Annotated in this window: 41 protein-coding genes and 7 pseudogenes (1 of these 48 running past the window's edge); 22 read left to right on the top strand and 26 right to left on the bottom strand. The window is 67.7% G+C overall.

The window, feature by feature from the left end; all coding sequences use genetic code 11:
• Together ABT114_RS45245 and ABT114_RS45240 are read left to right on the top strand one after the other, a co-directional pair.
• Nucleotides 1-958, top strand: the 3' portion of a protein-coding gene (locus ABT114_RS45245) for an ABC transporter ATP-binding protein (RefSeq protein ID WP_351151695.1). The gene continues 50 nt to the left of window position 1, outside the view; only the last 958 of its 1,008 coding nucleotides appear in the window; its start codon lies beyond the left edge, outside the window; it ends in the stop codon at nt 956-958.
• Nucleotides 951-1,748 (top strand): ABC transporter ATP-binding protein, encoded by a 798-nt coding sequence (locus tag ABT114_RS45240; RefSeq protein WP_351151692.1) that lies wholly within the window; start codon nt 951-953, stop codon nt 1,746-1,748. The genes ABT114_RS45245 and ABT114_RS45240 overlap by 8 nt, the downstream gene beginning before the upstream one ends.
• 339 nt (nt 1,749-2,087) lie before the next feature.
• On the opposite strand, the gene ABT114_RS45235 is transcribed toward ABT114_RS45240, so the two are convergent.
• Nucleotides 2,088-3,323, bottom strand: a complete 1,236-nt coding sequence (locus ABT114_RS45235; protein WP_351151689.1) for an FAD-dependent oxidoreductase — start codon at nt 3,321-3,323, stop codon at nt 2,088-2,090.
• Nucleotides 3,324-3,353: 30 nt separating this feature from the next.
• Nucleotides 3,354-5,186 carry a DHA2 family efflux MFS transporter permease subunit gene (locus ABT114_RS45230; protein ID WP_351151687.1) on the bottom strand — a complete coding sequence of 611 codons (1,833 nt, stop codon included), beginning with the start codon at nt 5,184-5,186 and terminating at the stop codon, nt 3,354-3,356.
• 350 nt (nt 5,187-5,536) lie between these two features.
• On the opposite strand from ABT114_RS45230, the gene ABT114_RS45225 reads away from it, so the two are divergent.
• Nucleotides 5,537-5,761: a hypothetical protein gene (locus ABT114_RS45225; protein WP_351151684.1), complete on the top strand. Its 225-nt coding sequence runs from the start codon at nt 5,537-5,539 to the stop codon at nt 5,759-5,761.
• A 140-nt stretch (nt 5,762-5,901) separates the two neighbouring features.
• On the opposite strand, the gene ABT114_RS45220 is transcribed toward ABT114_RS45225, so the two are convergent.
• Nucleotides 5,902-6,687 (bottom strand): AraC family transcriptional regulator, encoded by a 786-nt coding sequence (locus tag ABT114_RS45220; RefSeq protein ID WP_351151681.1) that lies wholly within the window; start codon nt 6,685-6,687, stop codon nt 5,902-5,904.
• A 70-nt stretch (nt 6,688-6,757) separates the two neighbouring features.
• Between ABT114_RS45220 and ABT114_RS45215 the strand changes: the two genes are divergently transcribed.
• Together ABT114_RS45215 and ABT114_RS45210 are read left to right on the top strand one after the other, a co-directional pair.
• The gene (locus ABT114_RS45215; protein ID WP_351151679.1) at nt 6,758-7,576 is read left to right on the top strand and encodes a phytanoyl-CoA dioxygenase family protein; all 819 of its coding nucleotides are present in this window, start codon (nt 6,758-6,760) and stop codon (nt 7,574-7,576) included.
• The gene (locus tag ABT114_RS45210; RefSeq protein ID WP_351151676.1) at nt 7,573-7,857 is read left to right on the top strand and encodes a hypothetical protein; all 285 of its coding nucleotides are present in this window, start codon (nt 7,573-7,575) and stop codon (nt 7,855-7,857) included. The genes ABT114_RS45215 and ABT114_RS45210 overlap by 4 nt, the downstream gene beginning before the upstream one ends.
• Before the next feature lie 279 nt (nt 7,858-8,136).
• Here ABT114_RS45210 and ABT114_RS45205 read toward each other — a convergent pair.
• Nucleotides 8,137-8,272, bottom strand: a pseudogene (locus ABT114_RS45205) (GntR family transcriptional regulator); the annotation flags it as partial.
• Between the two features lie 180 nt (nt 8,273-8,452).
• On the opposite strand from ABT114_RS45205, the pseudogene ABT114_RS45200 reads away from it, so the two are divergent.
• Nucleotides 8,453-8,855 (top strand): annotated as a pseudogene (locus ABT114_RS45200) (transposase); the annotation flags it as partial.
• A 71-nt stretch (nt 8,856-8,926) separates the two neighbouring features.
• Here ABT114_RS45200 and ABT114_RS45195 read toward each other — a convergent pair.
• From ABT114_RS45195 to ABT114_RS45185, 3 genes are all read right to left on the bottom strand, one after another.
• Nucleotides 8,927-13,171, bottom strand: a complete 4,245-nt coding sequence (locus ABT114_RS45195; RefSeq protein ID WP_351151673.1) for an nSTAND1 domain-containing NTPase — start codon at nt 13,169-13,171, stop codon at nt 8,927-8,929.
• Nucleotides 13,168-13,515, bottom strand: coding sequence for a CU044_2847 family protein (locus ABT114_RS45190; protein ID WP_351151670.1), 348 nt, complete (start codon nt 13,513-13,515; stop codon nt 13,168-13,170). The genes ABT114_RS45195 and ABT114_RS45190 overlap by 4 nt, the downstream gene beginning before the upstream one ends.
• 404 nt (nt 13,516-13,919) lie before the next feature.
• Complete coding sequence (locus ABT114_RS45185; RefSeq protein ID WP_351151667.1) at nt 13,920-15,032, bottom strand: iron-containing redox enzyme family protein; 1,113 nt, start codon at nt 15,030-15,032, stop codon at nt 13,920-13,922.
• A gap of 422 nt (nt 15,033-15,454) precedes the next feature.
• Here ABT114_RS45185 and ABT114_RS45180 point away from each other — a divergent pair, with 422 nt between their 5' ends.
• The gene (locus ABT114_RS45180) at nt 15,455-16,303 is read left to right on the top strand and encodes a nucleotidyltransferase domain-containing protein (protein WP_351151664.1); all 849 of its coding nucleotides are present in this window, start codon (nt 15,455-15,457) and stop codon (nt 16,301-16,303) included.
• On the opposite strand, the gene ABT114_RS45175 is transcribed toward ABT114_RS45180, so the two are convergent.
• From ABT114_RS45175 to ABT114_RS45130, 10 genes and pseudogenes are all read right to left on the bottom strand, one after another.
• A complete protein-coding gene (locus ABT114_RS45175) occupies nt 16,300-16,734 on the bottom strand; it encodes a cupin domain-containing protein (protein WP_351151661.1) in 435 nt (144 codons plus the stop codon). The two genes, ABT114_RS45180 and ABT114_RS45175, sit on opposite strands and share 4 nt — an antisense overlap.
• 376 nt (nt 16,735-17,110) lie before the next feature.
• The gene (locus ABT114_RS45170; RefSeq protein ID WP_351151658.1) at nt 17,111-17,701 is read right to left on the bottom strand and encodes an isochorismatase family protein; all 591 of its coding nucleotides are present in this window, start codon (nt 17,699-17,701) and stop codon (nt 17,111-17,113) included.
• 256 nt (nt 17,702-17,957) lie between these two features.
• Nucleotides 17,958-18,381 (bottom strand): annotated as a pseudogene (locus ABT114_RS45165) (indole-3-glycerol phosphate synthase).
• Nucleotides 18,382-18,446: 65 nt separating this feature from the next.
• Nucleotides 18,447-19,265: an urease accessory protein UreD gene (locus ABT114_RS45160; RefSeq protein ID WP_351151655.1), complete on the bottom strand. Its 819-nt coding sequence runs from the start codon at nt 19,263-19,265 to the stop codon at nt 18,447-18,449.
• A 24-nt stretch (nt 19,266-19,289) separates the two neighbouring features.
• On the bottom strand, nt 19,290-20,003 hold the full coding sequence (gene ureG, locus ABT114_RS45155) for an urease accessory protein UreG (RefSeq protein WP_351151652.1): 714 nt from the start codon (nt 20,001-20,003) through the stop codon (nt 19,290-19,292).
• Between the two features lie 43 nt (nt 20,004-20,046).
• Nucleotides 20,047-20,721, bottom strand: a complete 675-nt coding sequence (locus ABT114_RS45150; RefSeq protein WP_351151649.1) for an urease accessory protein UreF — start codon at nt 20,719-20,721, stop codon at nt 20,047-20,049.
• Nucleotides 20,722-20,817: 96 nt separating this feature from the next.
• The gene (gene ureC, locus ABT114_RS45145) at nt 20,818-22,809 is read right to left on the bottom strand and encodes an urease subunit alpha (RefSeq protein WP_351151647.1); all 1,992 of its coding nucleotides are present in this window, start codon (nt 22,807-22,809) and stop codon (nt 20,818-20,820) included.
• The gene (locus ABT114_RS45140; protein WP_351151644.1) at nt 22,802-23,476 is read right to left on the bottom strand and encodes an urease subunit gamma; all 675 of its coding nucleotides are present in this window, start codon (nt 23,474-23,476) and stop codon (nt 22,802-22,804) included. The genes ureC and ABT114_RS45140 overlap by 8 nt, the downstream gene beginning before the upstream one ends.
• Before the next feature lie 466 nt (nt 23,477-23,942).
• Nucleotides 23,943-24,362, bottom strand: a complete 420-nt coding sequence (locus ABT114_RS45135; protein WP_351151641.1) for a hypothetical protein — start codon at nt 24,360-24,362, stop codon at nt 23,943-23,945.
• A 147-nt stretch (nt 24,363-24,509) separates the two neighbouring features.
• A pseudogene (locus tag ABT114_RS45130) lies at nt 24,510-25,018 on the bottom strand (transposase); the annotation flags it as partial.
• Nucleotides 25,019-25,229: 211 nt separating this feature from the next.
• Between ABT114_RS45130 and ABT114_RS45125 the strand changes: the two are divergent.
• From ABT114_RS45125 to ABT114_RS45110, 3 genes are all read left to right on the top strand, one after another.
• Nucleotides 25,230-25,814, top strand: a complete 585-nt coding sequence (locus ABT114_RS45125) for a GNAT family N-acetyltransferase (RefSeq protein ID WP_351151639.1) — start codon at nt 25,230-25,232, stop codon at nt 25,812-25,814.
• Between the two features lie 2,054 nt (nt 25,815-27,868).
• Complete coding sequence (locus tag ABT114_RS45115) at nt 27,869-28,258, top strand: effector-associated constant component EACC1 (RefSeq protein WP_351151636.1); 390 nt, start codon at nt 27,869-27,871, stop codon at nt 28,256-28,258.
• A complete protein-coding gene (locus ABT114_RS45110) occupies nt 28,255-29,214 on the top strand; it encodes a caspase, EACC1-associated type (protein ID WP_351151634.1) in 960 nt (319 codons plus the stop codon). Before ABT114_RS45115 ends, ABT114_RS45110 begins: the two co-directional genes overlap by 4 nt.
• A 137-nt stretch (nt 29,215-29,351) precedes the next feature.
• Here ABT114_RS45110 and ABT114_RS45105 read toward each other — a convergent pair whose 3' ends face one another.
• Together ABT114_RS45105 and ABT114_RS45100 are read right to left on the bottom strand one after the other, a co-directional pair.
• Entirely contained in the window at nt 29,352-33,848 is a 4,497-nt protein-coding gene (locus tag ABT114_RS45105) for a caspase, EACC1-associated type (protein WP_351151631.1), read from the bottom strand.
• A gap of 3 nt (nt 33,849-33,851) precedes the next feature.
• The gene (locus tag ABT114_RS45100) at nt 33,852-34,250 is read right to left on the bottom strand and encodes an effector-associated constant component EACC1 (RefSeq protein WP_351151629.1); all 399 of its coding nucleotides are present in this window, start codon (nt 34,248-34,250) and stop codon (nt 33,852-33,854) included.
• Nucleotides 34,251-35,119: 869 nt separating this feature from the next.
• On the opposite strand from ABT114_RS45100, the gene ABT114_RS45095 reads away from it, so the two are divergent.
• Nucleotides 35,120-35,668: a transposase gene (locus ABT114_RS45095; RefSeq protein WP_351151626.1), complete on the top strand. Its 549-nt coding sequence runs from the start codon at nt 35,120-35,122 to the stop codon at nt 35,666-35,668.
• Nucleotides 35,658-36,137: pseudogene (locus ABT114_RS45090) on the top strand (DDE-type integrase/transposase/recombinase); the annotation flags it as partial. The gene ABT114_RS45095 and the pseudogene ABT114_RS45090, both read left to right, overlap by 11 nt.
• A gap of 52 nt (nt 36,138-36,189) precedes the next feature.
• Here ABT114_RS45090 and ABT114_RS45085 read toward each other — a convergent pair.
• Genes ABT114_RS45085 through ABT114_RS45075 form a run of 3 tightly spaced genes read right to left on the bottom strand, consistent with a single transcriptional unit; the run spans nt 36,190 to nt 39,022 of the window.
• Entirely contained in the window at nt 36,190-38,250 is a 2,061-nt protein-coding gene (locus ABT114_RS45085) for a recombinase family protein (protein WP_351151623.1), read from the bottom strand.
• Nucleotides 38,251-38,277: 27 nt separating this feature from the next.
• A complete protein-coding gene (locus ABT114_RS45080) occupies nt 38,278-38,514 on the bottom strand; it encodes a hypothetical protein (protein WP_351151620.1) in 237 nt (78 codons plus the stop codon).
• 31 nt (nt 38,515-38,545) lie between these two features.
• Nucleotides 38,546-39,022, bottom strand: coding sequence for a helix-turn-helix domain-containing protein (locus tag ABT114_RS45075; RefSeq protein ID WP_351151618.1), 477 nt, complete (start codon nt 39,020-39,022; stop codon nt 38,546-38,548).
• 280 nt (nt 39,023-39,302) lie between these two features.
• Here ABT114_RS45075 and ABT114_RS45070 point away from each other — a divergent pair.
• Nucleotides 39,303-40,594: pseudogene (locus tag ABT114_RS45070) on the top strand (molybdopterin-dependent oxidoreductase).
• A 322-nt stretch (nt 40,595-40,916) separates the two neighbouring features.
• Here ABT114_RS45070 and ABT114_RS45060 read toward each other — a convergent pair.
• A complete protein-coding gene (locus tag ABT114_RS45060; protein ID WP_351151615.1) occupies nt 40,917-41,708 on the bottom strand; it encodes a class I SAM-dependent methyltransferase in 792 nt (263 codons plus the stop codon).
• Between the two features lie 754 nt (nt 41,709-42,462).
• A complete protein-coding gene (locus ABT114_RS45050) occupies nt 42,463-43,521 on the bottom strand; it encodes a PucR family transcriptional regulator (RefSeq protein WP_351151612.1) in 1,059 nt (352 codons plus the stop codon).
• Between the two features lie 249 nt (nt 43,522-43,770).
• Between ABT114_RS45050 and ABT114_RS45045 the strand changes: the two genes are divergently transcribed.
• Together ABT114_RS45045 and ABT114_RS45040 are read left to right on the top strand one after the other, a co-directional pair.
• Complete coding sequence (locus tag ABT114_RS45045; protein ID WP_351151609.1) at nt 43,771-44,385, top strand: hypothetical protein; 615 nt, start codon at nt 43,771-43,773, stop codon at nt 44,383-44,385.
• A 71-nt stretch (nt 44,386-44,456) separates the two neighbouring features.
• Nucleotides 44,457-46,082 (top strand): annotated as a pseudogene (locus ABT114_RS45040) (flotillin family protein); the annotation flags it as partial.
• 583 nt (nt 46,083-46,665) lie between these two features.
• Here the strand turns inward: ABT114_RS45040 and ABT114_RS45035 are convergent.
• Both ABT114_RS45035 and ABT114_RS45030 read right to left on the bottom strand, forming a co-directional pair.
• A complete protein-coding gene (locus tag ABT114_RS45035) occupies nt 46,666-47,178 on the bottom strand; it encodes a hypothetical protein (RefSeq protein ID WP_351151606.1) in 513 nt (170 codons plus the stop codon).
• 218 nt (nt 47,179-47,396) lie between these two features.
• Entirely contained in the window at nt 47,397-47,825 is a 429-nt protein-coding gene (locus tag ABT114_RS45030) for a TetR-type transcription factor C-terminal domain-containing protein (protein ID WP_351151603.1), read from the bottom strand.
• Nucleotides 47,826-48,012: 187 nt separating this feature from the next.
• Here ABT114_RS45030 and ABT114_RS45025 point away from each other — a divergent pair, with 187 nt between their 5' ends.
• The 7 genes from ABT114_RS45025 (at nt 48,013) to ABT114_RS44995 (ending at nt 56,968) form a co-directional block, all read left to right on the top strand.
• Entirely contained in the window at nt 48,013-49,224 is a 1,212-nt protein-coding gene (locus ABT114_RS45025; RefSeq protein ID WP_351151740.1) for an acetyl-CoA C-acetyltransferase, read from the top strand.
• Between the two features lie 465 nt (nt 49,225-49,689).
• Nucleotides 49,690-50,448 (top strand): SDR family NAD(P)-dependent oxidoreductase, encoded by a 759-nt coding sequence (locus ABT114_RS45020; RefSeq protein WP_351151601.1) that lies wholly within the window; start codon nt 49,690-49,692, stop codon nt 50,446-50,448.
• 119 nt (nt 50,449-50,567) lie between these two features.
• The gene (locus ABT114_RS45015) at nt 50,568-50,705 is read left to right on the top strand and encodes a hypothetical protein (protein WP_351151598.1); all 138 of its coding nucleotides are present in this window, start codon (nt 50,568-50,570) and stop codon (nt 50,703-50,705) included.
• Nucleotides 50,706-50,858: 153 nt separating this feature from the next.
• Complete coding sequence (locus ABT114_RS45010; RefSeq protein WP_351151595.1) at nt 50,859-52,322, top strand: class I adenylate-forming enzyme family protein; 1,464 nt, start codon at nt 50,859-50,861, stop codon at nt 52,320-52,322.
• A gap of 114 nt (nt 52,323-52,436) precedes the next feature.
• Nucleotides 52,437-54,242, top strand: a complete 1,806-nt coding sequence (locus ABT114_RS45005) for a DUF3556 domain-containing protein (RefSeq protein ID WP_351151592.1) — start codon at nt 52,437-52,439, stop codon at nt 54,240-54,242.
• Nucleotides 54,239-55,657, top strand: a complete 1,419-nt coding sequence (locus ABT114_RS45000) for a phytoene desaturase family protein (RefSeq protein WP_351151589.1) — start codon at nt 54,239-54,241, stop codon at nt 55,655-55,657. The genes ABT114_RS45005 and ABT114_RS45000 overlap by 4 nt, the downstream gene beginning before the upstream one ends.
• 12 nt (nt 55,658-55,669) lie before the next feature.
• Nucleotides 55,670-56,968 carry a PucR family transcriptional regulator gene (locus tag ABT114_RS44995; RefSeq protein WP_351151587.1) on the top strand — a complete coding sequence of 433 codons (1,299 nt, stop codon included), beginning with the start codon at nt 55,670-55,672 and terminating at the stop codon, nt 56,966-56,968.
• The last annotated feature ends 703 nt before the right edge of the window (nt 56,969-57,671 follow it).

The raw sequence follows: 57,671 nt of genomic DNA, 5'->3' as shown, positions 1-57,671 counted from the left end.
GACGGTGGACCATGAAATCCGGCCAATCGTCAGCGACGTCCACTTCCAAGTCCGCGCCGGCGAAGCCCTCGGCATCGTGGGCGAATCCGGCTCCGGCAAGTCCATGACCGTACGCGCCGTACAACGGCTCCTGGCACCCGGCGTCCGGGTACGCGGCACGGTCACCTTCGACGGCCGCGACGTCTACGGCTTCGGCCCCCGTGAGCTGCGCGCCTGGCGGGCGTCCGAGATCGCGATGATCCACCAGGACCCCCGCGCCCACATCAACCCCGTCCGGACCGTCGGGGACTTCCTCACCGAGGGCCTGCGCCTACGCGAGGACGTCACCCGGCGCGAGGCGGCGACCAAAGCCGTCGCCCAACTCGCCGAGGTGGGCATCCCCGACGGCGAACGCCGTATGACCCAGTACCCGCACCAGCTGTCCGGCGGCCTCCTCCAACGCGTCATGATCGCCGCCGCGCTGCTCGCCGAGCCCCGCCTGATCGTCGCGGACGAACCCACCACCGCACTCGACGTCACCACCCAGGAAGAGGTCCTGGCCATCCTCGACGAGCAGCGCCGCGAGCGCGGCCTGGCCATGATCCTGATCACCCACGACCTGGACCTCGCCACTGCTGTCACGGACAACCTGGCTGTGCTGTACGCCGGTTCGCTCGCGGAGACCGGTCCGGCGGGCACGCTCTACGGCCATCCACTGCACCCCTACACAGCGGCCCTGTTGGCCGCCCGGCCGAGCGCGACGCAGCGGGGCCGGCTCGCGGCGATCCCCGGCCGGCCCAGTGCCGCGTACGAGATCGAGCAGGGGTGTGTGTTCGCCCCGCGCTGTCCGCACGCACTTGATCCGTGCCGCGAACAGGCCCCGCCAGCCCAGCAGTTGGGCGGCCACGACGTGGCCTGCCACCGGGCACGGGAGCTACGCGGAACCCTGACACGCGAGGAGATGGCCACCCATGACTGACCTGCTCACCGTGACCGGCCTGCGCAAGACCTTCGCCGCGCGGGGCGAGGAATTCACCGCTGTCGACGACGTGTCCTTCCGCATTCCCACAGCGGGATCTCTCGCGGTCGTCGGCCAGTCCGGCTCGGGAAAGACCACCTGCGCCCGGATCATCGCCGGCCTGGAGTCGGCGACCGAGGGCACGGTCGAGTTCGCCGGGGAACACCGCTCCACGGGACGGATCGACCGGGCCGAGCGCAAGCGGCGTGCCCGGCAGATCCAGATGGTCTTCCAGGACCCCAACTCCTCCCTCGACCCCCGCCAGACGGCCGCCTCGGCGATCGCCGAGATCCTCGACGAGCACCGAGAAGGCGCCCCGCGCGCCACCGAGGCACAGGTCGTCGAACTCCTGGAACAAGTAGGACTCGACGAGCGCACGGGCCGCTGCCACCCCCGCGCGCTCTCCGGAGGACAGCGCCAACGCGTCGCCACCGCCCGCGCGTTGGCGGCCCGTCCCCAACTCCTCATCCTCGACGAGGCGGTGGCCGCACTCGACGTCAGCGTCCAGGCCCAGGTCCTCAACCTCCTGGACGGCCTGCGGCGCGACACGGGCGTTGCGTACCTCTTCGTCTCCCACGACCTGGGTGTCGTACGACAGATCAGCGACGACTGCGTGGTCATGCACCGGGGACGGATCGTCGAGGCGGGACCCACCGCACAGGTCCTCGACCATCCCCAGCACGACTACACCCGCCGCCTGCTCGACGCTGTGCCACGGGCCGGCTGGAAGCCCAGACGACAGCAGGCCTGAGTACGACGCCGCTTCTTGCGCCGCCGCCATAGACCTCGTGTGCAAGCCACGCCGCGGCTGGCGGAAGGTGAGCAGGTCGGCGGGCACCGGCGACGAACGTCGGATGCCGCGAGAAAGGGGCGGATCAGGCGGGTCGGAAGGCGACGTCCGGGAGCCGAATCAGGATCTTGCCGAAGAGCTGATGAGTTGCCTCGTGCCTGTGGGACACGCTGGTCAGGTCCACGTGACTGCCGCAGTGTGCGGCGTCCGTGGTTCTGCGGCGGTACAGCCAGCGGAGTTGCCGCGGCGCAAGAGACAACCTCACGACACTGCTGAGCCACAGGACTGCCATGCTTGCCGTCAGCGCCGCACGGACGCGTCCGGTGGACGCTCCCGTAGCGCGCCATAGGCGATGAAGTACGCGGGGAGACGGCGTATCAGGCGTGACCCGGTGAGCAGCGCAGTGATGCGCCGGGCCCGGTCCGCGCTGCCGAAAGGTGGCTGTCCCTGGAGGACGGGCGCGATGAAGCGGGCGTGGGCCGTCCGCTGGAGCGCCTGTGTCGCGACGGTGGTGGGACGTCGACGGCGCTGCACCGCGCGCACGTCGCGCAGGCCCACCACCCCGCGGCGCAGCGGCTCGACCAGGTGTCGGGCGGCGGCCACGGCGTCCTCCACGGCGAGATTGATACCGATGCCGAAGACCGGTGACATCGCGTGCGCCGCGTCGCCGATGCACAGCAGCCCGGGGCGATGCCAGCGGCGCAGACGGTCCAGGTGCACGTCGAGCAGCTTGACGTCGTCCCAGGAGTGCAGTGCGTGCGTGCGGTCCGCGAGCCAGGGAACGGCGGCGGCATAGTCCGCCAGGAAGCGGTCGAGGCCGGCGGCGCGGCGCTCGGGGTCGGTGCCCTTGGGGATGAGTGCGGCGCACTGCCAGTAGTCCCCGCGGTCGATCATCGCGGTGAGGAAGCGGTCGCCGGTGCCGCCGACGAGTCCGCGTGGATCGCCCTCGTGCCGCGGCAGCCGGAACCACCAGGCGTCCATGGGGCAGTCGAAGCGGTGCAGTCCCAGTTCGGGCCGGGCGCGGGCCAGTGATCCGCGCCCGTCACAGGCGACCGTGAGGACGGCACGCAGTTCGCCGGTGCGGCCGTCGTGGGTGCGGTAGCGCACTCCGGTCACCCGCCCGCCTTCGATCAGGAGAGAGGTCGCCTCGGTGTTCATCCGCAGCTGGAAGGACGGTTCGCGGCGGGCCTCGTCGGCGAGAAGGTCGAGCAGGTCCCACTGGGGCACCATCGCCACGTAGTTGTACGGGCCGGGCAGCACCGCGAGGTCCGCGATCGTGATCATCGAACGGCCGGCCCCGACGGGCAACTGGACGGTGCGGACCCGGCGCTGCGGCAGCCGGGCGAAGCGCTCGGCCAAACCCAAATCGTCCAGCAGCGCCAGCGTTGACGGGTGCACGGTGTCGCCGCGAAAGTCGCGCAGGAAGTCGCCGTGCTTCTCCAGCACGGTCACAGCGATGCCGGCCCGGGCCATCAGCAGGGCGAGGACCATGCCCGCGGGGCCGCCTCCCACCACACAACACGTGGTCCGCTCCATCACGGCCCCATCTTCCGGGTGAGCAGTAATTCATTGCCTGATGAAAATTGTACTCCCGTCCGGACATGACCCAGCCACAGGCGGCCCTCCACTCCGGCCCGGGCAGCAGCGACGCCGCCCCCGAATACCCGGGGCGACGGCCGGCGGGGCAGGCAGCGACCGAGCGCCGTCATGGGGACCGGCCGGCACATCCGGGAGCGGTATCGGCGCAGCACGCGACGTCGAGCGACGTCGTTGCATGCCGGCACGCTGCCGGGTGTGCGCCGAGCGCCGGATCGAGTCCGCAGGCCATCCGGCCCATCGGGTGCCGGACCTGCGCCATGCCGGCGGCGGAGGGGAGTGTCTTGTCCGACCAGGCCAAGGCCTCCGTAGGCCGGCCGCCTGCGCTCCCGCGCCGCCGCTCGGGCCGACTGGAACATCTGGCCTGAGGTGATCGTCCGTCTGGAGGAGGATCAGGACGATGGTATCGACCTGTACGACGTGGGCGGAGAAGACCGCCACCAGCGACGCGACGCCTATGGCGCCGCCGACCTCGCGGATCGCGTTGTTGGCGCCGGAGGCCATGCCCTGCTCCTCCGGACGGACCGTGCTCATGACGAGGTTCGCGCTGGGGGCGAAGAACATACCCATGCCGATTCCGCAGACGATCAGCGCCGGCAGCAGAGCGGTGTACGACACCTGCGGCTCGACGGCCAGCGCCCAGAGCCCGAGGCCCACCGCGTTCAGGGCCATGCCCACCGTGACGACAGGAGCGCCGCCGATGCGGTCGGACAGTGCCCCCGCCAGCGGCCCGGCGATCACGGGCGTGGCGGTCCAGGGCAGCATCCGCACGCCGGCCTCCATCGGCGAGTAGCCGCCGACGGTCTGCAGGTACTGGCTGAGCAGGAAGATCGCCCCGAACATCCCCAGGAACATCAGCAGGCTGGCGGCGTTGATGGCGCTGAAGGAGCGGTGGCGGAACAGGCGCATCGGCAGCATCGGGTGCGTGGCGCGCAGTTCGTAGAGGACGAAGCCGACGAGCAGGGCCGTACCCGCGAAGAAGCCGCCCAGCACCGGCGTGCTGGTCCAGCCGTCGGCGTTGCCGCGTACCAGGGCGCAGACGACGCCGAACAGACCACCGCTGACCAGGGCCGTGCCAGCGAGGTCGAGGCTCGAGTTCGGTCCGTGGCTCTCGCCCAGCCGCAGCAGGGCCAGCGGAATCAGCGCCAGGCCGAGCGGGACGTTCACCCAGAAGATCCACTGCCAGGAGAGATGTTCGGTGAGCGTGCCACCGATGAGCGGTCCGGTGACGACGGCGATACCGCTGGCCGCGCCCCAGATGCTGAAGGCAACGCCGCGCCGTTCGGCGGGGACGGCCGCTGCCAGCAGGGTGAGCGTCAGCGGCGTCGCTATCGCGGCCCCGACGCCCTGCGCGGCACGGGCGGCGATGAGTTCACCCATCCCGGGGGCGAGCGCGGCCGCGACCGAGGCCGCGGTGAAGATCGTGAGTCCGATGGCGAACAGTCTTCGGCGGCCGACGCGGTCGCCGAAGGAGGCACCGAACATGAGCAGGACTTCGCGGCCGTAGCCCGTACCGCGGGAGTGTCGAACTGCTTGGTCTACGCCGACGGAGTCCGCGAACACATCGAGAAGGCCCGGACTCAGCATGCAAGCTGCCCTACACACGATCGCCTGACCGGAGGCACGACGAGCACCGCGAGCATTCGCACCGATCTGGAGCTCGCGCGCGCCGAGATCAGAGCACTCCGCGAAGAGCGCGATCACTTGAAAGGAGTCCTCCAACGCAACGTCGGTCAGCAGCTCGACCAGGTCGCCTCGAAGGATCTCGTTGCGCGGATGGACGAGTTGACCACCCACAACCACGAACTGGCCTCACGCTTCAACCAGGCCCAAACAGAGAACGGCGAACTACAGCGCCGCCTCCGAGAGGCTGAGGACGACGTGGCAGCAGCCCGAAGCAGTTTGCGTCGGATGATTCGGACCGGAGGTCACAGAAGTAGTTCCTGATCAGGCTGCGACTGCCGCGGTGCCCGTCGCTCCATCACAGAGATCCTGTTGGCGAATTCACAGTCGTAGGTGGCCAATTGGCCTTACTCTGCGGGACTTGCCAACAGAATCCGATCACCGACCGGGGCTCTGACGTGTCCCCACTACTTCTCGCGTCGGCTGCCGTTATGGGAGCGTGGGACCCGGCTCGACACGGAGGAGGGAGCGTGGCTTCGCAGCAGGCTCGGCAGTTTCTGTCCCGTATGCACGAGAACGTCTGGCAGGGCATGGGTCTGACGCCGAGGCCGCGCTCGGCCGAAGACGGTGCCGAGGCCGTGACGCTCATCAGCGACCTGATGGACGCGCGGACCGGGCTGATCGGCCCCGAGCAGCTGGAGAAACTGCGGGCCGGGCTCTTCCGGACGAAGAGTTACTGCTCGACATGCCCATGAGCAAGTACGAGGACGCGCGCACGATGCAGTCCCTGCACAAGCGACGCCGCAGCGCTCCCGCTCCGAGCGTCAGGTTCATACCCGCGTCCTCACCCGCGACGTCGGCGGTACCGCCTCCGCCGAGGATGTCATCAAGGCCCTCATCGACGCCCTGAGTGCCTGACGGCTCGCGGTGAGGCGCCCAGTTCCCTGCGGCAGGTCTTGTTGAATGCCTGGAGGTCGGGGATGCCGACGGTCGCAGCGATCGCCGGGATGGCGAGCGTCGAGGCGATCAGGAGGTGTCGGGCGCGCTCCATGCGGCGGCGCCGGATGTAGCCGACGACCGTGAGTCCGGTGTCCTGCCGGAACAACCGCGTCAGATGGGTGTGCGAGATCCCGGCGGCTCGGGCGATGTCCGGGACGTCCAGCGGGTCGGCCAGGTGTTGCTCGATGTGGGCCATGGCCGTCCGCAGGGCGGGATGGCGGGACCCCTCGCGGTTCCCGGAGGCACCGGCCAGGCCGGTCGTGCGCCACAGCACTGTCCAGAGTTCCGCGGCGGCCCGTGCCGGGGACTGCGTGCCAGCCGCGACCGTCTGCCGCAGCAGCCCGCTGAGCACCGCGGCGTCCGCACCTGCGTCCTGCATCACCGGGACGCGGCGCCGCTCGCCCTCGCCTGGCAGCCTGAAGTGGGCGTACAGGTGCTCGCAGGGCGTGGTGTCGTAGTGGAAGTGCACTTCTGTGCCGGGCGGCACGAGGCTCACGTGCCCGGGGCGGATCGGATGCCGAAAGCCGCCGAACTCCAGGGTGCCGGAGTAGCCGTACAGATGGAGCTGCCACAGCCGCGGCAGCCGGAACACGTCGTGAGGGCCGGCGTGCCCGTGTACGCCCACGCCCGCGTTCTCCACATGCGGAGGCAGGTCGAGAGCCAACTCCACCGAGTGCGTCATGGTGGAAAATTACCAGCACTCGCTGATTACAGCCCACGACTTCGGGACCGTCTCTTTCTACGGTTGCCGTATGCCAACCACACGACAACTGCTGAGTTCTGCCCAGGTGGCGCGGTTCGTGGCGCACGGTTTCCTGCGCCTCGACGGCATCGTGCCCCGGGAACTCAATGAGGAGGCGCTCGGCGTCTTCGCCGCGGGGCTGCCCTCCGTGCCGTACGGCACCCCAGTGCCGAAGGCGTTCCCCGAGGGATCCTTCGCAAGACGGCTCGTCGAACTCCCCGGCGTCGCAGGCGCGTTGGAGAGCCTGGTGGGCCCGAATCCGACCGTCGACCACCACTACGTGCACACCCGCGAACCGCGCGAGGGCAGCGCGCAGCCGCTGCACGCCGACGCCCTCATCGATCTGCGGACCGACGCCTTCGACGTACAACTCATGTACTACCCGCAGGAGGTCACCGCGGGCATGGGCGGCACGCTCATCGTCCCGGGCAGTCATCTGCGCCGGACCAACGAGTCCGACACCGGCCGCTACCAGAACCTGCGCGGCCAGACCCGGCTGACCTGCCCGGCCGGTACGGTCATCCTGCTGCACCACGGCATCTGGCACGGAGGGCGGCGCAACGACAGCGACATCGTCCGCCACATGTACAAGATCCGTTTCAACCCGACCGTGCCGCAGCTGCGGCTCTGGGACACGGTGGACCTGCACGACCCAGCTGTGCGTGAGGAGTTGGAACGCACTTTCCCCTGGTACGAACCGGCCACCGGCCGGCTGGAGATCCACAACCGGATCAAGCTCTGGCGCTTCCTGTCCGCCGACCCCGACTTCGACATCGAGTACTGGGCTACCCGAATCTCCAACCGACCTGCGCAGAGGAGCAACGCGTGACCAGTTCGAACACCGTGCGGCAGCAGGTCCTCGTCCTGTACCTGGGCACATCCGCCCTCGACTCCCCGGTCATCGGATGGGCCCGCTACGACGGCACCGGCGCCACCCGACCCACCACCGGGGACAGCGATGAGCCGCCGTACGAGACGGGCGTCGCCGCGCTGGAGGATGGCTGGCGTCTCATCCAGGCCGCTCAGCTCATCCCGCCGTACCCGGGGGCGGAACACGAGACGTCGTTCCTCAAGCACGAGTTCTTCTTCGAGAGACTCGTTGCAGCGTGAGCCAGACACGACACTGTGCCCGTGCCGACCGTTCGAAGACCGGGCAGCGGCGTCGGTGAAGCCGCCGGAGTGCAGCGCTTGGGCGAGGTGGCTGAGAAACGGGGACCACGTGGTGCGGTCCGCGTGCTCGAACCACCACGTCAGCGCTCGGCGAGCGTAGTGGGACACTCCTCGAACGGCTACAGCAGTCGTACTCGACGCCCATCTCATCGGACAGGGCGTGAAAAGGCGCAGGCCCCGCCCGCACTCGTCGTCCTGTGCCGCCCGGGGCCAGCTAGTCGCCAGGATGTCCAACTCATGCAGGGCGCCCACCGTGATCTCCTCGGGTCAGCTGTTCGGCGCTCTCGGCGTCGCGGGCGCGGACCGTCTCCGCGACCTGGATGTGCAGGGTGATGGCGGCCGGGTCGGGGTCCTGGCGGAGGGCTGCACGGCGGTTTTGGGTGTGGAGCGGTCGGATGAGATGAGCCGTCCCTGGAACGACGCACCACCAAGCCGCAGCCGAGAGGCGGAACGGCGACCGAGGAGCTCGCGTGTCTGTTGAGTGGTGCAGAATCCGCGGTCAGGATGGTCATTGCCTCCCCCGGCCGCCGCGTGGTGGCCTCCGGGCATGCGGCTGATCGTCCGCAAGGAACGCCCGTACCCCGGTGCTCAGTTGCGTTTCACCGACGCCGACGGTCTGTGTCTCACCGTGTTCCCGCCAACACCAGGAACACGCCGATCGCCGCACTCGAACTCCGCCACCGCCAGCGCGCCCGTGCCGAGGACCGTATCCGCGCCGCCCGTGCCACTGGCCTGCGCAACCTGCACCTGCACGATGCCGCGCAGAATCAGATCTGGCTGGAGGTCGTCGAAATCGCCCTGGACCTGCTGGCCTGGATGTCGATGCTCGCCCTGACAGGCACCGCGCCCGCCGCCGGCACCTCAGGTTCGCCCGCCACTGGCCCTGGACCGATGTGATCACCGAGGCGATCCAGCGACTCGCAACGCTCGAACCCGGGCTGACCAGCATGTTTCCGTCCCGCGCCCCCCTCACCGGCTCTTACGGAGGAATCAGACAGGGTTTGCGGCTTCAGGGGCAGAAGCGGCCCGCATCGTCCACTCCGAGGCCGTGGAGGATGTTGTTGAGGTCGGTGGGGTCGTACTCATGGTTGAGGACGGCGCAGAGTGCTTTGGCCAGGTCCTCACCCTGCAGTGGGATCTTCAGGGTCTGGTATCCGACCATGTACTCCAGGGTCTGGCCGTGGATGGCGAGGACTCCGGGGAAGACGCCCGGCACGATCTCCGGATCGGCATCGTCGCTCACCTTCACCGGATGGAAGATTTCCTCTCCGTAGGAAGTGGCGTAAAAGACACCGGAGTTCAGGAACGTTACCCGCATGTCGATGTCCGGTGCGGAGACGGACCAGACGGGCTCCGCGCGGTCGAATGTCCACAGAGACGTCCATCCGAAGGACGACACCAGCAGTCCGTCGCCGCGGCCCAGAAACGCCATCTGGTCCTCCCCGTACAGGGTTCCGTAGGCACTGGTGTCCACACCCGCCTCGACGGCGCCCAGCCGACGGGTGGCTCCCTGCCGCAGCCGCCACAGTTCTATGCGTCCGTCCTCGAAGAGCACTGCCACCTCGTCCGGATGCTCCGGGCGTGCTACCAGAGCGAGGCAGGTTTCGCGGGCCAGGGGGTTCTCGCCGCGGGCGGCGCACGGCGCACCGGGTATGGGTTCGGGCAGTGCCGGACGGCCGGAGAGGGAGAAGCGGTGCAGTCCGTCCTCGGTGAGTACTGCGACGTCGGAGTTGCTCAGTGGTGCCGCGTCGAGGACCGGCCGGGCGGGACCCCGGTGCGGCATGGTGAGGATCCGGGGGGCGGGGTCGGACAGCCGGAAGTAGCCGAGTCCGTCCGTGTCCCAGAAGCCGAAGTACGCGTCGTCGGTGGTCAGGGGGCCAGAGCCTTGCCAGTTGTCGGCGTTCGACGAGGTGGTCAATCTGGTGCGCGGTCCGTCCGTTCGCCTTGACACGATGGTCAGGACAGACTCCTTGGCGTACTCGGACTCCGTCTTCGCATAGACGGCATGGTCGTCCGTCAGCAGCATGGGTTCGCTGTCGTAGTTCCTCACTTCTGCCCCGGAATCCGCCGAAACGGGTTCGCTGGCCGATCGTACGAGATCGTTTCCGACGCCCCAGAACAGCCAGGGGGAGGCCCCCGGACGCGTCACCACGACGGTCGGCAGGCCCACGGTGTAGCCGAACTGCTCCGACGGGGAGTGGGCTTGGTGTGCTTTGTGCTCACGCAGGTCGAGAACCGGGGTCGAGCCGTCGGACCGCGAGCTGAGCAGGAAGCGGCCGGAGAGGTCGAAGGACCAGCCGGCGAAGGGACTCGACTCGTCGCCCGAAACGGTCGGCATGCGCGGTGACAGCCGCCCGGCCTCGTCCAGTAGGTACGCGGCGGTCATCGTGTAGTCCCCGTCCGTGACGACGATTCCCCTGCCGCTCGGAGCGAAGGAGGCGGATGCGACGTCCGGCAGCGACCAGTGGGGCGCGCTCGAAGAGCGCGCCTCGATCCCGACGGACACCCGGCCAGCCCGGGGGCCGTCCCAGGCGAGTGCCACGTCGCCGCTGTTGGTCACCAGGGCTGCGTCGGTCACACAGCGGCTGCCCTTCGGGCGACCGGTCACGCTGTCGACGCGCCGGGGATCTGGCTCCGTGGTCCAGACCGTGCGCCAACCGCTCGCCGTGCCGCACGACTCCGCGCTGCCGCCCGTCACCAGATGCAGCAGCCGTCGGCCGTCGGGCGAGAAGTCGAGGCGCAGCGTCGACAGGCCCTCGGTGCTGCGCACTGGTGCCCACTGCCCGGCCGCCGCACGGTTCCACTGGTGCCCCACTGGTTCCCAGACCGCGAACTCGCCGTTGCCTCCCGCAACAGCCACGCGGTCTCCATCGTCGCTGACGTCGACTGCGTCGGCCTTCTGTGGAACCCCGCTGAGCCGCACGACCCGCTCGGTACCCGAGTCCGACACCGTGACGACCGAGACTGTTCGTCGTTCTCCGTGCGGGGTCACCTGGACGAAGACGTGGCCGTCGTTCGAGGCAGCGAAGTGGCTGTTCCCGCTCTCGCCGATTCCGTCCTCGACCACCGTCGTACCCGCCAGCGCCATGTACTGGTTCAGCAACGCTGCCCGCGCCTGCGCAGTGTCCGACCGCCGCCACGCCTCCAGCGCCAGCGCGATCGACTGCGACGGATCCGTACCCAGGCGTGCGTCAGCCTCGGAGGCCAACACCCGTGATGCGATCCGGTCGTTGGCCGCCCGCTGCTGCTCCGCCTTCTGGAAGGAGAACACCGCCAGCACCCCCGCCGCTAGCGCCAGCAACGCGATGCACGCCGTCGTCACCCGCAGCCGTCGCACACCCCGCCGACGTCTCCAGTCGCTCTGTTCGATGTAGGCGAGCTCCTCCTTGCCGATGTCCGGGGCGCGCCGCGTCCGCCACTCGAGGGCCCGTTCCAGCACCGCCCCGCGCATCAGTGCCCCGGGGTCCCGGTTGTTCTGCTGCCATACGGCGGTCGCCGCGCGCACCTGTTCCTGCCAGGCGCGGAAATCGCGGGTCTCCTCCAGCCAGGCCTGGGCGCGGGGCCACTGCCGGATCAACGACTCGTGAGCAAGGTCGACGATCTCCTCGCCCTCCGCCGTGTGGTTGAGGGTCACCAGCCGGGTGAGGCTCAACGCGTGGGCAGCGTTGCGGAGTTGGTGGTCAAGGCCGTCGAGGCGAGCTGGCATCCGAACGAACTCCGACTTCTCGTCCGGCCGAGCCAGCTGGGCGAGGAGCCGGCGCAGGGTGTCCTCGCCAAGGTCGGCCAGGGCGGGCGCGACCGACTGTTCCGCATAGGCCGTCAGCGCGCCGCCCACCCGCCCGAGGGATTCGTAGGCCGCGTGCGTGAGAAGGGTGTGCCGACGGCTCTCCCACAGGCGGGTCAGTGCGAACTGGACGAGCGGCAGGCAGCTCGGCTCCGCCTCCGCGTCGTCCACGATCCGCTCCGGCAGCCCCGGTTCGAAGGCCAGGCCCGGAACCCGGCCGGCCGAACCGGTGATGGCGCGCAGCAGCGCGGGGCGATCGAGCGGCGCGATGATCTGCGTGCCCTCGCTCAGCAGCCCGGCCATCCCCGGCTCGACCAGGCCGTCGAGCGAACCGTGCCGGAGAGTGGCGACGACACGGAGCGCACGGCCAGAGGTGGGGCGTACGGCCCGGGTCATGGCAACGGCCAGGGCCAGCAGCCGGCGGGCCTCGTCGGGCTCGGTGGCGGCGACCTCCTCGAACTGGTCGAGGAACAGGACGTGGCCCCGGTCGCCGCTGCGAGCGAGGAGTTCCTCGGTCAGCAGCGCTGCGGTCTCGGTCAAGCGTCCCTCCACGGTGGCCGGTTCGACCGCCAGCGCCCGTGCCAGGGCACGTACGGGGCGGGCACCCCGGATGGGCCGGAACGCGGTCACCGAGTAGCCCCGGGAGCGAAGTTCAGGTAGCACACCCGCGCGTACGAGGGAGGACTTACCTCTGCCCGACGCGCCGACGACGGTGACGACCGCGTACCGGAGTACGGTGTCGGTCACCCGGCTGACATCCGTCTCCCGGCCGTAGAAGAACTCCGCGTCCTCCTCCCGGAACGGCTCCAGACCCCGGTACGGACAGCGCCGCAGTCCGGGCTGCAGTTCGACCAGCGTGGCGGACGGCACCAGGTAGGCGGTGTCCTCGCGTTCGCCGCGGGCCGTGGCCACCACCATGCCGATGACGCCGCCGAGTTCTTCGTCCCACACGGGACACCCGCTGAATCCGCGGGAGATGCGGCGCAGCCGGTCGTACTCCTCGGACAGCGCGATCCACCCGGCACCGACTCGGTCGCGCACGCGACCCTGCGCCCACTGGCCGTGGTCGCTGCCGGCCGGGAAGCCGAGCACTCGGAAGTGGTGCCCCCACATCTCGCCGCTGCTGACCAGTGGCACCGGGCGGACTGTCTGGGGGAGTTCCTCGGGCAGCCGCAGCAGGGCGATGTCCCCGCTGCCGTCTTCGCCGACCGGTTCCCAGGAGGAGACCCTGACGGGGTAGGTCCGCTGTGCGTGCGACGCGTGACGTATCAGCGGGAAGTCGAGGGTGACTGTGCCGTCGGGGAGGTCGCGGGACCGCTCTGCGTGCTCGGTGCCGAGCGCCTGCGCGACGACGTGCGCGCAGGTGCACACGGTGTCCGGCGCGATGAGGAAGCCGGCTCCGGCGACGGTGCCGTCCGGCGCCAGCACTCTCGCGACCGCCGGCGCAAGGCGGTCGACGGCGCTGGTCATGATGGGCCGGCCGCGCTAGCGGAAGCGGAGTTGTCCCAGGTCGCGGTCACCGTGAAGCTGGCCTCGGTCGCCGCCCTGGCCACCACGACTCCCGCTCCCGCCACAACAGTGATACCGAACTGCACGGTCACGGCCTGGGGTACGGTGGCCAGTCCCCGGACCGTGTCGACGACCGACTGCAGGGCCGGGCGTACCCCGGCGAGCGCCTCGTCCAGGGACTGGGCGCCTTGGCGCAGACCGTCGGCCAGCCGTCCCACCCGGTCGACGCCTGGCGGCGCTTCCCCCTGCACCTCGACCAGCAGCACGCTGCCGTCCGCCAGCGCCAATTCCCCCACGTACGACATGGGTCCCCCTGACCAGCCGTCAACCACAGCACTGTAGATATTGCAGCCAGGAACATCCATGAGCACAAGATGGGGAGCGCGGAAGCCGAAGCCCGACCGCCTCCTGGTCGACGACACCTTGGCAATCCCGCGGGACCGCTATCAGGGGCTGAGTGAACTCGTCGACGCGCGCATGGAGGCGCAAGCAGCTGCTCTGAAGCCGAACGCCTCCGTGACGGTCCAATGCGGCATGTGCAGGCAACAAGCCCTCGCGGTCGGCCAGCACCAGCCGCACTGCCACTTCTGCCGTGTCACCTGGGGGAGTCCGACCTCCGCGGCAGTGTTCCATGCCGGGTCTTCGTCGGTGACAACTTCTACGAGCAGCGGCGACAGCGCGCGCTCTCGGGTTCGGGTGACGTCACTAGCTAGTGGGTGAGCGGTGCGAATGCTGAGGCTTCGGGAAGCCCAAGGCGGTGAGCGAGATATGCGTTGTATCGACGCATGGCGAGCATCCGGAGGGCCCCGCCGGTGATGAGTTCGATGCCCGCCTCCGGCTCTGCCTCCACGATGGGCAATACCACCCCGTCCAGCCATTCTGGGCCGTGCTCAGCATCGGCCTCCATGTGGTTGAAGAAGAATTCGAAGTCCTTCTGAGGATTGAAACCGTGCCGTTTGAACCCACGTACCACGGCGGCATCCCGATCCGCGTCGAAGAGCTCTGGCATGGCGAGACTGCCTAGCGCTTTGAAGTAGTGGCGCCTGTTGAACGCCAGTATGAAGTACAAGTTGTACCCGGCGTACGGACGCCAGTCTTCCCATAGTGGTACCGCGGGAAGCTCCAGCCCGAGCCGGCGAAGGCTGCGGGCGAACTGCACAGTGTGTGCCGTCAGCATGTCTCCCTCGCCGCACTCATCCCACATGTGGCGGCTGATCTGGTGCTTCACGGTCTCCATGAAGTGCGGCTGAGCAAGCACCAGGGCGTCGTAGAAGCGGTAGTTGAGGTAGCCGTCCGCCTGAACGAACTGGGCCAGCTCTTCGAGAGTCGCGTGCTCGGCGAGATGGATCTCCACCGCGCTGTCCAAGGGGGTGCGCTCCTTGGCCGCCGCCAGGATCCAATCGCGGACGAACCCGGGCTGTGTCGCATCCGCAGGTGACGGGAGCCGGTGGGAGACAGCTTCGGTGTCGGCGTTCATAACACGTTCCTCGAAAATGTGGCGGAACGAGTTGAACCATTCGCTGCGCTCGTGAAGAGGACCGGAACTCAACGGATGGCCAAGCAGTGTCTCGTAGATCGTGTATGCGCTGCGGTGCACATCGAGCAACGCTGCTTCGTCTCCGCTTGAAACACCTTTGTCGAGCGTTCGTTCGAGGGTCTCCAGGAGGTGGGTCTGATGCCCGTTTTGACGCCCCAGGCGGGTGTCCGTGATGCGCAGACACCCGCCCAGCAACTTTTCTACCGAGCCGGCGGGAGTGTCTTGGGCTGGACGTAATACGCCATCCCGAGACGGAATGCGTTCAAGTGAGAGATCCTTGATCACTCGTTCCCTCATCTTCTGCGCGTTTACGTTGCCCCATAGCCGCAACGACGCCTCGCCGAAAATGATACTCGGATATCGGGACGGTCACGCGCGCCGCGCCCTGGCGCTGCCACGGCGTGCCGCCGCGACGACGGTTCGAGCCGAAACTCATGGCCGGTCCGTCTGATATCCGGCGAGCCGGGTGCGCGGTTTTATGTCGCCGCATGCCTGCGGAATGAACGTGCCGGGCATCCGCTCGCGCCTTGGGCGTGTACGGCAGTCGAGCAGGCTGAAATGCATCTACAGTGTGTCGCGCCCTCTACTGGCGGCCTCCGTTTGGCAGACGTCAGGCCGTCGCAGTGTGAGGTCGGAATGGGCGGCGGAAGGTGAACGTGTGTCACTCACCACGGATTTCCCGGGGACTGCAAGATGAGCGTCGCTGTATGACGCCACCCGTACTGTCACACCGGGCGGGCCAGGTCGACGAGTCCGGATGGCTTGTGCTGCGGCACGCTGTTGCTGCCTACCGGGAATTCCTGGGGAAGCGGCTTTTGGGCGCTTATGCCTTGGGGAGCCTGGCTCATGGGGGCTTCGCGCCCACTGTCAGCGACGTGGACCTGGCGCTGGTCCTGGACGGCCGGTCACCGGATGATCTGCCTGCTATCGAACGTGTGAGAGACGAGCTGCGCGCCGGCGGTGACCCGCTGCATCAGCGGCTCTCCGTGTTCTGGAGCTCCCTGAGTGCACTGACGGGCAATCGGAGCGACGGGAGGTTCCCCGCCGTCGACCGGCTGGACCTCGCCGAACACGGGAAGGTGCTGCACGGCCAGGACATCACAGCGCATCTCCCGCGCCCCAGCGGTGCCGAATTGGCCGAAGACAGCGCCCGTTCCGCTCTGGAGTTCTTTGCGACCGATCAGGTCATCGGCACGTTCCGTGACCCCCGGGCACTCGTTGATCCCGCCGATCCTCTCTGGCTGACGAAGATCATTCTGCTCCCCGTGCGGTTTCTCCACACGGCTCGGACCGGCCGCGTCGGTGCCACCGACAAAGCCTCCGAAAGGTACTTGGCGGCTCAGAGGCCGGTGGCAGGCGACCTCATCCGGGCCGCGATGCGATGGCGCAAGGGGGAGCCCCTGCGAGAGGACGAGGCGGTTCCCCTGCTGCGCGCCCAACTCGTCCCCCTATATGTGCATTACATCGACTGTCTGCTCGCGGGGCCTCTGTCCATGGTGGGCGACTGCGGCCTCGTCATGGATTTCGAGCGCTGGCGGGATCGGCTCCTGTCCTAACGAGGACCAAAGGGGAGTCCCTGGCTTGCTGATCGGGCGTCCTTCACTGCCTTGGCTGCCACGCGCCAGGGACCGTCTTGCTGCCGGGCCTCGCCTGCGTTGCCCGGCCACGGCGGAATGGTCACCGCGACAATCTGCAGGCCGTCATTTCCGGCCTGGGACTGGAAAGACGTGCCGGCAGGGATGGTCACACAGACACCTGGCTCGAGGCGGGTCTTGTCATCCTTGCTGTCAAGGCTTCGCCACAGCTCCCCGGAGCCGGAGACGACGTACCAGATTTCCTGCACACTGCCGTGGGACAGTGCCTGCGACGCCTGATTCGGTGCAAGTTCGAACTGGGCGAAGCTTGCGACGTTCGGAAGAACGCCAAGCGTCCGCACGAGCGAGCCGTCAGGCGTGGTGTCCTTGGCGGCAACCTTATCGGCATGCATGGTCGAAAATTTCATCATCGTCCCTTCTGGGCCACGGTCCTGGGTGCAGGTCCACTCGCTGTCAGCGTCCGGGACCCGCAGGTGAACCGCACGGCGGAACCGCCACTCAGGTGACACTGTGGCAACGGTGGAGAAGCCGGTGCGCAGCTTCGAGGCAGGGCAGACAGTCGTACACGGTGACGTCCACCGCTGCGGGTGGGTGTGCAGCGAGCAGGCCTTGCGGGTTGTCGCTGACACGAGCGAGGTGCTGGTGACTGCCTGCGCGCCGGAAGCGGAGGCCCGTTGGCCCGCCCTGTATGCCAAGGCCCGCAGACGAGCTCGTCGCTGCCCTACCTCGACTCCGTGTTGGCGGAGTTACGCAGGAGAGGCTGGTCACTTAGTTGAGGACGACAGGTTCGCCCGTGAGTGCGACGCCGGCCTGGCGCAGTTCCTCGATGGCCTGGTCGGTGGTGTGGGCGGCGACGCCGGCGGTGTAGTCGAGCAGGACACGTACGGAGAAGCCGGCTTTCGCGCCGTCCAGCGCGGTGGCCTTCACACAGTGGTCGGTGGCGATACCGACGACGTCGACATCGCTGACGCTGCGCCCGTGCAGCCAGTCGGCGAGGGAGGTGCCGTCCTGGGCCGAGCCCTCGAAGCCGCTTTTGGAAGCGGAGTGCGCCCCCTTGTAGAAAACCTCGTCGACGGCGCTGGAAGCGGCGATCGGCGCGAAGTGCGGGTGGAAGGCGCCTCCCTCGCTGCCGGCCACGCAGTGCACGGGGAAGGAGTTTTGGTAGTCCGGATGGTCGGAGAAGTGGTCGCCCGGATCGATGTGGTGGTCGCGGGTGGCGACGATGTGCGCGTACTCGCCGTCGGAGCGCTGGACCATTTCGGCGATGGCGCGGGCCCGGTCGGCGCCGCCCTTCACCGGGATGCTGCCGCCCTCACAGAAGTCCTTCTGCACATCGACGACGATCAGAGCACGGCGCACAGCGCAATCCCTTCCTCGCAGGAACCCGTGCTTGTATGCCTGCCCGTCCGCTGCGAACGGACGCACCACGGGCCCGCGATTCACCTGACCGGCCCGGTCCGCGCACGCGCTTGGTCCCCGCTGTCACGCGAGTTCGGCTACCAGCACGGCGGAAAGTGATCTTGAGCTCCCCGTTCCGGCCCGTTCGGAGCGAGCGATTCGAGCCACCCGCTGCGGCCGCATGGCCTGCATGTGGTTCGTCATCCGGCCAAAGAGATCACTCCTCGTTGTGGGCGTAGAGCTTGAGTACCGGAACGCCCACTTTGTGGCGGGCCCGGTCCGCTCAGTCCCGGTGGACGAACTCCTTGACGTGGTGCGGGGCGGTCAGGACGATCACCTCATCAGCGTTGGTCTCGTCAACCACTGACCGAAGCAGGTCTAAGGGGTGGTCCGCGACCAGCTGGCCTACGGCATGTCAGCCGGCGTCGCGCAGGCTAAGGAGCGAGTGCTCCAGTGCCCGCGGCGGCGGGTCGTAGGGCCTTGCCGTCTTCGGGCTCGTCACCCGTTTCCTCCAGTTCTCCAAGCGCAACAGCTGGTCCGTCATGTCTCGCGGCTGCAGCAGAACGACCAAGGACATTGCTTTCGGCATGGCGGTTGGTGACGAAGTCGACATCTGCCGCGGACAGCGGCTGCTCGACCATCAGTGCTTGTGAACACCATCAGGGAGGTGGCCGCCAATGGGCTGATGGCCATGGGTGGTCCTCGCCTATGGGGTGAGCGCTCGTCGCAGTGCCTCGTCGAGGAGGTGACGCAGCCGGGTGGCGGTGTCGGCCACCGCGGTGGCGAGGAGAGCCGGGCCGACGAGGGGGGCCAGCACACCGTGGGCCGGGGTGTCGGGGTCGCCGAGGAGGACCGGTGGGAGGGCTGCCGGGGTGAGGGACGGGTCGACGACGAGGAGTTGGCCGCAGGCGCGGTGCGAGCCGATGACGGCCGGGCCGTCCCAGGCGGGGTGGGGGTCGCCGTAGGAGGTGTGCTGGTCGAGAAGGGGGCGGTCGGCGCGGAGCACGGTGAGGCGGGTGGTCAGGTTGCCGCTGGTCTCGCCGGTGCGGCCGAGGATTTGTTCGTCCCTCAGGACGAGGCGGGCAGTGGGGGCGAGGTGGACGGTGCAGGTCTGGCGGAGGTTGCTGCCAGCGGTGCTGATCAGGGGCTGCGGCAGCCAGTGCAGGGCGGCGGCGTCGCCGACGGTCAGGCGGACGTCGTAGGTGGCGGGGTCGTCGGTGGGGCCGCGCAGCGCGATGGTGGAGGCGGCTGCGGTGATCTGGAGGCGGGCGTGCGGGCCGGCATCGGCATGGAAGGCGAGCCGGTCGCCGCCGAGGGGGCCGCTCATGGCGCCGATGACGTCGATGCGGGCCAGGTCGCCACGCGGGCGGAGCCTTTGGAGGTGAAAGGGTCCGTCGCTGCTGAGCAGGGGCAGGGTGGTGGTGCGGCCGTTGTGAGCGGCCCGCACCCGGGCGGTTGCCGCGACGCCGGAAACATCGGGGAGGGCCGCAGGGAGGGGCTTGAGGTTTTCGGCGAGCGTGCTCATGTCTCCTGCCTGGTCGTAGCGGGATCAGTGCGCGGCGACGGTGGGTTCGGGCTGTGTGGTCCCGTGGCGCCAGGCGGTGAGGCGTTTCAGTACCCAGTCGGCGATGGGCCGGACGCCGTCGTCGCTGGTGAGGGAGGTGAAGACGACGGGGAGGTCGCCGCGCCGCTGGGCCGCGTCGGAGGCCATGGTGTCGAGGTCGGCGCCGACGTAGGGGGCGAGGTCGGTTTTGTTGACGACGAAGAGGTCGGCGGTAGTGATGCCGGGGCCGCCCTTGCGGGGGATGTCGTCGCCGCTGGAGACGTCGATGACGAAGATTTGTGTGTCGACGAGGCCCTTGGAGAAGGTTGCGGTGAGGTTGTCGCCGCCGGACTCGACGAGGATCAGGTCCAGAGGGCCGAGGCGGTCCTCGAGCTCTTCTACGGCCTCCAGGTTGGCGGAGATGTCGTCGCGGATCGCTGTGTGCGGGCAGGCTCCGGTCTCCACGGCGGTGATCCGCTCGGGGGGCAGGACGGCCTCGCGGAGCAGGAATTCGGCGTCCTCACGGGTGTAGATGTCGTTGGTGACGACGGCAAGCGCATACGTGTCGCGCAGGGTGCGGCAGAGGGCGGCGACGGTGGCGGTCTTACCGGAACCGACCGGGCCGCCGAGGCCGACCCTGAGGGCGCGGCGGGTGCCGTCCGGGCGCTGGGAGTCGGCGGAGACGCCGCCGGGGCCGTCGTGCATGTGGTCGAGGTGCATGGGCGTGAGCTCCTTCGGGTGTGCAGAGAGTTCGGGTGCGGCGTCAGGAGGCGAAAAGGCGCATCGGCCAGGCGGCGTGCTGTTCGGCGGTGATGTCGAGCAGTGGCGACGACGCCGCCGGCAGGACGCCGACTCCCTCGTCGGCGACGCGAGCGGCGGCGTCGGCGGCCCGGCGGGCCACGGCGTCGACGTCATCGCAGAGACGGGCCAGGACCGCGGTGGCATCGAACGGGTTGAGGCCGAGGAGCCGTACGGCCGCGGTGGCGGGGCCTGTGACGTGGTTGAAGGCCGCGGCATGTGCGGCATCCAACGCGGTGAGGCCGGCCGCGTGGGCGGCGATGCCGAGCACTACGGGCTGGTGGGCGCCGCCCGGCAGATCGCGTGCAAGCCGCTCCAGCGCCTCGCACGGCCAGGCCGCGCGGGCTGCCCGCAGCATCTGCCGGCCCAGCTTGCGGGCCGTGGCCCGCAGCGCCGGGGCGGGCGTACGGGCGTCGGCGGCCTCGTCCAGGACGAGCGGGTCGCATCCGGCGGCGGCCGCTGCTGCCAGTGAGGCGGAGGTGAGCCCCGCGGTGTGCAGGCGGCCACGGCAGAACGCGTAGAGGGTGGCGGGATCGTGGACGGCGCGGGCGGCGACGGCGGCCTCGACGCCGCCGGAATGCGCATGGTCTCCTGCCGGGAAACGGCCGTCGGCGAGGACGAGGAGAGCAGTAGGGCTCATGGACGGGTGGCCATGCCTTTCGAGCATGCGTCGGGAAAGACGGGACAGACGACGTCCGGCCTGCCGGGCCGCCCGCCCCCGTCGTCCGCCAGACGGTCAGAAGATGAAGTAGCGCTGAGCCATGGGGAGTTCCGACGCGTAGTGCGTGGGGGCGGGCCGCTGAGGGCACAGCGCCTCGTCGGCCTGCGCCTGTTCCTCCTTCTGCCGGCGCAGTTCAGTGATGCAGACGTCCTCGATGAACACCTCGTAGGTGTTCGGGTCGACCCTGATGTCCGGGGTGGCATCGTTGAGCACCATGTGCCGTTTGAACACCTGGCGGGTGTCCTTGATCTCGTACAGGGACTTGCTGATGCCGAGTTCCTGCGCGGTGACCGTGGCCTGCGGGCTGACGAAGTTGACCGAGTTTGCGCCTGGCGCGTTTCCTGTAGAGCCCCACATCGGGCGGGGCAGGACGGGCTGCGGGGTGGGGATGGATGCGTTGGCGTCACCGACCTGCGCGTAGGCGATCTGCCCGCCCTTGAGGACGAGGTGCGGCTTCACGCCGAAGAACTTTGGCTCCCACAGCACCAGGTCCGCCAGCTTGCCGGTCTCCACGGAGCCGATCAGGTCGTCTGCGCCGTGGGCGATGGCCGGGTTGATCGTGTACTTGGCGACGTAGCGGCGGGCGCGGAAGTTGTCTGCCTCGTGCCGCTGCTGTTCCTGTTGATCGGCGGTGCCTTCGCGCAGCTGTCCGTAGCGGGTCTTCATCACGTGGGCGGTCTGCCAGGTCCGCATGATCATCTCGCCGATGCGGCCCATTGCCTGCGCGTCGGACGACATGATCGAGATGGCGCCCATGTCGTGCAGCAGATCCTCGGCCGCCATCGTCGAGGGGCGTACACGGGAGTCGGCAAAGGCTCGGTCGGCCTCCAGCTCCGGGTTGAGGTGGTGGCAGACCATCATCATGTCGATGTGCTCCTTGACAGTGTTGACCGTCAAGGGGCGCGTCGGGTTGGTGGAGGCGGGCAGGACGTTGTCCTCCCCGCACAGGGTGATCATGTCGGGGGCGTGGCCGCCGCCGGCGCCCTCGATGTGGAAGATGTGCAAGGGACGGTCCTTGAACGCGGCCTTGGTGCTCTCCACGAAGCCCGCCTCGTTCAGCGAGTCCGCGTGCAGGGCGAGCTGCACGTTGTTGGAGAGGGGTACGACCGTCCGGTCGTCGTCCCCTGGGCTGTTCCTGCCCTCGCACACCTTGAGGCAGGTGTCGATGACCTCGGGGGTGGCGCCCCAGTCCTCGTGGATCTTGAAGCCGATCACGCCGGCCTTCACCTGGCCGAGCATCGACTCCCGGGACATGGTGTTGCCCTTGCCCAGCACGCCGACGTTCACCGGGAACTCGTCGAGCGCCTTGAAGAGACGCTCGACGTGCCACTTGCCGGGGGTGACCGTGGTCGCGGTGGACCCCTCGGCCGGTCCGGTGCCACCACCGATCAGGGTCGTCACCCCGGACGCGAGGGCCTCCCCGACCTGCTCCGGGCAGATGAAATGGACATGGGTGTCCACCCCGCCCGCGGTCAGGATGCGGCCCTTGCCTGAGATCACCTCGGTCTCCGGGCCGATCACGAAGTCCGTCGGCCCGTCCGTCCGGCCCTCGTGGATCTTGCTCATGGTCTCCGGGTTGTACGCCTTGCCGAGGGCTCTGATCTTCCCGTCCCGGATCGCGACGTCCGCCTTGACCACGCCCCAGTGATCCAGGATCACCACGCCGGTGATCACTGTGTCCGGTGGACCGTCCTTGCCGTCGCCGCGTGGCGTCGCCGACTGGCCCATCGACTCACGGATCACCTTTCCGCCGCCGAAGACCACCTCGTGCCCGCTCCTGCTCGCCAGCGGGCTGACCTTGCTCCTGTCCTTGTCAGGGCAGTCGTCCTCGGCCGCAGGATCTGGCGGAGGGTCCGCCAGATCTTTGGTGAGACCGCCTGACCAGTCATCCGTGACCTTGATACGCAGCGCGGTGTCCGCCAGCCGGATCTCGTCCCCGGTCGTCGGGCCGAACAGGTCTACGTAGTCCTCGCGCTTGGTCGTCCTGGTGTTCTTCCGCTCAGCCACGGTCAGCTCCCTCACCGTCGGAGTCGTCCGGGGCCTGGTCCTGCAGCACCCCACCGACCAGCCCGCGCAGCCCCAGCACCTTCCGCTCGCCCTCGATGCGCACCAACTCCACCGTGCGGCGATCACCCGGCTCGAACCGTTCGGACGTGCCGGCCGCGACGTTGAGCCGCTTGCCGTACGCCGGTGCCCGGTCGAACTTGAGCCCTACGTTGACCTCATAGAAGTGGTAGTGCGACCCGACCTGCACCGGCCGGTCGGTCGGGTTGTGCACCACGATCTCGGTGACGTCCAGCTCTGGGTTCAAAGGCACTGCCTCGTCGACGAAGTCGACTTTGCCGGGGTGGAGTTCGATCTCCTCGCGCGGCGCGTCGAAGGGGTCGTGGATCGTCACCAGCTTCGTGCCGTCCGGGAACGTGGTCTCGACCTGGACGTTGTCGATCATCTCCGGGACACCGTCCATGACGTCGTCCCGAGTCAGGATCCCCCGCCCGGATTCCATGATCTCGCCGACGCTGCGACCGATCCGCGCTTGGTCGTAGACGTATGCGGTGAACAACGCCACCGCCTCCGGGTAGTTCAGCTTGATTCCCTGCTCTCTGCGCTGCCGCGCCACGCCGGCCGCCACATGGACCAGCAGGCGCTCCTGCTCATGGGGAGTGAAATGCATAGTGCCCTTCTCGGCTCCAGGGACGAACGTCTGTCGACGGCGCGAGCGCCGGGCTCACTGAAGCCAGAGGTCCGGGCCACGCTGCGTCAGGTCCGATCGTCCTAGCCCGGGCTGGCGCGTTGACGTGGAACTTTCGCTTTCACTACGGACGGGCGGCGGGGCGAACATTTCGTCGAGAGCGGAAGGGAAGAGATTTTGGAGCGCAAATCGACGATTCCCGGCCAGCAGGATTCGCCCCCCCTTAGGGGCGTGACACGCGAACGTTTCTGCGTCGAGGCAGTGGGCCCTTCGCTGAGGGGCGCACTGGCGGCCGGACGGGAGCCGCCCCCTTCGGTGATCACATACCGCTCCTTCAGTGCCGATGCCCGATCAGGAACCGGCACGCCACGCAGACATCTGATATCGGCAGTGGCCGGTTCACGGCCGTCGCCCGTGATGGTGAGGTGCCGCCCGTGCGCTGCGCGCGTCAAGGCGCGGGGTTCCGGTGGCGTTCTCCAGTGCGTGCCGCAGGCTGGCGGCCTCGGATTTCGATTTCGGCGTTGCGCAGGGCGAGGACCTGGAACTGGTTCGCGTAGGCGCGGATGGTCTCTTGCAAGGCCTGCACGGTCTGCGCAGGTTCCCGCCGAAGCTTGGTCTTGTCGCGCTTCAGCTGGCGGATCTGTTCGCGGAGGCGGACGGCCTTGGGCTGGTGGGCGTCCCGGTTGTCCCGGGCCTGGGCGAACTTCTGCTTGAAGGTGTCATCGGCGCGGTAGTAGGCGTGCCGGCCGACTCCGGCTTCCTGGCAAAGGATGCGGACCGTCAACGCGCTGTCGGTCACGGTCGGCTGGGCGGCCAGGAGGCGGGTGAGCACGTCGTCGAGCCGGGCCTGGGTGGACGATCGGATCATGCCGGGAGCTCCTGCGTGTCAGCGGTGTCCTGAAGGTCGGCGATGAGGTGGCCGAGGCCGGCGATGAAGCCGGCCACACAGGTGTTTGGCCAGGGAACGTCCCAAGCAGCGAGCTGTGCGCGGGTGAAGCCGCCCGCGGGCGGCTTGTCAGGGTGACGTTGGAGTGCTGAGGGGGAGGCCGGTTCCGGCTATGAAGCCGTCGAGGACGTCGGGCCGGTGCTGGAGGCGCTTGAGCCGGTTGCGTACGAGTGCTTCCAGGCGGTCGAGGGCGACGGCGGCGAGGTTGGCCAGGCTGCGCTTGACGTGGGCCCACACCCCTCGACCGGGTTCAGGTCCGGCGAGTAGGCAGGCAGCAGGAACACCGTCAGCCACTCACGCTCGGCGATCAGGCGCCGCATCTCGCGGGAGACGTGGGTGCTCAACCGGTCCCACACGAGCACGACCGGCGCCTCGAGGGGCTGGTGGACGCCGTCCAAGGGGCCGAGGTAGTCCCGCTCGCCCGTGCTGCGGCGCTCGCCCTTGCCCGCGGCGTGGGCGCGCACGCGGTGGCACAGGCGGGTGCGGAAGCCCGGCCGCCAGGCGGTCAGCCCGGCCACCGACAGGCGTCCGGAGCGGCGGCCGCTGACCGTCACCACCGGGGTGACGCCGCGCCTGCCTCAGGTGCGTGTGGCCGAGGCTGGGACGCGGGCAAGAAGGTGGCAGGCCGGAGGCGACATGTCATCACGGACTGCCGTCTATTGCTCGTTCGGGCGAGGCGGATTCTCGGCCAAGCACCGGTCTCTGCCGACGATGCTTCGGCCCAGGTCATCAGGTCTGGGCTGGTGGGGGGCTTCTGTCCGCGTCAGGCCCAGGTGACATGATGGTCCAGTGCCAGAGCTGATCCGCCCCGACTTCCGCCTGCACGCCTCGTATGTGGATGCGATGCGCGAGCTCCAGGCAGAGGGGCGGGGAGGTCCTGATGACGACTCCACGCTGGGCAGGGCTATTCGCGAGTACGGCCCCCGGTGGCAGGACCCGCAGGTCTTCGCCGAGTACGTCGACGGGATCCTCGCCGACGCCGAGGTGGCAGGGAACCCGGAGGGGTATGTCCCTCGCAGCACGTTCTGGTACGTCGACGGAAACACCTACCTGGGACGGGTGGCGATCCGCCACTTTCTTACACCGGCGCTGCTGGAACGCAACGGTCACATCGGCTACTACGTCCGGCCGACAGCCCGCCGCCGCGGCCACGCCACGGCGATGCTGCGCGCCGCGCTCCCCCTCGCCCGCAAGCTGGGCATCGAGTCGGCCCTGATCACCTGTGACCTGGACAACACCGCGTCTCGCAAGGTGATCGAAGCCTGTGGCGGTGTGTACGAAGGCGCCCGCAGCGGCAAACTGCGCTTCTGGGTGCCTACGCTCGCCCGGATCTTCAATCAGGACCAGGGACAGGCAGGCGATGCGCCCCGGTAGGGCGCCGCGCCCAAGCTGTCTAGTCCAGATCTGATCGTTGGCAGCGATGTCACCGTGAACTCGGCCGGACCGCTGGCTGTCGACGACTGGTGACGGAGGTCTGGGACTTCAACGAGGGCGCCTACACCTTTTACCGGACTGCCGGCCTGCGACCGACCGCGAGGACGCTCGATCAGGAGCTCTGACCTCCCAGATGTTCCACGTGATGTCGGCGACGCTTGCCGGTCCACCAGAAACTCGGTGACAGGATCCAGCGAACGCCAACGCTTCTCCTCCGCGGCATCGGCGTCGGGCAGCAAGGGCGCGACACGACCAGCCAACTCCTTTGCCGCATCCTCATCCAGCTCGAACGGATGCCGGAACGGATCCACTTCTGCCCAGGTCAGGGCGTGCGCCCACAGCTCAGTCGCCACACCACTCTGCCGTGTGCAGACGCTCGATCACCAACCCAACATCGAGCGGCAGCGCCACAGTGCTGGGAAACGACCTCCGTCGCCTCCGGAATGCCTGGCCAGGGGCTCTCGTGAACAGTCCCGTAGTGGACGTCCCGTAGCGCTGGCTACGGCGTCGTCAAACGGGCTCTGGCATGACGACTCGAAGCGGCCCCGTTTCTTGAAGATCCATGACGGCTCGAAGCGGCCTCGTGCCAGCATGGCCCGGTCTCTGCCAGAGCCCGCTAGCGGACGCCCTGGCCAACGCCTGCCCGTGCATGGTGAACATCGTTCCCCATGGCATCGGCACGCTGTACGCGTGGGTGCCGATCCGTCCGGCGACGTGACCGCCCAGGGCGCCCGGCGTCGGGGTGTGAGCGGATCGCAGGATGTGCAGCAGAGGCTCCCAGGTCGTGAACTCATGGAGCGTGGACAACAGGTGCCTCCGATCGGCGCGGTCAACGTGGCGAGGTGATTATCACGGGAGGCACTGACAGCCTCCTTCTCCAGCGGCACTCGGCCTCGCCGACCGTTTGCCTTGAACGGCGAGGAACCTGCGGAAGCCGCCGACCACGGTCCGCCAGACCCAATCCGGATCCCCGGTGTTCTGCCGCTGTACCACTGCTGGAGTCGTCTGGGGCAGCGGTCGAAGTGCTGGCGGTGCGCGGCGATCATGGTCGGTGGTTCGGGCGTTTGTCCCAGGGGTGAGTCGTCCATGTCCGCCGGATCAGACTGCGCATGGTGATGATCGTGTCGGCGAGGTCGAAGAGTGCGTCGACGACGGTGGCGCGCCGCAGCGGCTCAAGCGCGGCGAAGTGGTGGGGCGGCTCGTCGCCGTCTACGAGTGAGCCGACCGGTCCAGTTCACGCGCGGTGATCAGGCCGAGCACAGTCGCGACGATACTGGCTCGCTCGCCGGTACGGTCTATCCAACTTTGGCGGTCTGCTCATCCAGTCCGCGAGCAGTCGCCTGGGCGCCGCGCGTGCGCAGGAACACTGAACGCTGGTCGGCTGTCGCCGCGCAGGAGAAGGGAGACTCCTTACGGACCTTTGCCGCTCGGTGCGCTACTTCTGAGGTTGAACAGGTTGTGCACGAGGCGGAGTTCGGCAACGATGCGGGCAGCCCACTGGCGCCCGGTCGATCCGGTTGCCGACGGCGCCCACGCCGGTCCATCGCGTACGTTCGCGGTGCTGGAGGAACAGATGGCGACGTACGTCTGGCCTTCGAGGCCGAGGAAGAAGTCTCCAGGTCTCCTCGACTCGTGTGTCTTGGCGCTGACAGATCTCTTCCCGAGCTCTCCCGTTCCCGACGCACCCTCAGCAACTGGAGACAAGCGTCTCCAGAACTGCAGATAGCAGCGAGTGCAGGCTGATCCTGCGCCACGAACGCTGGTCGTCATCCACCTCCCTTGAACCCCTTCATCTTCCTTGTGCCGTAACGGAGTTACTTGTCGTCGTATGGTCAAAGCGACATCGCCCCACTACCCTCAAATTTCAGCTGAGTTCATTGCAAGAGGGGATCTGTCCCTCCTCATGCCTCCTGTGCCTGAGGTGGCGCCCGGGATCCTCGGTATGGAGAGGTGCCGCACGAGTCTCGGTTCCATCGACGTCAGGGGGGTCCGTTGTGTCTGAATTGACCATTCGTTTCGACGGAGATGACCAAGAGGTCGCAGCCCACGTGAAGAGCCTGGTGGGCTACCTCAAGGACACGGAGAAGCTGGCTCGTGCCAAGATCGAGGCGGTGAAGAAGCCTACTAAACCTGGCCAGATGGGTGGGCTTGAAGACTTCCTGCGCATGTTCGCCGAGGACCCACGGGTGTTCATCGCAGCGCTGGGGATGGTGGGCGGGTGGATGAACTGGCTGACCCCACGGCGTGCCCCTGAAAACTTCACCGTCAGTGTGACCTGTCCGAACGGTGCAGTGATCAGCGGTACTGTGCGAAGCGCAGCGGACGCCTCAAGGCTGCAGGAACAGCTCCGGCGGGACTGTTTGCCGTGTGAGGGGGCCGGATGACCTTGCCGTTGCCGACGCGACTGCTGGACCGAGAGAGGTCGTGGGCAATTCTTGTGGGCGCCTCGGAGTATGACTCTCCCAGTCTGCCCAAGATTCCCCAGGCCATAACGAGCGTGGAGGACCTCGGGCGTGCTCTGACCGGGCCGACAGGGCTGTTCCGTAAGGAGCACGTGATCACTGTCATGGACCCCGGAAGCACTGAGGACATCCTCGGGCCGATGAACCGGATAGCACGCCATGAACCGGATGTGGTGCTCTTCTACTACGTGGGCCACGGCCTGCAGGAGTCCTTCGAAGGCCGCGGGCTCGGGTTCATGCAGCTGTTTCTGTCACTCCGCGGTTCGATCGACGAGGACGCCGACAGAATCCGCACCGGTCTGCCTATCGGCGTCGTCTTCAGCCGTTTGCGGTCTCTGCAAGCAGAACAATCCGTCGTCGTCCTCGACTGCTGCTTCGCTGGCCGAGCCCTGGACGATCCGAACGCGGGAGACGTCCATGTCCTCTGCGCCACAGGCAAGACCGGCAACGCGCGGTATGAGTTGACTGATAGGCACACGGTTTTCACTGGAGCTCTGCTCCGACTCTTCGAACGGGGAATTCCGGACGGTCCACCGAACCTTGATCTGCACACGGTGTTCCACCATTTGTCTACGATGCTCCCCACCACTCCCACGGATTCGTACAACCCGGACTGGGATCTGGAGCGTCCGCGGCAGCGTGCTACGGACCACAGCGGCAGCATCTCCTTCGTTCGCAACACCGCGTTCGGTACGGCGCTCACCCCAGAAGGCCTCGCTGCTCGTGCTGAATTTGCCCGGCGAGTGGCCAAGCTCGGGGACCATCCGCTGCTCACAGTGGGCGAGCAGCGAATGTTGGTGGCTCACTCGAAGGACCTCTACGCATCGATCACGACCGACTCCCTAGGACTTGGCTCCGACGCGAGTAGGGGTCGCTGAGTCTCCATTGCGTGGCAAGTTGACCAGCTCGTTGGCCTTGTCCGTCGGCAGGCCTGCCGCTCCTCGCCCGGCCGGGTCTGTGTCCAGCTGAGGCCGCGCTCTGGACTTCCGAATCCTGCCGGCTTGGTGGACATCCTTCAGGCGCACACATGCCGGTAGGGCAAGTCCGGGATGTACAAAGCCCATTCGGCGCGCGTCAAATCACGCCCGGCCCGTTTGCACAAGGCTGTGACGAGAACGTCCGGGGCGAGCGCGGTCTGGACGAGGAAGACGCCTGGCCGAGATGCCGACTGCTCCCAGGAGATCGCATCGTCCTGCCCCACGACACGCAGGCTTCGTTCACCGGGGCCAAAGGCCAAGCCGGTGACGGTCAGAGTCTTACGCAGCGGAAGCGGGGCACCGAGTGCCTGTAGCGTGCGGGTATCCCAGAGCGTGACCTTGGGGGCCAGAGGCTCCTGAGCTGCCAGCAGGTGACCGTCTGCGGAAAAGGCCAACAGGCCGCCGCTGGAGCGCATGCCGTTGCCGAAGGAGTAGGCATTCCCTCCGTCGAGATAGGTCAGCCGTTTGGTGGCTGTGCTGTTCCACAGCGCCAGACCTCCGGCGTAGTCGGTCGCGGCCAGCAGTGACCCGTCCGGACTGAACGCAACCTGTGTAGCCGTGGCGTAGCGGGCAAGGGTGATTTTCCGTATCCGCCCCGATGCCACGTCGATGATCTCGCCGGCATCCGACACCAGACGATGTCCGTCGACGCTGATGGCCAGCAGATTGCCCGCGACATTCCGGATGGTGCGGATCACAGCACCGGTGTCCACCTGCAGGGCCTGCACGGTGCGGCCGTCGTTCAGTGCGGCAGCCGCCACAGTACCGTCGGCGCTCAGCAGCAGGCCTCCGCCTGGTCGGAACGGGGGCCCTGTCTTGACTGGTGACGAGAAGACCAGCCCCCTCCTGCGGTAGGTGTGTGTGTCCCACACTGTTGCCGTGGATGCTGCGGGGTCGCCGACCACCAGAATCCGTCCGTCAGCGCTGAGCACCATCGCACTGGTGTCGGAGACTCCGGGAGCACCGCCGGTGCCGCGGCCGGTCGTCAGGACCCGTCCATAGGCCTTGCCTGTAGAAGGGTTGGCGATGCGTACCTTGTTGCGCTTGCCGTCAGGAGTCTGCACGGCCATGACCTGCCCATCGGCACTGATCACGCTCGCTCCGGCCCTAGCGGAGAACGTACGGCCTGCTCCGCTGTACATGGCGATGGACCTGACAGCCGGTCCGGCATTGGTACCGCGCAGAAAACGCAGCGTGTGACCGTCCGGAGCGAAGGCCGCGAAGCTGGCGTCCTCGTTGCTCAGCGGGTAGGTCGCTTCGTCAATGCCCTGATTGCTCAACGGCACCAGTGTGATCTCCTGCTCGTCAGCGAGTGCGAGTCGTGTCCCATCAGGGGTGAACGCGACGGAGATGGAGAACGGAAAACCGGGGCCGAGGACGTGAAACGACGAGAAAGTCGACCGCGAGCGGCCTGTGCGGGTGTCCCACAGCATGAACTGGCCGGCTGATACCCCTGAGGTGAAGACGGCAGCTGCCAGCAGTTTTCCGTCGGGGCTGAAGTGCCAGGAGCCCTCATCACACACGACGGAAGAGGCCAGGCGCCGAGGGGTGCTCCGTCGGGCCGACACGTCCCACAGTTCCAGCGCCGCGCCCTGAGGTCCCTCATCGCGTGGCCAGTCGCACAGCGCCAGACGGCCGCTTTGAGCGAATTCTGCTGTGGTGGCAGGGTCCGGTGTCTGGAGCAGCCGGCGGTGAGTGACGGTGTCCCAGACCTCCGCATGGTCGCCGGCGTTCAAGGCCAGAAGTCGGCCGGAGGCGTCCAGAGCCAGCGGTTCGCTGTCCCCGTCGCCCACCATCTGCGCTGTCTGCCGACCGTGCACGACGTCCCACAGCCGCACTCCCTCACCCGACTGGACGGCCATCACCCGCCTGTTGAAACTGATGACAGCCCCGCGCACCGCACCGCTGGTGTGAGGCACGGGCACGACGAATTTGCTGGTGAGCTTCTTGGTCGCAACGTCCCACACGTGCGCGGTGCCGGACTCGTCGACGTCCATCACCACACGGCTGTCCCCGGACAAGTGAACCTGGGGCTCGGGCAGATCGGGCAGGGAGAAGGTGTCCTGGTCCTGCTGCACGGTGGCGGTCAGCAGGCCGGATCGCGACTCGGGCACCTGCGCGGTCTTCCACGCGGCGACGTTCAGCAGCATCGCCGTCTGGGGATCGAACCGGCGCAGGGTGTCGGCCCGTGCGGCAATGTTGCGGGCGGCCGCCTGCCGCTGGTTCGTCGCCAGAGCTTGGGAGCGCTGCCAGGCCAGCAGCCCGGCCACGAGAGCCAGCACCAGCAGCAGGCTGCCTCCTATACCCAGCACACGCCGTTTGCTGGCGCGCCGCCGCTCCAGGGACATCGAAGCGTCCAGGAAGTCCTGCTCGACGGCGGTAGGACGCAGATGGGCGGGTGAGCCAGCCGCCCAGGCGACCTCCTCACGCAGTAGGACCGTCTGCTGGCGCAGTTCGCTGTCTTTGCGCCCGGCTTCCTGCCACAACCGTGCAGCGGCCGCCAGACGCTGGCGGATCAGGAGACCGGCTCGGTCGTCCTCCACCCAGGTGCGCAGCCGCGGCCAGGCCCGGATGAGGATTTCGTGGGCGATCTCCACCGCATCGGTGTCCCGGGTGATCAGCCGGGCCTGCGTCAGAGCGTCCAGCACGAGCGCCGCATCCGGCAGAGGTAGGTCCACGAGCAGATCGGCCAGGCGCATACGGCGCCGGGTCTCGGTCTTGTCGGTGACCTGGATCAGCCGCAGCAGCAGCGTCCTCGCCAAATCCTGGAAGGCTTCCGTCTCCAGAGCGTCGTAACAGGCGTCCGCCGTGGCGGCGATCGCGCCATGGATTCCCCCCGCGTCACGGTAGCCCGCGAGCGTCAGCGTGCCGTTCTCACGCAGCTCCCACACTGCTTGCAGCGCATGAGCCAACAGCGGAAGCGCTCCCGCATCCGCGGCCCCGTCGCTTTCCTCTGTCTCCTCACCCTCGTCGCTCTCCGCTTTCAGCCCCAGGTCGCGCAGCATGACGTCGACCAGCCCGGGCTGGAGCTTGAGACGGCACAGTTGCGCAGGCGCGGTGATGGCCTCGGCCAGGCCGGTTTGTGTCAAAGGACCAACCACCACGGCCTGTTCGAGTGCCTGCTCCAGCTCCGGCCGGGCCAGGCACTCGGGGTAGAAGTCCGCCCGCACGCCGAGAACCACCAGTGCACGCCCTGCCCCGTCCGCGTCCTTGGCGGCCGCGCTCAGGGCCTGGACGAATGCCTGACGCTCCCCGGGGTCCCCACACAGAGTGAAGACCTCCTCGAACTGATCGACAATGACCACCAGGCGCGTCCGCTCGGTGCCCTGCCCTCCTGCCCTGCTCTTGAGGATCTTCCCGACAGACTCGCACACGTACTCAGGGCGCGCCTGCACGGCGGCCGCAATCGCTTCTGCGTCCTCACCCGCCTTCAGACGGGCCAGCTCCGCGGCCAGAGCCGCCACAGGCCGGCTCGTCGGGGTGAACCGGATATGGGGCCAGGTGGCAGAGCCGAGAAGACCCAGATCCCCCCGTCCCAGCGCCGGCACCAGACCGGCACCGAGCAGCGACGACTTCCCCGCGCCCGAAGGGCCGACCACCACCAGCAGCTCCGGGGCATCCATGCGCTGTGCCAGCTGCGCGGTCAGCCGCTCAAGCAGCTTTCCTCTTCCGAAGAACCACGGCGCCTGCTTCGGGCCGAACGGCACCAGACCCGGGTAGGGACACACTGCCACCGTCTCCGTCCCGGCATTGTCCTGTGCCTCGCCGGCCGGCTCGCTGTCCGCCGGCGGCCGGTAGGCGGGATTGGCACACAGCACCAGCTCGCCTGCCCGTCCGCTCACCCGCTGACGGGGGACCGGGAACCCCCGCTCGTCCAGGATCCGCCTCAAGGAGTGCGCCGTCCCCAGCAGCGTCAGCTGCGGCCCCGCCTGAGGGTCCCCCTGCAACAGCAGTCTGATCAGCTCGCCGGTGAACGCCGTGTGCACCGCTCCCTTCGGCGCGAGCGCCAGCTCCTCCCGGGCCGCGGCAGCCAGCACGAACCCGCCGTCGATCTGTGCGAGATCGGCCTCCAGCCCTTCCGGCCCCGGCCCGAGGAACCCGACAGCCCGCCCGGAAAAGCAGCAGTCCAGTGTCACCACCAGAGCACTCGCCGAACTCAGCAGCAGCGAATCACGCACTGACGCGTACGGCAGCGCCGTATGCGCAAGCCACCCCGGCTCCGTCCGAGTCCTCCCCGTCGCCAGATGCAGCTGGCCGCTCGGACTGACCAGACCGTGGCCCACGTAGTGGAACCAGAGCACACCGGCCTGCCGCCCGATCTCCTCAGCGACGGCCCGTCCCAGTTCCCCGGGCTCCTGGGGATCCAGCACCACACGCACGTTGGCCTCGTCCACGCCGCACCGCTCCACCAGCGCCTGCCCCAGGTCGTGGACGCTGGCCGCGACCGCGGCCACGTCCTCCAGGCCCGAGTCCGCACTGTAGGTGCCGCATCCCGCCAGAAGGACCCGGGCGTCGGCCGCACCGAGAGTCCCCATCCGTTACTCCCCGTCCGGTGTGCGGGAACCGTGCTCCAACTGGCGGGTGAGATCTTCCACCAAGGCGCGGACCTCATCCGCACCGCGCAGGCTCCGCGCCAGCGGCGCCGACACCTCCACCGACGTCCCGTCCGGCCGGCTCAGCCTGCACACCACGTCCCCGACCGACTGCCGCCGGACCCACGACACCACAGCACCCACCAGGACCGCCGCGGCCCCACCAGGAGCCAAGGCAACGGCAAGCGCCTCGATCAGACCGCCCAGCCCCTCCGGCTGCTGCGGCGCCTCGACGAAGCTGACCCGTCCGCGCCATTGGGGCTCATGTGTTAGCGCAGCGTGAATCGACCGCAGAAGATCGCTTGGAACCCCGCCGCGGATCTCGATCCGGACTGTCTCGCTCACCGGTCCCCCCGATGCCGTCACTCCCTGTGTATGACGAGATACTGCACTCACTTAACGGGGCGCAATCCTCAAGCAGGCTTATATGCCTACTAGTTATCTATTTCTGGCATGACCTTCCTCTCGGTAGGCACAGTTTGAACAACGGACGACACGAACCGCACGGGATCAACACTCCGGGAGGTTCTGAGGGCGGCGCGGTCGTCAGGCGACTGCCTGAGATGACATCACGTATCGGTTGGTAACCAGGGACGGTTCCTCCTGCAGTCTTGAGTCAGTGATAGTTGGTTCCCGTTGCCGTTGGGTCAGATATGTAGATCGGCGCGAGTCCAGGCGATCTTGTCCGCCGGATATGCGGCACCTGGCCCGGGGGAGTTGGCGTTCCCCGGTAGGTGATCTTTCGCTGTGGCAGTCGACCCAGCCTCTCACGCAGGCGGCAGCTGTGACGCAGGCGCATCATGAAAGGGTGGGGAGAAGGAATTTGTCCACTGTGCGGCAGATCGGAGGGTCCCATGCCAGCCTCCGAGGGGGACGGCTCAGTCAAGTCACTCGCAGAGGACGCGTTTGTCCGCGACGTAGCGGCGCTCCTCGAACTTACGCCTGAGGAGGTCCAACGCAGGCGGCAGGCTTGCCTTTTGATGATCTCGCCCGAGTCAAGTGGGAAACGAGACTGGGCCGTATTCGACGCAGATCCAGGCCTTTCTGTCTCTGCCGCGGAATTTCTCGGCAAGAGGAAGCGCTGATGAGCCTCCGTCTTCAGATTGCCGTCGCTGATGCGTGCCTTGTCATTGCGGCGTTCAACCAGCGAGACAACGATCATGATGAACCGCTCCGGGTTCGGTAGGGACTCGATCATTTGAGAGGATCGAGTCATGGCACGTCCTTCCCAGTACCCGCTTGAGCTGCGCCGTCGTGCGGTGCGGATGGTCGCCGAGGTGCGGCCGGAGTACGACACCGAGTGGGCCGCGATGAAAGCGGTCGCCCAGAAACTGGGCATCGGCACGACCGAGACACTCAGGAAGTGGGTCCGGCAGGACCAGATCGACGCCGGCGCCCGTCCAGGCACCACGACGGAAGAGTCGGCTGAGCTGAAGCGGCTGAAGAAGGAGAACGCCGAGCTGAAGCGAGCGAACGAGATCCTCAGGGCAGCGGCGTCTTTCTTCGCGTCGAGCTCGACCGGCCACACACGCGCTCGTAGCCTTCATCGACGAGCACCGGGACCGCTTCGGCGGTGTCGAGCCGATCTGCCGCGTGCTGACCGAGCACGACTGCAAGATCGCCCCCTCCACCTACTACGCCCACCACAAACGCCAGAGGGTGCCGTCGGCCAGGTCCGTGCGGGACGCCGAGCTGAAGGAGCGGATCAGCGAGGTCTTCGAGGCGAACTACCGTGTCTAAGGGGCGCGGAAGATCTGGCGTGAGCTGAACCGGCAGCACCACCAGGTGGCCCGCTGCACTGTCGAACGCTTGATGCGCGAGCTGGGCATCGCCGGAGCGGTCCGCGGCAAGCGCGTCATCACCACGCTGCCTGGCGGGCAGGCCGAGCGGGTCCCGGACCTGCTGGACCGGGACTTCGTTGCCGGCGCCCCGAACCGCTGCTGGGTCGCGGATTTCACCCACGTGAAGACCTGGGCCGGTGTCGTCTACGTTGCCTTCGTCGTGGACACCTTCTCCCGTCGGATCGTCGGCTGGTCCGCGGCCACCGTGAAGGAAACGGTCTTCGTTCTGGACGCCCTGGAGATGGCGATCTGGCAACGCGACCGCGACCAACACCCCGTCCAGCCGGGCGAGTTGATCCATCATTCCGACGCCGGGTCGCAGTACACGAGTTTCCGGCTTGCCGAGCATCTGGACGCTGCCGGCATTGCCGCCTCGATCGGATCGGTCGGTGACGCCTACGACAAGCACTTGTCATCACACTGCACCTCTTCTCCTATCGGGTTCACTTTGAGGTCGTCGTTACTGGTCGGCGGTGGTCGAGGCGTACGCCTTGCTGGACGCGGGGCGGGTTGGGTCCCGGCTGAGGGTAAAGACAGGCGTTCTTGTCGTTGTACTTCTCGCCCTCGAGCAGACCGGCACGGTGCCATTTCCAGACGGTGGGGACGCTGACGCCGAGGAGTTCGGCGAGTTCGTGGGCGGTGAGCAGGCCACGGTCCCGCAGCCGGTCGAAACGGCTTGTGAGCTGGTAGTTCTCGCGGATGTCGCGAACCAGGAGGCGGTGGAAGGGCAGGCCCTTGCCGCTGGTCAGGCCGCGCTGGTTGAGGATGTCGGCGATCTCCGCGTCGGTATGGTCCTCGAGGAGGGTGTCGATGGCGGCGACGATGGACTTCGGGGTCTGCCACAGTTTCCCGCCGCCCAGCGGGAGAGACGGGTCGAGGGTGTGGTGCCGGCCGCCGGACAACCGGACCTGGGCGGTGATCCGTTCGGCCTTGGTGAGGGTGACGTCCGTGATCAGCAGGCGGGCGATGCGTTTGCGTTCCCGCATCGGGGTGCCCGGATCGTGCCAGAGCCGGTGCACGTCGCCGGCGAGGTGGGCCAGTTTCTCCCGCAGCGCCTCGTTGACGGGTTCGGCTTCGGTGCGGGCGCGTTCGATGTCCTTGCGGGCTGCGGCAACATCGCGCAGGGCCGCGTTCCAGTCCGCTTCCAGGCTGTCGGCGACCAGACGGTTGTCCGGATCGACCGCGAGATAGCGGCGTTTGGTCAAGTCGGCGCGGTGCTGGGTGCGTTGGAGGTGGGTGGAGCGGAGTCGGTCGGCCTCGGCGGCCTGGGCGGCGAGGCGGTCGGTGACTTTCAAGGCGGCCTCGACGGCGAGTGGGGTCAGCTCGTCCAACAGCAGCGTGGCGATGGCCTGTTCGATGCCGGGGCCGGGGATGCGCTGGCAGACTGTGCCGCCGTTTTGGATGGCGTGGGTCATGCACCGGTAGTCGCAGACTTCGCGGCCTTGCCGCAGGTGATAGGCGATGGTCATGCGCCGGCCGCAGCGGCCGCAGATCACCAGGCCCTGCAGCAGCGCGGGCCCCTCGCGCGGTGCGGTCGCGGTGCGCTCGAGGCCGCGGGAGGCGGCCTGGGCGGCGAGTGCGGTCTGGTTCGACTCCCACTGGGCGAAGGTCACATAGCCTTCGTGGTGATCTGGGATGAGGGTGTCCCACTGCTCGCGGGGCAGCAGCCGGATGTGGGTCCTGCCATCCGGACTGCGCTCGACTTTGCGCCGTCCATAGCAGAACGCCCCTGCATAGAGAGGGTTGTGGAGGACGTTGAGGACCTGCCAGTGCTTGAGCGGGCCCCAGACCAGCTCGCCCTTGTGGGGACCGGTGCGGATACGGGAGGGGAACGTGAGACGGCCGGCGGCGAAGGCCTTGACGATCTGGCGGGCCGAGCCGGTGGCCACGAAGAGGTCCAGCACGTGGTCGACGACGGCCCGCACCGAAGCGTCGGGGTCCTTGACGATCCGGTCGGCATAGTCGTGGACATAACCGACCGGCAGGCCCTGCTTCAGCTCACCGCGGCGGGCCTTGGCCAGCTGCCCGCCCCGCAACCGGGCTGCCAGCAGGTGGAGTTCGGCCTCTGACATGGTGCCTTTCATGCCCAGCACGAGCCGGTCGTTGAAAGTCCGCGGATCGTATAGTCCGTCCTCGTCCAGGATCAGAGTTCCGGACAGCGCACAGATCTCCAGCAGCCGGTGCCAGTCGGTGTTGTTCCTGGCCAGGCGGGACACCTCGAGTCCCAGGACGATCCCGGCATGTCCCATGGAGACCTCGGCGACCAGGTGCTGGAAGCCGTCCCGGCCCGCCATCGAGGACCCTGAGCGGCCCTGATCGGAGTCGATCACGATGATCTGGGAGTCCTCCCAGCCCAGCGCGACGGCCCGGCCGCGAAGAGCGTACTGCCGCTGGGTGGACTCGCTGTTGTTGACGACCTGCTTGAGCGAGGACTGGCGCACATACAGATACGCGTCCCGCCGCAGATGCTCCGCCGTGACCTTCCCACTCTGCTCGATATTCACCGCACCCTCCTCGCCGCGTCGCTGTGGTTATCCGCTGCGGCAGCCCCCGGCCGCCGTCCATGCCATGCGCGCCAGCACCTCCACCAACTCGCCCGCCACCGCGGCCGGCGCGTGCCGAACGGCCGGTAATGGAACGGGGATTCGGGCGACTGCCTTGACCCAGGCGGCCATGCCGCAGCGGGCCAGCACCGCCCAGCCGTGCCGGGATCCCCCATCGACTCCGCCGAGGACCGCGGCCCGCAGGTCCTCATACCTTCCAGCCACCTCGGCCCCACCCACCTCGACTGCCGCCTCGTCAGTAATGGGCTTCCTCCGCAGTGCGCGGTTCGCGCCGCCTGGCCAGGGCTTTCTCCACCGACCGCGGATGAACGGTGATCCCGAACCGTTCCAAGACCGCTTCCGCCAGCTGGGCCGACCGCACCGAGGCATCGTCGGCCCGGAGTTGTTCGATGAAGGCCATGACCTCCTCGGTGAGCTTGCGCGGTCCCTTCGGGCCGGGCTTGCCCGGCACCAGCGCGGCCGGCCCGCCCGCGTCCAGCGCGGCGGCGATCACATAGAAGGTCTGCCGGCAGAACCCGAAGGCCGCAGCGGCTTGGGCCACGGGGACCTTGTCCACCCTCACCCGTCGCACCATCTCGTACTTGACCTGCACCACATCGTCCGGGTCCAGGAACGGACAAGCGGCGAAGTCCTCGTCGGTCACGGCTTCGGGCCGCGGATTGAGCGCCCGGAACTCCTTCAGTGCAGCCTTCTTGTCTGCCGGCTGGCTCATCGCGCCTCCCCGTCGATCCCGATGTCCCCAGAATCAGACCGCCCACCACCGCAGCCAAGAGCGCGAAGGCCGAGCAGAGAAGCGGAAGAAGCAGGCCACGGACCATCCCGAACCTCCGCACGCCCCCAGCGGCACCTGCGAGCGCCCCCGGCAGCGGCTTCAATCCCACGACGATCACGGCGTCATCTCCCCGACACCGTTCCGGCCGCCAGACAACAGCCCGGCCACCAGATCCGCCGTGGCGCGTCCACCGGGGTGGACGTCAGAGTTTTGTCATCGTTTGCCGACCCGTTCGGGAGAGCCCGCGGCCTACGGTCGGGACACGCGCAAGCCGAAGCTCCCCACCTCACCCACGTTCTGGCGCAGCCCCGTGCGTGGTCCCTGGTTCACCTCGGCGCTCGGCTCGTGCTGCTCGGCGGGATCACGGTGCTGTTCGTGACGGGGCTGCTGTCGTACGCCGCGTACAACCCGAACCTGGCCCCGGTGAACGATCAGACCCCGGACAAGGGCCTGCTCGGCTTCTATCTCTTTTCCTGGCCGACCGACCCGTCGTGGCTGTACCGCCTCACGCAGGGCGTCCACGTCACGCTCGGGATCACGCTGATCCCCGTACTGCTGGCGAAGCTGTGGTCGGTCGTGCCGAAGCTGTTCACGCTGCCGCCGGTGCGGTCGCTCGCACACGGGCTGGAGCGGGTCTCGCTGCTCCTGCTGGTCGGGGGCGCGCTGTTCGAGTTCACGACAGGTGTGCTGAACGTCCAGCTCGACTACATCTTCCCGGGTTCCTTCTATCCGCTGCACTTCTACGGCGCCTGGGTGTTCTTCGTGGCGTTCGTGGCGCACGCGGTGCTGCGGGTTCCCATGGCGCTGCGCAATCTGCGTCATCTCCGGGGTGAGGGGCAACGTCCCGAAACGGAAGAGGAGTTGGTGGCACCGGATCCCGATCCGCCCACCGTCTCGCGGCGTGGTGCCGTCGGGTTCGTGGGTGGTGGATCGCTGGTGCTGTTCGCCACGACGGTCGGGCACAGCTTCGACGCGCCGCTGCGGGAGTCGGCCGTACTCGCGCCGCACGGCGGCCCCGAACCGGGCAGCGGCCCCGGCGGTTTCCAGATCAACAAGACGGCCGCGGCGGTCGGCATCGACATGCGGGAGACGACCGGGGAGACATGGCGGCTGGTCGTCGAGGGGCGTGGGCGCACGGTCCGGCTGAGCCTGGACGAGCTCATGCGGCTCCCGCTCCACAGTTCCGAGTTGCCCATCGCCTGTGTGGAGGGCTGGTCGACCTCCGACCAGTGGTGGCGGGGAGTGCGGCTGCGGGAGTTGGCGCGGCTCGTCGGATACGAGGAGGGCGCGGCGCCCGACGTGCTGGTGGAGTCGTTGCAGCGGCACGGGGCGTTTCGCCGGGGCGCCCTGCGCTACAACCAGGTGCGCGACCCGCGCTCCCTGCTGGCCCTGTTCGCCAACGGCGAGGATCTGACCCCCGACCACGGTTACCCCGCGCGGATCATCGTCCCCGCGGCGCCCGGCGTGCTCAACACCAAGTGGGTGGCCTGGATGACGTTCGGAGACCTGTGATGCGAAGGCCGTTGGGGAAGCCCGTTCTGGGCAGTCCGCTCCAGATCCTGCTGCTGGCCTGTTCGTTCGCGCTCGCCGGGTACGCCGGGGTGCGGCTGCTCGCCGGCGACTGGTTCGGGGTGGTGCTGTGGTTCGTGGGTGCGGCGGTCTTCCACGATCTGGTGCTCGTCCCGTTGTACGCGGGGGCGGACCGGGCTGTGACGAGGGGGCTGGGCGGGGTCGGTCGCCGTGAGTGGACGCTCTACGTCCGGTTCCCTGCCGCGTTCTCGGCGCTTCTGCTGCTGATGTGGTTTCCGCTGATCAGCGGGCAGATGGCGGGCCTCTACCGGTCCGACACCGGTCTGTCCGGCGACGGCTTCCTCGCCCGCTGGCTGCTGGTCACGGCGGTGTTGTTCGGGGGTTCCGCCGTGCTGTTCGTGCTGCGCTTGCGGAGGTCTGCGCGGTCGGAGCGGTTGCGCAGGGCGACAAAGGAGCGGCCCCCGGCCGCCCACTGAGCGTCTCGGCGCCAGCCCGTCCGGCGGGCGTATAGCAGGAGGGCGGGGGTGCCGAGGCGGGCCCATGGGAAGGAGGTACTGGCGGTACCGCGGCCGTCGGCGACGCGAACCTGCACGCGTTCGTCGATGTCGACCGGGGCTGTCTCGGCGATCAGCACTCCGTCGGGGGTGACGAGTTCGGTCATCCGGAGCAGGAGGGCGGCCGGGTCGCCGCCGATGCCGACATTGCCGTCGACGAGGAGGGCGGTGTCCCAGTGGCCCTCGCCGGGGAGCGCCTCGAAGACGGACCGGCGCAGCGCCTGCCCGCCGAGCCGCACGGTGTGGGCGACGGCCGCCTCGCTGACGTCGATACCCAGCGCTCGTCGCCCCTGCGCGGCGAGCGCCGCCACGAGCCGGCCGGGCCCGCATCCCACGTCGAGTACGACCCCTTCGCACCGCCGTAGTACCTCCAGATCGGCAGTATCGGCCTCGGCACACCACCGCTCCACCTCCAGCGGCAGCAGCCGGCCGTCGCTACTGCGGAGGTAGAGGGGGCCGCGGCCGGTGCGCAGGGCGGCGGAGTAGGGGTCGCCGGACCAGGGGTGTGCGGTGCCGTCGGACGGTGCGGGGGACGCGCGCACGATGGTTGGTGCGGTCCGCTCGACGAGATCTTGCCGCGGGTGATGCGTGAAGCGCAGAGGCTGGTGGCCCGTGAGGCTCAGCGATGGGTGGCCTGTGAGGCCGGTTGCCGGGCGCCCCACGGCAGTCGACGGTGGGCGCTCCAGGGCGCCCGGTAAAGGCGCCACCTCGTGTGCCGGGTTCATCAGCCGACTCCCGCTTTCAGCCGTGCCGATTCCGTCGCGAAGCGGCTGCCGGGTGGCGCGACTGCTGGGACGAGCCGCTCCCGCTGCACCGCATCCGTCATGGGTGTCGGCCGAGGGAGGACCGCGTCGACAGGCGCCGTGTCCGGTTCTGTTGTGGGAGAGGTGGTCACGGCTTTCACACTACGGGCACGAATAGGATGTATCAGACTTCCGGTCCTTGCGGAACACGGACGTCGGGGCGGGGGCACGGCACGTCGGTGAGGCCACTGTGCAGAAAGGCTCCACCATGTCCCACAGCCGTGGGGGCTCGTACGCGGCCACGCGCAGGACGTAGACGATGCGTCGCCCAGGAAGTACGCCGTACGGGTGATCTCGGCTCCGACGCCGAACGCTGTACCTCTTCGGCGACCTGTGGGCCCTGTTCACCGCGCTCATGACCTGGAACCTGATGCACCTGGCGGTCCTGCTGAAACGCGGGCGCGGTGGTCCCGCCCACGGCAACCAGCGCTCGGAGTGGGGCGCGGGCTGTCGTCCGGACGCCCGAACCCCGACTACCGCTGAGCCGACCGGGTCAGAGGCTCTGGGCGGGCCAGTTCAGCAGTCGGGCGCCGATGACCGCGGTCTGGAGCGTGTAGCGGTGGGCCGGGTCGGCGGGGTTGGCGCCAGTGAGTTTGTGGATGCGTTCCAGGCGGTAGGTCAGGGCGCGCACGCTCAGGGAGAGGCGGCGCGCGGCCTCGGCGGCGACGCAGCCCGAGTCGAAGTACGCGGTGAGGGTGTCCAGGAGGTGCTGGGCGCCGCCGCGGGCGGTGGTGAGCGGGCCCAGGGCGTCGAGGACGAGGTCGGCCATGGCCTGGCGGTCCCGGGTGAGGACGGGGTAGACCAGCAGGTCGGCGGCGCGTCGTACCGGGTCGTCGAGTTCGAGGCGTTCGGCGAGTTCGAGGGTGTTCAGTGCCTCTTCGTAGGACTGGACGACCTCGCCTGGGCCGGGCTGGGGGCGGCCGATGGCGACGCGTCCGCCGTCCGTGGCCGCGTACGCCTGCTTGGCGAAGTAGGTGAGGACGTCGTCCTGGTCGCCGGGCGCGACGCACAGCATCCGGCCGTCCTTGGTGGTGAGCAGGATGTTGCGGTCGCCGAAGCGTGCGATGAGGGACTGTTCCACCTGTCGTGGCACTACGGCGCCCTCGTCGTAGGCGGTCGTGCCCTGCGCGACGGCGACGGCGTGCGCGTGGGAGAGGCGCAGGCCGAAGCGCTCGGCGCGCTCGGCGAGGCGGCCCAGGTCGCTGCGGCCGTAGAGGAGGTCGTCGATGAACTCGCGGCGCGCCGCCTCCTCTTTCCGTACGGCGAGGAACTGTGCTCGTTCGTAGCCCTCGGCGAAGGCGTCGATGACCTGTTGGATCGCGGCAAGTGTGCTGTCGGCGGAACCGGGCGTCGTGGGCCAGGCGGCGCGGGCCGCGGACAGGCGGGCGCTGACGAGGGCGCGCAGGCCGTGACCGGCGTTGGCGGCCTGCTCACCAAGGGCGCGGCGTGACTCGATCTCGTCGCGGGTGAGGCGGCGGCCGGTGGCCGAGACCTCCGCCAGGATCAGGGCATAGCCGCTCAGATAGTCCTCGGGTATGTCGTGCCCCGTCACGTCGTCCCCCGGTTTCTTGACGGCCCGGTGACGACTTCTTAGCGGCGACCGGCATGCAGACCCTAGTGAACATTGCCGGGAACCGGCAATGCGCTGGTCGGTACCTGCCATGCACGATGTGCGCGGGGGAGCACGGCGGATGGTCTCGGTGTCGGACACCTGAGCGGTGTCCGGCACCGAAAGCCGGAGGGGAGCCGTGCGCCACCGCAACAGGTCGGCAGCACAACAGGACGAGTTGGGGGTGGGGGCATGTGGTCGTTTCTCGTGGCTGTCAGCGGATTTCCCACCATCCTGTTCACGGCCGCGCTTGTCGTGGTTGTCGGCTTCTGGCTGCTGGTCGCCGTCGGAGCTGCGGAGTCGCACGGCTTCGACGGCCACGTGCACTTCGACGCCTGGGGGATGGGCGGGGTACCGGTCACGGTCGTCTTCTCCCTGGTGACCGCGATCGGCTGGTTCCTGAGTCTGAGCGCGACCGTCCTGCTCGATCCCCTGGCGTCCTCCGGAGCGATCCGCGGGCTGGCCGGGCTGGTGGTCCTGACGGGGGCACTGCTGATCGCCTGGCGTGTGACCCGCCTGCTCGTACGGGCGCTGCGCCACCTCTTCCCCGATGAACCGGGGCCGTCCCGGCTGGACTTCGTGGGACTCACTTGCACCATTCGCATGGGGCGGGTGGACTCCGGGTTCGGGCAGGCCGAGGTCGCGGCCAAGGACGGCTCCACCGCGGTGGTGCAGGTGCGCCAGACCGCGGACGAGGTTCTCACCAGCGGCAGTACCGGCCTGTTGTACGCCTACGACGAGGTCGGCGAGTTCTTCTGGGTCGCGCCGTACGACACGGCGCTCGACCCGCGGGGTCACGGCACCTGAGTCGCCCGCGCCCGTTGCGCGCCGCATCTTCTCACCCGCTTGAAGTTCCTTATGCCTCAAGGACGTTTGCCATGGATGTCATCTCCTTGGGCATCGGCGTGCTCGTCGCCGTTGTCCTCCTCATCGCGATCACACTGCTGTTGGTGGTCGGCCGGCTGTTCCGCAAGGTGGAGCAGGGACGGGCGCTGATCATCTCCAAGACGAAGAAGGTGGATGTCACCTTCACCGGCGCCGTGGTGCTGCCGGTGCTGCACAAGGCCGAGTGCATGGACATCTCGGTGAAGACCATCGAGATCCGCCGCACCGGCCGCGAGGGTCTGATCTGCCAGGACAACATCCGCGCCGACATCCACATCAGTTTCTTCGTAAGGGTCAACAAGACGGTCGAGGACGTCATCAAGGTCGCGCAGGCCATCGGCACCGAGACCGCGAGCGACGCGGCGGCGATCCAGGACTTCTTCGCGGCGAAGTTCTCCGAGGCCCTCAAGACGGTCGGCAAGCAGCTGGACTTCGTCGACCTGTACACCAAGCGTGAGGAGTTCCGGGACCGGATCATCCAGGTCATCGGCACCGACCTCAACGGCTACCACCTCGACGACGCGGCCATCGACTTCCTTGAGCAGACCCCGATGACGCAGCTCGACAACCAGAACATCCTCGATGCCCAGGGCATCCGCAAGATCACCGAACTGACGACGATCGAGCACGTCCGCACCAACGAGTTCCAGCGCACCGAGCAGAAGGAGATCACCCGGCAGAACGTCGACGCCCGCGAGGCCATCCTGGAGCTGGAGCGCCGGCAGGCCGAGGCCGAGATCAAGCAGCGGCGCGAGGTCGAGACCCTCCGCGCCCGTGAGGAGGCCGTGACCGCGAAGGTGCAGGAGGAGGAACGGCTCGGCTCGCAGGGCGCGTTCATCCGCACCGAGGAGCAGCTCGGCATCCAGCGCGAGAACCAGGCCCGCGAGATCACCGTCGCGCAGAAGAACCGCGAGCGGGTCATCGCGATCGAGAACGAGCGCATCGAGAAGGACCGGCTGCTGGAGGTCATCGCCCGGGAACGGGAGACGGGCCTGACACGTATCGCCGCCGACAAGGAGGTCGAGGCCGAGAAGCGGGAGATCGCCGAGGTCATCCGGGAGCGGGTCGCGGTGGACCGTACGGTCGCCGAGCAGGAGGAGTCCATCAAGAAGCTGCGGGCCGTGGAGGAGGCCGAGCGCGGACGGCAGACCGTGATCATCGCTGCTGAGGCGCAGGCCCAGGAGAAGCTGGTCAAGGACATCAAGGCGGCCGAGGCGGCGGAGACCGCGGCCAAGCACCGCGCCGCCGAACAACTGACGCTCGCCGAAGCCCGGTTGAAGTCGGCCGACCTCGACGCGCGGGCCAAGCTGCGGCTCGCCGAGGGCATCCAGGCCGAGTCCGCCGCCGCGGGCCTCGCCGACGTGCAGGTCCGCGACAAGGCGGCCGAGGTCACCGAGAAGGCCGGCCGTGCCGAAGCCGTGGCCACCGAGGCGCGGCTGCGAGCCGAGGCGGACGGCATCGAGGCCCGGCTGCGTGCCGAAGCCGAGGGCTCGCGGGCCAAGGCGCTCGCCGAGGCCACCGGTATCGGCGAGAAGCTCAAGGCAGAGGCGGAGGGCCTCAGCCAGAAGGCCGTCGCGATGGCGGCGCTGGACGACGCGTCCCGTGGCCACGAGGAGTACCTGTCGGGGATCTGAGCGTGATCGAATTGATCGACAAGGCCTTGATGTCGGAGAGGCGTTGACGAGCCGGTAGCTGTTACGGGCGCCGAGGTGCAGGCCGATCTGGCTCGGAAGCATCCGGGCGATCTCCGCGCCCGCAAGGCCCTTTCCTTGAAGTATTCAATCCGGTCCTCATGGATGCGCCAGGAGACCATCGTGCCGATGTAGGCGTGTCGGGCCGCCGCATCTCCACTTCGAGCAGCAGGATGTTGAACCTGGGGAGGTGGGGTGACCACGGCGAGGACTGTACGGCCGTCGATGCGGCGCGCCTCGGCTTCCCTCGCGACGTAGCGGTGCGGCCATTCGACGACGGCATCCTTGGCGCCCGGAGCGGGCGACTGTGGTGAACACAGGACGGGCGTCGCACACGTTGACCGGCAGCCGAGAAAACCGCCCAACTGCGCGACTGCGGCGGCGAAGTCCGCACAGCAGCGGTGGGGGGCCGTGAACGCACTCCACCTCGTAGCCCTTGTCCGCGCCGGAGCCCGCTTCGAAGGCGGACACCTCGTCGAACGCGGCGAGGTCACAGCAGTCTGAGGATTCGTCAGCGACGAGTGCGAAACGGCCACGACAACGTGACGCTGCCGCCCGCCGGTAGCGGGTGCCAGCGTGCGGCGAAGTCGTCCAGACGGGCCAGGATGCGCTCGACGAGCTGCGACTCGCCGATACCCGGCTCCATGGAGGAGAACCAGTCAGGAAGATCCGAGCGCTGGCCCGCTCGCAACTGCCACAACGGCTCGCATAGGGAGGCCAATGTCTCGGACCGAGCCATGTCGGCATGCTCGGCCCCGCTCGGCCGCCGCTTCGCTTCCCGACGTGCCTGACGCTTCCTGACAGCAGGATCGGTCGCCCAGAAGATATTGCTTTGCCCGGCTGCAATCCGGCCAAACACACCGCCGGACAGCCCCGCCTCGACCTCAACCAGGAAGTGCACGGCGTCATGCGGCAGGTAGTCGTCATAGCCTGGCCCCTGCCGCGGCGCCAACTCCGGACCGCGTTCCCGAACGACGGTCATCCGATAACGGCGCCCGGGCACCTTGGTGAACGTCACGTCCATGGTCGGCACGGTACCCACCGCTGCCGGAAGATCGCACGCGATTATCCCGTGGCAGGTCCAGAATCGAGCTCTGAGCGCCCCGCGACCCACAGGATTTGACAATTGCTCCTTTGGTCACGGTGCACAACAGAGCGGGGTTTCTTTGACAGGCGTGGCCGTGGAGCACGATGGGCGCTTCCGCTTAATGTCCTGCATCACGCAGGAATTGAGAGAAGGCACTACCGTGGAGATCGGCTACCTGCCCCCTTCTGGCGAAGCGCTTCGGAACAAGCGCTGCCGTCGCACCGCCAAGGTCGTGCTCGCCGAGCGGCCTGAGCCCGGGCTTGTGGCGCCAGATCGTGGCGATCGGGGAAGAACCAGTGCACCGGGTCGATGAAGAGGGAGAGCAGGGCGCGAGCTGTCCCTTCCACGTCGTCTAGGCGGAAGGTGCCCCGGCGCGCACCGTCGCGGATCGCGTCGACCACGACGGCCTGTGTCTGGCGGCGTAGCACGAGGACCTCGGCGCGGTCTTCGTCGGTGAGAGCGGCAAACTCGTACTCGACAACTCGCCCGAGCTTCGCATTCTCCAGGTGCCAGCGGCTGAACTTGAAGACCATGCCCCATAGCCGCTCCGCCGGGCCATCGCTCGCGGTGAACGCCTGCCGCACACAGTCGAGAGCGACTGTGTGCCCGCGGAGCTGATCGCGTAGAGCAGGCCCTCCTCGGACTCATGGTGGACGTCGACCGTCATCGGGCTGCACCCGGCTGGCAATGTCACGGGTGCTGGTGCCGCCAAATCAGCGGTCGCTCACATCAAGGATCGCTAAGTTCTTTTTCAAGTTAGGGAAGTTGTTCATGCCTGAAGCCGTCATCGTCTCTGCCGCCCGTACGCCGATCGGTCGTGCGTTCAAGGGATCCCTCAAGGACTTCCGCTCCGACGACCTGGCCGCGATCGCGGTCAAGGCGGCCCTGGAGAAGGTCCCCGCGCTCGACCCGAACACGATCGACGACCTCTACCTCGGCTGTGGTCTGCCGGGCGGCGAGTCGGGTTTCAACATGGCCAAGATCGTCAACACCATGCTCGGCATGGATGCCGTCCCGGGTGCGACGGTGACCCGCTACTGCGCTTCGTCGGTGCAGACCACCCGGATGGCCTTCCACGCGATCAAGGCGGGCGAGGGCGACATCTTCGTCTCCGCCGGCGTCGAGACTGTCTCCCGCGTCGGCAACGGCTCCTCGGATATCCCCGGCTGTGAGAACCCGCGCTTCGACGAGGCCCGGGCCCGAACCGAGGCGACCGCGAAGTCGAACGAGAAGTGGCACGACCCGCGCGAGGACGGCCTGCTCCCCGACAGCTACATTGCGATGGGCCAGACCACCGAGAACATCGCCACCCTGCGCGGGCTGTCGCGTCGCGAGCTCGACGAGTTCAGCGTACGGTCGCAGAACCTTGCCGAGAAGGCGATCGCCGCCGGCTTCTGGCAGAGCGAGATCACCCCGGTGACGCTGCCGGACGGCACCGTCGTCTCGGCCGACGACAGCCCGCGCGCCGGCGTCACCTACGAGGCCGTATCCCAGCTCAAGCCGGTCTTCCGCGAGAGCGGCGTCAACACCGCCGGCAACGCCTGCCCGCTCAACGATGGCGCTGCCGCGGTGGTGATCATGTCTGACACCAAGGCCGCCGAGCTGGGGTTGAAGCCCCTCGCGCGGATCATCTCCACCGGCGTCTCCGGCCTCTCTCCGGAGATCATGGGCCTTGGTCCGGTCGAGGCCACCCGCCGCGCCTTGGCGAACGCCGGTATGTCCATCAATGACATCGACCTGGTCGAGATCAATGAGGCCTTCGCCGCGCAGGTCGTGCCGTCGTACCAGGATCTCGGCATAGACATCGATCGGCTCAACATCAACGGCGGTGCCATCGCTGTCGGCCACCCGTACGGCATGACCGGCGCGCGGCTGCAGAACACGATGCTCAACTCGTTTGACTTCCATGACAAGTCGACGGGTCTGATCACGATGTGCGTCGGCGGCGGTCAGGGCATGGCGCTCATCCTCGAGCGGATGTGAGCCTGCTTCGAGCCGACATCCGTCGCACGAACCGACGACGGCGCTGTCCGTGGCACGCTTCGGCGGCGAAGGCAATCACCGCGGGCGGCAGCGGTTTCGCCGAGACCTGATTCGCCGTGGATGCGGCCGCTGAGGCGGCCGCATCCTTACCGGCAAGCGGCTCACGGGCTGGATCGTCATCGACCTCGACGCCACGATCATCCAGGCCGCATCGAAGAAGGCCGGGACGGCGGTCACCTGTGGGCGACCAGCCCAGAGCGCTCCGATCAGCGACCGCTCACCGCTGACGGATCGAGGTCAAGGTTGGTGCGCAGTTTGGCGCTGTCGCAGTCCATTGGTCCGACTGCACCAAAGCGCGCAATTTCTTTGAACAACGTGGCCGTGGAACTCAACACTGGCCTCTTTCTAGTGTCCTACATCGCGCATGACATCGAGACGGCGCCGTCTCCATCGAAAGGAATTCACGTGACCAACCCAGTCGCGATCGTCACCGGATCTGCGAAGGGAATCGGCCTGAGTATCGCCCAGGAGTTGAGTTCCCGCGGATACAGCCTCGTCATCTCCGACCTCGACGCCGCCGACTGCGCTCGCGTTGCCGCCACGTTGCCGAGTGCCGTCGGGATCGCCTGCGACGTACGCGACGAGGGTCAAGTAAAGGCGCTTATCGAGCACGCCGTTGACCACTACGGTCACCTGGACCTGATGGTGCCGAACGCCGGCATCGGCCTGGTCGCTCCGATCCTCGAAACGGATTTGTCTGCTTGGCGTTCGGTAACCTCTGTGAACCTCGACGGGGTCTTCCTCTCGATACGGTACGCGGCGCCCGCGATCATCGCGTCCGGCGGCGGAGCCATCGTCACCATTGCATCTGTGACCGGTACGACCGGCTCGCCGCTCGTCGCCTCGTATGGAGCAGCCAAGGCAGCCGTTATCAACCTGACCAAGACGGCCGCGATCGAGATGCGTGACCACGGCCTCCGGGTCAATGCAGTCGTGCCCGGGTTCATTGGTACCGACCTGGTTACCCACACGGCATCCGATTTCGAACGGCATCTGGGCCTGTCCGAAGGCGGCTTCGCGTCGGTGATCTCGGCCAAGCAGGGCCGGTTCGGCACGACTGAGGACATCGCCCGGGCGGTGGCCTTCCTGGCGGATCCCTCGCAGTCGTGGGTGACGGGATCGACGCTGACTCTGGACGGAGGTCTCACCGCTGGCCTGATCTGAGTCGTACGACTGCCCGCGGGGCGCTGCCTGGACGCATCGGCAGCGCCCCGTGCCTCGTCAGCCGAGGCTCAACCCCCATCGATGACACATGGGCTCGTCAGCCGTCCTGGCTGAACAGCATGAAGCGCAGGGCAAAGGGCTACACCCGCCTCGAATTCGATGTGCTGGCGAACTTGCAGGCCAACAGCGAGGGGGACAGTGAGCCAGCACGCCACTACGGCCTGTACCACAACCACCGAGATCACCCCCCGCACTGATCAAGGTCGCTGCCCGTTGGACGCAGTGCCCCATGCCTCTTTGGTCACCATGCACAACAGTGCGGAATTTCTTTGACAGGCGTGGCCGTGGAGCGCGATGGGCGCTTCCGCTTAGTGTCCTGCATCACACAGGAATTGAGAGAAGGCACTACCGTGGAGATTGGCTACCTGCCCTGGGTTCTGGCGAAGCACTTCGGAACAAGTGCTGCCGTCGCGGACGACTCAACATCGCTGAGCTTCGAAGACCTCAACCGACGCACCGAAGCGATGGCTGTGCAGCTTGCCCAATTCGGGATCGGACCGGGCGACGTGGTTGCCGTCAAGTTGTACAACCGCGTCGAGTTGGTGATCGCCCTTGGGGCAGCGTGGCGTCTGCGTGCCGCGGTGACCCCGATCAATCCAGGATTCACCGCCGAGGAAACCAACTACCAGCTCAGCGATTCGGCCGCCAAGGTCGTGCTCGCTGAGCGGCCTGAGTCCGGGCTTGTGGCGCCGGTGCTTCCCCTCAGCGACATTGTCACCGCAACAGCCCAGATCTTGCCCGAGCCGGTTTTGCGCGGCGACGACCGCGCTCTGCTGGTGTACACCAGCGGCTCGACCGGCAAGCCGAAGGGCGTCATGCTCGATCATGCGAACTGCGAGGCCATGAGCCGCATGTTCGCTGAGCATTTCCGCCTTACCGTGCGGGATCACTGCCTCTTGGTTTTGCCGTTGTTCCACGTCAACGCCATCATGATCAGCACCCTGGCTCCATTGCGTGTCGGAGGACGCCTCACGGTTCTGCCGCGGTTCTCGGCATCGGGCTTCTTCACCGACTTCGAACGGATCCGCCCCACCTACTTCTCGGCGGTTCCGGCGATGTACGCCATGCTCGCCTCGCTGCCGGCCGAGATCGCGCCCGACACCTCCTCCCTCCGCTTCGCTGTCTGCGGTGCTGCCCCGGCATCCAAGGAACTCCTTGAAGCCTCCCAGCGCCGCTTCGGTTTCACCATCATCGAAGGCTACGGACTCACCGAGAGCACCTGCGGTGCGACCTGCAACCCGCTGGACGGGGTACGAAAGCCGGGGACGGTCGGCCCTGCATTCCCGGGGCAGCGCATCAAGGTCGTGGACCACGAGGGACAGGAGGTGCCGGCCGGGCAGGCCGGAGAGGTCCTCATCAGCGGGCCCACTGTCATGCGCGGTTACCTTGGCCGCCCGGAGGCTACAGCGGAAACCGTCGTCGACGGCTGGCTCCACACCGGAGACGTCGGCGTCTTCGACGAGGACGGCTACCTGCGAATCGTCGACCGCATCAAGGACATGATCATCCGCGGCGGAGAGAACATCTATCCCAAGGAGATCGAGAATACGATCTCGGCAATCGACGGCGTCCTGGAGGCGGCCGTCGTCGGGGCTCCCGATCCGATCCTGGGCGAAGTGCCTGTCGCCTACGTGGCTACTTACCCAGGCGTCGACATCGCCGAAGAGCAGATCCTCGACCACTGCCGCCAGTACCTGAGTAAGGCCAAGATCCCGCTCCGAGCCGCTGTCGTGGAAACCCTTCCCAAGAACCCGGTGGGAAAGATCGACAAGCCGCGGCTCCGGCAGGACCTGCAGCTTCAGGCCCGTAATTAGCCCGTCAGCTCCCGCTCCACTCATTACAAGTCAGCGGGGAATCGCTCAAGGACATCAGGCGCGGACGACCCGCGCCCATGCAGTGCTGCGCCCGCACGCGCGAAAGGAACCATCATGGGCTTCAAGACAGGGGACATGCCACCGGTAGATCCGGCAGCCTTCGAAACCATCCCATTCCGGGAAAGGATTCGAATCCTTCAGACCTTCTGGGCCGAGTACGGGACCGGTGGCCCCAAGATCATTCACACCATCTACATCGCCAAGCTGGTCTTCTTCGTCGTAGCCGGCGCGCTGATCACCGGTCTGACCACCCCGGGCCTCAGTCTGCTTCACCTGGGCGCGTGGTGGGGCGAGCCGATCGTCTACGAGAAGGCGATGCTGTGGACCATTCTCTTCGAGATCACCGGCTACGCCTCAGCCTCTGGACCCTTGGCCTTCCATTTCAAGCCTTTCACCGGAGGCTGGCACTACTGGGCGCGTCGCAAGACCCTGCGTCTGCCACCGTGGTCGCGCCTCGTGCCCTTCACCAAGGGTGATGAGCGCACCGCCTTCGACACGGTTCTGTACGTGGCGATCATCGCAGTCCTCGTCGCGAACATCGTGATGCCGGGACAGAGGACAGAAGCCTTCCCTTCGCTTCAGGCCGGCTTGGTCTCCCGCTGGGGGCTGCTCGCCTTCCTGGTGCTCATCTGCGTGATGGGCCTGCGAGACCGGGTCGTCTTCCTGGCAGCTCGCAGCGAGCAGTACATACCGGTGCTCTTCTTCCTGACCATCCTCACGCACGGCCCGGACATGATCTTCGCCGCGAAGCTGGCGATGGTGGTGAGTTGGGTCGGGGCAGCGGTCTCCAAGTTCGGGCGTCACTTCGCCTTCGTCATCCCGCCCATGCTCAGCAACACGCCGTGGATCGGGTCGAAGAAGTTCAAGCGCTCTCTCTACCGTGATTTCCCCAACGACCTGCGGCCGTCGGTGATCACGTGGGGTTTCGCCCACATCGGGGGCACCTTCGTCGAACTGGTGCTCCCCCTGATCCTGCTCTTCTCGCCGAACCGTCTCGTGACCGTTGCGGCCATCGGAGGCATCGTCCTCTTCCATATCTTCATCATCTCGACGTTCCCGCTTGCCGTGCCGCTGGAATGGAACGTGTTCTTCGGATTCAACGCAATCTGGCACTTCGGAGGCTTCGGCGCCTGGAACGGCTACGGGATCGGCGACGTCAGCTCGCCCTGGGTGCTGGCAGCCTTCGCGGTGGTGTTCTTCTCGATGCCGGTCCTGGGGAACCTTCGTCCGGACCTCGTTTCCTTCCTGCCCTCGATGCGTCAGTACGCCGGTAACTGGGCGGCGTCCATGTGGGCCTTCCGCGGACCGGAAGCCGAGGAAAAGCTCAACCGCAATCTGGTCAAGTACAATGAAACCCAGATCAACCAGCTCTCGGCGCTTTACGGCACCGAGGTCGGCGAAGTGACGATGGCCACCCCGATCGCATGGCGCGTCATGCACACTCAGGGCAAGGGAATGCTCTCGCTGATGATGCGGCACACCGACCGGTTGGAGAACTACCGGATCCGTGAAGGCGAGTTTGTGTGCTCGGTGCTGATCGGATGGGCCTTCGGCGATGGACATATGCACGACCACCGCACGATCGCCTCGATGCAGAAGCGCGTGCAGTTCGAACCGGGCGAATGCCTTGTGACCTGGGTCGAGTCCCAGCCGATCCATAAGAAGACACTCCAGTACCAGGTCATCGACGCAGCGCTGGGCGTTGTGGAGCGAGGCTGGTACCACGTCGATGCCACGACCAACGAGCAGCCGTGGCTGCCGAACGGCCCGATCGAGCACACGGTGACCTGGACCGCGCCCGGTTACAAGCCCGCCGGCGAGGCTCATCCCGCCCCGGAGCCGTCTGCGGTGACTGCATGACGACCGCCATCGTCGTCGGCAGCGGGCCCAATGGGCTCGCTGCCGCCGTCACCCTCGCCCACGCCGGAATTCGGGTGAGGGTCCTCGAGGCCGCCCCCACGATCGGCGGCGGCACACGCAGCGGCGAATACACCTTGCCGGGCTTGCTCCACGATGAGTGCTCCGGTTTCCACCCGCTGGCTGTTGACTCGGCCTTCGCCCGAGCATTCGACCTGGAACCCTACGGGCTACGGTGGCGGTGGCCGGAGGTTCAATACGCCCACCCACTCGACGAAGGCCGTGGGGCCGCGGCGTGGCGTTCTGTGGAGGAGACGGCGCGCAACCTCGGTCAGGACGGAGCCGCGTGGCACCGACTGTTCGGCCCTCTTGCTGAGCACTTTGGCGCCATCACCGAAGACTTCACCAAGCCCATCCTTCACCTGCCTCAGCACCCCGTGAAGCTGGCAAAGTTCGGACTCCGGGCAGGCATGCCGGCTACGTTGCTGGCCCAGCGATGGTCCACTGCCGAAGCCCGTGCGCTCTTTGCGGGCGTCGCGGCCCACTCCTTCAGGCCCCTGGGCTCGCTGGCTTCTTCTGCCATCGGTGTTGCGCTGGGAACAGCAGCGCATGCCTACGGATGGCCCGTCGCCGAAGGCGGGTCGGCCGCGATCACCACCGCGATGGCCGCGCTCTTGGCGAAGCACGGCGGCAGCATCGAGACCAACACGACCGTCAGCTCTCTGCACCAACTGGCTGGCGCGGACATCATCATGCTGGACACCAGCCCCCGTGCCGCCGCCCAGATCATGGGTCAACGCCTGCCGCGCCGAGTGGCCAGGGCCTACCGGCGCTATCGCCACGGACCAGCCGCCTACCAGGTCGCCTTCGCCGTCGAGGGCGGCATCCCGTGGCTCTATGAACCGGCCCGCCGTGCCGGAACGGTGCACCTGGGTGGAACTGTCGACGAACTCGCCGCGGCCGAGAAAGAGGTGTGGCGCGGGACCATGCCGCAGCGACCTTTCGTCCTCCTCGGCCAGCAATACCTCGCCGATCCGAGCCGGGCCGCCGACGGCGTCGTCCCCATCGACGCCTACGCCCACGTACCAGCGAACTGGAACGGCGACGCGACCGAGGCGATCGAGTCCCAGATCGAGCGGTATGCCCCCGGATTTCGGGCCAGGATCGTGGCTCGCCACATTCGCTCGGTGGCCGCGGTGGAGGTGCACAATGCCAACTACGTCGGCGGCGACATCGTGACCGGCGCGAACCAACCGCTGCAACTCGTCTTCCGGCCCCGCATCGCCCTCGACCCCTACTTCACCGGCGTCGACGGGGTCTTCCTCTGCTCGGCCGCGACTCCGCCGGGTGCGGGCGCTCACGGCCTGTGCGGATACCGTGCCGCGCAATCAGCACTACGACGACACGGACTGAGGTGAGGGTGCATGCCAATGTCTTCTGACAGAACAGGCATCGAGCCAGAAGACATCACTGCCGCGGTCGCCACCGTCGCCAAGCGGCTGCAAGCCCACCGCGACGAAGTCACCCAGCACATCACCGACGCCATCGCGCGCGATGTTGAGGGCCTCGATGAACCGCAGACCCTAGAGCAGCTCTACGCCAGTGTCGAGGCAAACACCTCGACCATTCTTTCGATGCTGCACAACGCCATTCCGCCCGACCACGCCCAAGCGGCACCGGCCGCACTGGAATACGCGCGGGCGCTGGCATCCCGAGGTGTGCCAGGAGACGCGCTCCATCGCGGCTACCAGTACGGGACCGACAACCTCATGGACTGGATCTTCCGTGAGATCCAGGCCTTGGAATCCCCGGACTACGTCAAGCTCTACGTCCTGCGTAAAGTCGCAGGCTTCATGCACCGATACGTCGACTGGGTCACCAAGGAACTCCTTGCCGCCCACGCCGAAGAGCAGCGGCGGTGGGCCGAACAGGCTGCCAACGTCGCCTCGGCCATCGTCCGCCGCATCCTTGACTCGGATGAGGACGACCAGGCCGCGCGCCAGGAACTGCTCAGTAACTCCAACTACGACCTCCACCAATGGCACCTCGCCCTCACCCTGTGGTTCGACGGCCCAGGACGCGGAGGATCTGGAATCGAGGCGCTCATGGCGACCGCCCGACAGCTGGCGCGGAAACTGGGCTCACGACGCGAACCATTGCTTACCACCGGAAGCAAAGGAGCCCTGTGGGCCTGGGTCGGGCTCACCGCAGGAGACGCCAGTTCTTTGGTGGACTTGGACAGCAGCACGATCAATCAGGATCTAGGTAGCTCCCATGTTCGTGTAGCACTGGGGTCGGCTGCTTACGGGACCCACGGCTTCCGCCTCAGCCATCAGCAGGCTGAACAGGCCCGACTCGTGCTCGCTGTCTCCGCGTCTCAACGTTGTCTCGCTTATTGCGACAACCACGTCCCAGTCTTGGCGATGATGGTCCATGACCCCTCGCGTCTGCGAACCTGGATCCGCGAGGTACTGGGTCCCCTGGCCGACGACACCGACAACGCGGCGCGTCTGCGCGATACCGCACTGGCTTTCTTGAGAAACGACGGCAACTACCAAGCGACCGCCGATGCACTCATCCTGCACCGAAACACCGTTCGCTACCGACTGCAACGCGTCGAAGAACTCCGCGGACGTACCCTCCTCGATGACCGCCTCGAGCTTGAACTCGCACTGAGCGCGGCCGCCGTCCTTGGCACAGAACGCGCCCACCGCCTTCCCCTCACATGACAGTGAACCGCCGACTTGTATGGGAGTAGCGGGACGCGGTCGGGTTGGCCGCTCGTAGCGTGCCGTAGGACGGCGGGCGGGTAGAGCCTCTTCGGGAGGCAGGCGGATGCCGTGGTCGAAGTCCTGTGCGCGAAGCCCGCGTCGCTCAGGGTGGTGCGGCCCGCGTGGGTGATGCGCTGCGCCGTCCATCGCAGCTCACCCTGTCAAGGTCGCCGCGAACCAGCGCGAGTGCGGCCCGCAGCCCGAGCGCGGCGGGCGGTGCCCCACCGCCCGCTGCGGTGAACAACTTCAGAGCCAGGTTGTTCAGCTCGCCGCCGTCGGACCTGGCCCTGGGCGGCGGCGTTCACCACCAGCTGGAACAGGCTCACGCACTTTCCGGCCGCCACCTGACGGCCGGCTCACGCCCCGACGAAGACCAAGAAGGAGGACAACCGGCAACCTCCGGGCCAGTGGAACCCGGCGCACTCCGCGGCGTCATGCGACGGCCCATCCTCCAGCGGCAGAGGACATTACGGGCGAACAGCCGCACCGCTCAGCGACCGACTCCCGCTGACGAATCGAGGCTAAAGGGCCTTGCGCTGTAGTCCGCAGTTCCGTGAGCACTCGTTTGTCGGCAACGGCTGAATTTGGGGCCAGTTCGAACGGTTCAATCGTGAGCCACCGTGCGGCCTCGGTGGTTCGTGTCAGTTGTTGTCGGTGGCCG

Origin of the sequence: Streptomyces sp. NPDC002088 (assembly GCF_040296605.1) — a bacterium.
In the GTDB taxonomy this organism is placed as follows: Bacteria; Actinomycetota; Actinomycetes; order Streptomycetales; family Streptomycetaceae; genus Streptomyces.
Note: the sequence above shows the minus strand (reverse complement) of the source record. Positions and strands in the feature narration are given on the sequence as shown.

Excerpts from the sequence above, each read along its gene's own strand:
- ABT114_RS45240 (WP_351151692.1), top strand. The coding sequence starts at position 951 with ATGACTGACCTGCTCACCGTGACCGGCCTGCGCAAGACCTTCGCCGCG.
- ABT114_RS45235 (WP_351151689.1), bottom strand. The coding sequence starts at position 3,323 with ATGGAGCGGACCACGTGTTGTGTGGTGGGAGGCGGCCCCGCGGGCATG.
- ABT114_RS45220 (WP_351151681.1), bottom strand. The coding sequence starts at position 6,687 with ATGACGCACTCGGTGGAGTTGGCTCTCGACCTGCCTCCGCATGTGGAG.
- ABT114_RS45215 (WP_351151679.1), top strand. The coding sequence starts at position 6,758 with ATGCCAACCACACGACAACTGCTGAGTTCTGCCCAGGTGGCGCGGTTC.
- ABT114_RS45195 (WP_351151673.1), bottom strand. The coding sequence starts at position 13,171 with ATGACCAGCGCCGTCGACCGCCTTGCGCCGGCGGTCGCGAGAGTGCTG.
- ABT114_RS45190 (WP_351151670.1), bottom strand. The coding sequence starts at position 13,515 with ATGTCGTACGTGGGGGAATTGGCGCTGGCGGACGGCAGCGTGCTGCTG.
- ABT114_RS45180 (WP_351151664.1), top strand. The coding sequence starts at position 15,455 with ATGACGCCACCCGTACTGTCACACCGGGCGGGCCAGGTCGACGAGTCC.
- ABT114_RS45175 (WP_351151661.1), bottom strand. The coding sequence starts at position 16,734 with ATGCATGCCGATAAGGTTGCCGCCAAGGACACCACGCCTGACGGCTCG.
- ABT114_RS45160 (WP_351151655.1), bottom strand. The coding sequence starts at position 19,265 with ATGAGCACGCTCGCCGAAAACCTCAAGCCCCTCCCTGCGGCCCTCCCC.
- ureG (WP_351151652.1), bottom strand. The coding sequence starts at position 20,003 with ATGCACCTCGACCACATGCACGACGGCCCCGGCGGCGTCTCCGCCGAC.
- ABT114_RS45150 (WP_351151649.1), bottom strand. The coding sequence starts at position 20,721 with ATGAGCCCTACTGCTCTCCTCGTCCTCGCCGACGGCCGTTTCCCGGCA.
- ABT114_RS45140 (WP_351151644.1), bottom strand. The coding sequence starts at position 23,476 with ATGCATTTCACTCCCCATGAGCAGGAGCGCCTGCTGGTCCATGTGGCG.
- ABT114_RS45135 (WP_351151641.1), bottom strand. The coding sequence starts at position 24,362 with ATGATCCGATCGTCCACCCAGGCCCGGCTCGACGACGTGCTCACCCGC.
- ABT114_RS45110 (WP_351151634.1), top strand. The coding sequence starts at position 28,255 with ATGACCTTGCCGTTGCCGACGCGACTGCTGGACCGAGAGAGGTCGTGG.
- ABT114_RS45105 (WP_351151631.1), bottom strand. The coding sequence starts at position 33,848 with ATGGGGACTCTCGGTGCGGCCGACGCCCGGGTCCTTCTGGCGGGATGC.
- ABT114_RS45095 (WP_351151626.1), top strand. The coding sequence starts at position 35,120 with ATGGCACGTCCTTCCCAGTACCCGCTTGAGCTGCGCCGTCGTGCGGTG.
- ABT114_RS45075 (WP_351151618.1), bottom strand. The coding sequence starts at position 39,022 with ATGAGCCAGCCGGCAGACAAGAAGGCTGCACTGAAGGAGTTCCGGGCG.
- ABT114_RS45045 (WP_351151609.1), top strand. The coding sequence starts at position 43,771 with ATGTGGTCGTTTCTCGTGGCTGTCAGCGGATTTCCCACCATCCTGTTC.
- ABT114_RS45035 (WP_351151606.1), bottom strand. The coding sequence starts at position 47,178 with ATGGACGTGACGTTCACCAAGGTGCCCGGGCGCCGTTATCGGATGACC.
- ABT114_RS45025 (WP_351151740.1), top strand. The coding sequence starts at position 48,013 with ATGCCTGAAGCCGTCATCGTCTCTGCCGCCCGTACGCCGATCGGTCGT.
- ABT114_RS45015 (WP_351151598.1), top strand. The coding sequence starts at position 50,568 with ATGAAGCGCAGGGCAAAGGGCTACACCCGCCTCGAATTCGATGTGCTG.
- ABT114_RS45005 (WP_351151592.1), top strand. The coding sequence starts at position 52,437 with ATGGGCTTCAAGACAGGGGACATGCCACCGGTAGATCCGGCAGCCTTC.
- ABT114_RS45000 (WP_351151589.1), top strand. The coding sequence starts at position 54,239 with ATGACGACCGCCATCGTCGTCGGCAGCGGGCCCAATGGGCTCGCTGCC.
- ABT114_RS44995 (WP_351151587.1), top strand. The coding sequence starts at position 55,670 with ATGTCTTCTGACAGAACAGGCATCGAGCCAGAAGACATCACTGCCGCG.